Annotated in this window: 35 protein-coding genes and 2 tRNA genes; 24 read left to right on the top strand and 13 right to left on the bottom strand. The window is 43.6% G+C overall.

Features of this window, described 5'->3' with window-relative positions:
- The first annotated feature begins 251 nt into the window (after positions 1–251).
- The 7 genes from tadA to RDK53_RS02235 all read left to right on the top strand — a co-directional run bounded on the left by tadA (position 252) and on the right by RDK53_RS02235 (position 7,962).
- Entirely contained in the window at positions 252–1,082 is an 831-nt protein-coding gene (gene tadA / locus RDK53_RS02265; RefSeq protein ID WP_308513097.1) for a tRNA adenosine(34) deaminase TadA, read from the top strand.
- On the top strand, positions 1,079–1,972 hold the full coding sequence (locus RDK53_RS02260; protein ID WP_308513096.1) for an LD-carboxypeptidase: 894 nt from the start codon (positions 1,079–1,081) through the stop codon (positions 1,970–1,972). Before tadA ends, RDK53_RS02260 begins: the two co-directional genes overlap by 4 nt.
- 2 nt (positions 1,973–1,974) lie before the next feature.
- Entirely contained in the window at positions 1,975–3,873 is a 1,899-nt protein-coding gene (locus tag RDK53_RS02255) for a hybrid sensor histidine kinase/response regulator (RefSeq protein ID WP_308513095.1), read from the top strand.
- Positions 3,874–4,077: 204 nt separating this feature from the next.
- Positions 4,078–5,820 (top strand): biosynthetic-type acetolactate synthase large subunit, encoded by a 1,743-nt coding sequence (ilvB, locus tag RDK53_RS02250; RefSeq protein WP_308513094.1) that lies wholly within the window; start codon positions 4,078–4,080, stop codon positions 5,818–5,820.
- A complete protein-coding gene (gene ilvN / locus RDK53_RS02245; RefSeq protein ID WP_066592903.1) occupies positions 5,821–6,315 on the top strand; it encodes an acetolactate synthase small subunit in 495 nt (164 codons plus the stop codon).
- A gap of 43 nt (positions 6,316–6,358) precedes the next feature.
- Positions 6,359–7,375, top strand: a complete 1,017-nt coding sequence (gene ilvC / locus RDK53_RS02240; protein WP_066592902.1) for a ketol-acid reductoisomerase — start codon at positions 6,359–6,361, stop codon at positions 7,373–7,375.
- A gap of 275 nt (positions 7,376–7,650) precedes the next feature.
- Positions 7,651–7,962 (top strand): type II toxin-antitoxin system RelB/DinJ family antitoxin, encoded by a 312-nt coding sequence (locus tag RDK53_RS02235; RefSeq protein ID WP_308513093.1) that lies wholly within the window; start codon positions 7,651–7,653, stop codon positions 7,960–7,962.
- A gap of 203 nt (positions 7,963–8,165) precedes the next feature.
- On the opposite strand, the gene RDK53_RS02230 is transcribed toward RDK53_RS02235, so the two are convergent.
- Together RDK53_RS02230 and RDK53_RS02225 are read right to left on the bottom strand one after the other, a co-directional pair.
- Positions 8,166–8,486, bottom strand: a complete 321-nt coding sequence (locus RDK53_RS02230; RefSeq protein ID WP_308513092.1) for a type II toxin-antitoxin system RelE/ParE family toxin — start codon at positions 8,484–8,486, stop codon at positions 8,166–8,168.
- Complete coding sequence (locus RDK53_RS02225; RefSeq protein WP_308513091.1) at positions 8,483–8,788, bottom strand: type II toxin-antitoxin system RelB/DinJ family antitoxin; 306 nt, start codon at positions 8,786–8,788, stop codon at positions 8,483–8,485. The genes RDK53_RS02230 and RDK53_RS02225 overlap by 4 nt, the downstream gene beginning before the upstream one ends.
- A gap of 54 nt (positions 8,789–8,842) precedes the next feature.
- Here RDK53_RS02225 and RDK53_RS12240 point away from each other — a divergent pair, with 54 nt between their 5' ends.
- Positions 8,843–8,896, top strand: a complete 54-nt coding sequence (locus RDK53_RS12240; protein WP_374041553.1) for an ESPR-type extended signal peptide-containing protein — start codon at positions 8,843–8,845, stop codon at positions 8,894–8,896.
- A gap of 138 nt (positions 8,897–9,034) precedes the next feature.
- On the opposite strand, the gene RDK53_RS02220 is transcribed toward RDK53_RS12240, so the two are convergent.
- Complete coding sequence (locus RDK53_RS02220; RefSeq protein ID WP_066592900.1) at positions 9,035–9,658, bottom strand: DedA family protein; 624 nt, start codon at positions 9,656–9,658, stop codon at positions 9,035–9,037.
- Between the two features lie 166 nt (positions 9,659–9,824).
- A complete protein-coding gene (locus RDK53_RS02215; RefSeq protein WP_308513090.1) occupies positions 9,825–10,742 on the bottom strand; it encodes a YicC/YloC family endoribonuclease in 918 nt (305 codons plus the stop codon).
- 84 nt (positions 10,743–10,826) lie between these two features.
- Here RDK53_RS02215 and rph point away from each other — a divergent pair, with 84 nt between their 5' ends.
- The 7 genes from rph (at position 10,827) to RDK53_RS02180 (ending at position 18,496) form a co-directional block, all read left to right on the top strand.
- Entirely contained in the window at positions 10,827–11,546 is a 720-nt protein-coding gene (gene rph, locus RDK53_RS02210) for a ribonuclease PH (protein WP_308513089.1), read from the top strand.
- A 2-nt stretch (positions 11,547–11,548) separates the two neighbouring features.
- Positions 11,549–12,145, top strand: a complete 597-nt coding sequence (rdgB, locus tag RDK53_RS02205; protein WP_308513088.1) for an RdgB/HAM1 family non-canonical purine NTP pyrophosphatase — start codon at positions 11,549–11,551, stop codon at positions 12,143–12,145.
- Positions 12,146–12,147: 2 nt separating this feature from the next.
- Complete coding sequence (gene hemW, locus RDK53_RS02200; protein ID WP_308513087.1) at positions 12,148–13,293, top strand: radical SAM family heme chaperone HemW; 1,146 nt, start codon at positions 12,148–12,150, stop codon at positions 13,291–13,293.
- A 179-nt stretch (positions 13,294–13,472) separates the two neighbouring features.
- The gene (gene glnA, locus RDK53_RS02195) at positions 13,473–14,888 is read left to right on the top strand and encodes a type I glutamate--ammonia ligase (protein WP_308513086.1); all 1,416 of its coding nucleotides are present in this window, start codon (positions 13,473–13,475) and stop codon (positions 14,886–14,888) included.
- 68 nt (positions 14,889–14,956) lie between these two features.
- Complete coding sequence (glnL, locus tag RDK53_RS02190; protein WP_308513085.1) at positions 14,957–16,024, top strand: nitrogen regulation protein NR(II); 1,068 nt, start codon at positions 14,957–14,959, stop codon at positions 16,022–16,024.
- Positions 16,021–17,466, top strand: coding sequence for a nitrogen regulation protein NR(I) (gene ntrC / locus RDK53_RS02185; RefSeq protein WP_308513084.1), 1,446 nt, complete (start codon positions 16,021–16,023; stop codon positions 17,464–17,466). The genes glnL and ntrC overlap by 4 nt, the downstream gene beginning before the upstream one ends.
- A gap of 31 nt (positions 17,467–17,497) precedes the next feature.
- Entirely contained in the window at positions 17,498–18,496 is a 999-nt protein-coding gene (locus RDK53_RS02180; protein ID WP_308513083.1) for a radical SAM protein, read from the top strand.
- 28 nt (positions 18,497–18,524) lie between these two features.
- Here RDK53_RS02180 and xth read toward each other — a convergent pair whose 3' ends face one another.
- From xth to RDK53_RS02155, 5 genes are all read right to left on the bottom strand, one after another.
- Entirely contained in the window at positions 18,525–19,322 is a 798-nt protein-coding gene (xth, locus tag RDK53_RS02175) for an exodeoxyribonuclease III (RefSeq protein ID WP_308513082.1), read from the bottom strand.
- A gap of 107 nt (positions 19,323–19,429) precedes the next feature.
- Complete coding sequence (locus RDK53_RS02170) at positions 19,430–21,484, bottom strand: M3 family metallopeptidase (RefSeq protein WP_308513081.1); 2,055 nt, start codon at positions 21,482–21,484, stop codon at positions 19,430–19,432.
- On the bottom strand, positions 21,481–22,347 hold the full coding sequence (gene folD, locus RDK53_RS02165; protein ID WP_308513080.1) for a bifunctional methylenetetrahydrofolate dehydrogenase/methenyltetrahydrofolate cyclohydrolase FolD: 867 nt from the start codon (positions 22,345–22,347) through the stop codon (positions 21,481–21,483). Before folD ends, RDK53_RS02170 begins: the two co-directional genes overlap by 4 nt.
- Before the next feature lie 82 nt (positions 22,348–22,429).
- On the bottom strand, positions 22,430–23,095 hold the full coding sequence (locus RDK53_RS02160) for a response regulator (protein WP_308513131.1): 666 nt from the start codon (positions 23,093–23,095) through the stop codon (positions 22,430–22,432).
- Between the two features lie 223 nt (positions 23,096–23,318).
- Positions 23,319–25,703, bottom strand: a complete 2,385-nt coding sequence (locus RDK53_RS02155; protein WP_308513079.1) for an ATP-binding protein — start codon at positions 25,701–25,703, stop codon at positions 23,319–23,321.
- Positions 25,704–25,852: 149 nt separating this feature from the next.
- On the opposite strand from RDK53_RS02155, the gene rpiA reads away from it, so the two are divergent.
- Together rpiA and RDK53_RS02145 are read left to right on the top strand one after the other, a co-directional pair.
- On the top strand, positions 25,853–26,545 hold the full coding sequence (gene rpiA / locus RDK53_RS02150) for a ribose-5-phosphate isomerase RpiA (RefSeq protein ID WP_374041552.1): 693 nt from the start codon (positions 25,853–25,855) through the stop codon (positions 26,543–26,545).
- Positions 26,546–26,940: 395 nt separating this feature from the next.
- On the top strand, positions 26,941–27,153 hold the full coding sequence (locus RDK53_RS02145; RefSeq protein WP_308513077.1) for a transposase: 213 nt from the start codon (positions 26,941–26,943) through the stop codon (positions 27,151–27,153).
- Positions 27,154–27,365: 212 nt separating this feature from the next.
- Here the strand turns inward: RDK53_RS02145 and RDK53_RS02140 are convergent.
- A tRNA-Ser gene (locus RDK53_RS02140) sits at positions 27,366–27,456 on the bottom strand.
- Positions 27,457–28,191: 735 nt separating this feature from the next.
- The gene (locus RDK53_RS02135; protein WP_308513076.1) at positions 28,192–29,958 is read right to left on the bottom strand and encodes a POTRA domain-containing protein; all 1,767 of its coding nucleotides are present in this window, start codon (positions 29,956–29,958) and stop codon (positions 28,192–28,194) included.
- Between the two features lie 789 nt (positions 29,959–30,747).
- Between RDK53_RS02135 and RDK53_RS02130 the strand changes: the two genes are divergently transcribed.
- The 3 genes from RDK53_RS02130 to RDK53_RS02120 all read left to right on the top strand — a co-directional run bounded on the left by RDK53_RS02130 (position 30,748) and on the right by RDK53_RS02120 (position 51,776).
- Complete coding sequence (locus RDK53_RS02130) at positions 30,748–32,811, top strand: leukotoxin LktA family filamentous adhesin (RefSeq protein ID WP_308513075.1); 2,064 nt, start codon at positions 30,748–30,750, stop codon at positions 32,809–32,811.
- Between the two features lie 146 nt (positions 32,812–32,957).
- Positions 32,958–50,762 (top strand): hypothetical protein, encoded by a 17,805-nt coding sequence (locus tag RDK53_RS02125; RefSeq protein ID WP_308513074.1) that lies wholly within the window; start codon positions 32,958–32,960, stop codon positions 50,760–50,762.
- A 483-nt stretch (positions 50,763–51,245) separates the two neighbouring features.
- Positions 51,246–51,776 (top strand): hypothetical protein, encoded by a 531-nt coding sequence (locus tag RDK53_RS02120; protein ID WP_308513073.1) that lies wholly within the window; start codon positions 51,246–51,248, stop codon positions 51,774–51,776.
- A gap of 118 nt (positions 51,777–51,894) precedes the next feature.
- On the opposite strand, the gene RDK53_RS02115 is transcribed toward RDK53_RS02120, so the two are convergent.
- Both RDK53_RS02115 and RDK53_RS02110 read right to left on the bottom strand, forming a co-directional pair.
- Positions 51,895–51,971, bottom strand: a tRNA-Arg gene (locus RDK53_RS02115).
- Positions 51,972–52,043: 72 nt separating this feature from the next.
- Complete coding sequence (locus RDK53_RS02110; RefSeq protein ID WP_308513072.1) at positions 52,044–52,457, bottom strand: helix-turn-helix domain-containing protein; 414 nt, start codon at positions 52,455–52,457, stop codon at positions 52,044–52,046.
- A gap of 228 nt (positions 52,458–52,685) precedes the next feature.
- Between RDK53_RS02110 and RDK53_RS02105 the strand changes: the two genes are divergently transcribed.
- The 4 genes from RDK53_RS02105 (at position 52,686) to RDK53_RS02090 (ending at position 57,488) form a co-directional block, all read left to right on the top strand.
- Positions 52,686–53,462, top strand: a complete 777-nt coding sequence (locus RDK53_RS02105) for a DUF4422 domain-containing protein (RefSeq protein WP_308513071.1) — start codon at positions 52,686–52,688, stop codon at positions 53,460–53,462.
- A 103-nt stretch (positions 53,463–53,565) separates the two neighbouring features.
- On the top strand, positions 53,566–55,374 hold the full coding sequence (locus RDK53_RS02100; RefSeq protein ID WP_308513070.1) for a PhnD/SsuA/transferrin family substrate-binding protein: 1,809 nt from the start codon (positions 53,566–53,568) through the stop codon (positions 55,372–55,374).
- On the top strand, positions 55,334–55,984 hold the full coding sequence (locus RDK53_RS02095) for a response regulator (protein ID WP_308513069.1): 651 nt from the start codon (positions 55,334–55,336) through the stop codon (positions 55,982–55,984). The genes RDK53_RS02100 and RDK53_RS02095 overlap by 41 nt, the downstream gene beginning before the upstream one ends.
- A 112-nt stretch (positions 55,985–56,096) precedes the next feature.
- Positions 56,097–57,488, top strand: a complete 1,392-nt coding sequence (locus tag RDK53_RS02090) for an FAD-dependent oxidoreductase (protein WP_308513068.1) — start codon at positions 56,097–56,099, stop codon at positions 57,486–57,488.
- The last annotated feature ends 183 nt before the right edge of the window (positions 57,489–57,671 follow it).

Here is a 57,671-nt window from a genome sequence, read left to right as displayed (position 1 = left end):
GTACGCTTGGACAAATTTATATTAAGAATTCCAAAAATGCTATCTCTATCATTTTGTCTTCTTTTGCCTTGATGCTATTTCTCACGAGATCTATAGATAATCCGTCTTGTCGGAAATCGTTAGAAGACTCGGTGGTTAAAGGAGTTGAAGGATGGACTCTTGATTAAGCAACTCATCTGCCGTAAAGTAAGAGGAGAGTAATCACAAATTCAAAAATCAGCATGGTTTCATTTCCATGAGGAGGAGGGTGGATGGATATAGTTGATAAGTTTGTGAATCTTTCGATTCGTGTCGGATCTACAATTGAAGCTCTTAGCAAAGTTCCGGAAAACTTGTCGTGCGTCTTGATGACCTTTCAGGCGACCTCAAAAAATCCTTTAAGTCCTACTGTATCTGAGGCTCAGATCTTTTTGCAGACAGCCGGAAGCTGGTTGAGCCTGACTCCGGATGAGTTGGTGCAGGCCGCTAATTTGGTTCGGCCGCCGCTTTTTGCTCATATCAACTTGAATCATCTTTTCGAAAGAGTTGAGAAACGCAGAAAGGATGAGCGGGAAAAGAGAAGACTTTTTGCTCTTCAAAAAGAAAAAGAAAATGAAGAGAAAAAAATCAACAAAGATGATGATATTAAGTACATGAAGGAAGCCATGGATTGTGCACGGGCCGCAGAAGAGAGCGGTGAAGTCCCTGTAGGCGCAGTTGTGGTTGACGAGAAAGGTGTAATTATCGGCCGAGGATTTAATAAAGTGATCGGAGACGCCGATCCTACCGCCCATGCGGAAATCATGGCCATTAGACAAGCTGCAAAAGTCAAAAAGAATTACCGTCTGGAAAATTGCACGCTATATGTCACGCTTGAACCGTGCCCAATGTGTGCCGGCGCTATTATGAATTCCCGCTTTAGCCGTTTGGTCTACGGAGCCTCCGATGAAAAGGCGGGTGTCGTTGATAATGTATGCAAACTCTTCAGTTACCCTACACTTAACCACCATACAAAGACTACATCTGGGATTTGCAGTCAAGACTGCCTTAAATTGCTGCGCGATTTCTTCGAAAAGAAGAGAAAAAAGGAGAGCAGCAATTGAAGAAGAAAATTGCAGGCATTGCAGCCCCTAGCGGTAATGTATTAAATCTTGAAGACGTAAAGAAAGCGGCTAATCTTTTAGAAGAAGACGGTTGGGAAGTGAAGCTCGGTAAGTCCGTCCTGACTTCCTTTCAACGATTTGGAGGTGTCAGTGACGAGGCGCGTGCCGAAGATTTCAATCGGCTATGCGGGGAGTGTGATTTTGTCCTAGCCGCGCGGGGAGGTTACGGTTTAAACCGCATCCTTTCCACAATTGATTTTGAAGAGATTCATAAGAGAGGAGTGTGGGTTGGAGGCTTCTCGGATATCACATTATTTTCTTTGGCATATCTTGCTAAGTATCAAGGCAAAAGTTTGCATTGTCCGACAGCAAGCGTGTTAGGAAAATCTTCCATTTCTGCCTTTAGTATTGAATCTTTTCGGACGGCTTTATCTTCAAAACGATATGCCATTGAGTTTGAAACAGATGCTGCAGATTTAAAGGTTTCAGGCACTCTTTGGGGAGGAAATTTATCCGTCCTTGTCTCGGCTCTAGGGACACCGTATTTTCCCGATATTGAGGGAGGAGTTTTATTTCTGGAGGATTTGGCTGAACCTGCCTATAAAATCGAAAGAAATTTACTTCAATTAGCTCAAGCAGGAGTTCTACAAAAGCAGCAAGCAATCGTTTTGGGTCACTTCTCTCATATAAGAAATTCCGCTCACGACTTTGGCTACTCCATTGAGGATGCAAAAGAAATCTTGCGAAAGACAATCAATGTTCCTGTAATCGAAGGGCTCCCTTTCGGGCATGTTGATGTTCTTTGCACACTGGTGATTGGGGCTCCGTGCTGTCTTAGCGTAAACTCTAGGCATTGCACATTAACGATTTCGGATGCCCCGAACTTCTAGTCATGAATTTAAAAGATCTCTACAAGAAATTTCGAACTATTTTCGAACCAGGTCCTAGAAGTTATGATCCCCGAGACTTGGGTCTGACTGCGCCCGACCTTAAAAAGAAGCTTCAATTAAGCCAATTAGCGCAAATGAAGCATCATTCCTCCGCTTCAATTCTTACCCGGTTTATTTTTTGTGTGCTCTTCGCATGTCTGACTTGGGATTCGATAGGCGGGGGAGTAATGGCACTATGGGTTGGATTTGTACTGATGCATAGCCTTGCGGGGATTAAATCGACAGATGATTTTTTTGAGTGCCCCGACGTTGAGAAGCAGTTCAAGTTCTGGAAAAACCGTTCTCTTCAAATGGTTTTTGTTTCAGGATTGTCATTCGGTTTTGCCGGTTTCTATTTCATGATTCCGGGCAATACTGAAGTTCAAATGCTTGTTATCGCCTTAATTATTGGTGTTTCTTTCGGAAGCATGTCTCTTTATGCATGTTGGCTTCCTGCATTCTGGGCGTTCCTCCCGACAGTACTGCTGCCGACGATGGTCAAGCTGGCGATGATTTATAACATCTCTTTTGGAGTAGCTGCCTTTTGGGTTGGAATTATCCTTCTTATCCTCTGGTACTTCTCAACGCGCCTCAATGAGATTTACTCTCTGTCTCTATTCAGAAATTTTGAGAAAGAGTATTTGGTAGAAGAGTTAGTCCAGCAGCGCCAGGCCGCTGAACTGGCAAAAGAAGCCGCAGAAATGGCCATTGTGTCTAAAACTAAGTTTTTCGCTGCGGCCAATCATGACTTAAGACAGCCTTTGCAGGCCATGGGCATTTTTATTTCTGTGCTGGAAGCTCAAGTCCCGCCTGACAGTAAGCCCCTGGTCGATAATCTATCCCAAGCATGTAATCAGGTAGCAACTTTGGTGGATCAAATTTTGATCCTCTCAAAATTGGATTCCAGAAGCATCAAAATCAATCCTACAACCTTTTCTTTGGATGAAGTGTTTGAGGAAATGAAGATCGAGTTCGCATCCGTCGCTGAAACCAAGGGAATCCAATTTGTTCTTGATCCTATTTCTGCGACTATCTGTACCGATGCCCAGCTTCTTGAACGAGTTATTCGAAATTTGCTTTCCAACGCTTTCAGATACACCTCATCGGGAAAAGTGGTTTTGAGAGCAAGACGCGGGTTGAAAGATACTTTGGTTATTATCGTCGCTGACACCGGCAACGGCATCGATAAGTCTGAAAAGCAAGATCTCTTCAAAGAATATTATCGAGGAAAATCCGGATACCAGGCAAAAGAGGGTTATGGCTTAGGACTTTCTATTGTCAAAAAGATTTGTGATTTGCTGGACTTCTCCATTTCTTTCCGGTCCAAGAAAGGTTCAGGTACAGTATTCCGTGTCGTTGTGCCTCTTTCGAGAGATTTGCATCAGGTCAAATTACTTAATAAACCGGAGCACTCTAAATCTTTCTTCTCGCTGAAAGGCAAGAGAATACTAATTATCGAAGACGATCCTTTAATCCGCCGCAGTGTTCAGGCTTTATTAGAAGCGTGGGGTGCAAAAGTTAAAGTTGCGGAACACTATGATGCTCAGCTTGCAGCGGAAATCGTGGTTTCTAATCCATTGGATCTGATATTGACTGACTTTAACTTAGGGCCCGGACATTTGACAGGGCTTCAGGCGACACTGCGTATAAGAAGCGCTGTCGGTAAGAGGATTCCTGCCATTGTCATGAGTGCGACTCCGAGAGAGGAGGTCATGAGACATTATGAAGAAGAGACAGAAGGTTTAAATTTCAGCGAATACGGTACTGACCTAACTGATTTGCCGACAATTCTTCAAAAACCTGTTTCACCGAACGAAATTAATAAAGCTATTTCAAGGCTTTTGAATACGAAGCACACTTAGTACAAATACTATTCTGTTTTTTCTGACAAAGGTTAGATTTGAGCTATTCTAAATGCACTCTTTTAACCAAAAAGACCCAATTCGACAGTCTGAATTTTTACCAAAATCAGATGGATCGAAGCACTAATCGAATAGCTCGTCGTCTTTCAAAAAAAGATAGTGAGCCGTCCGATCAATTTCCCAAGGACTTTGAAAGGATTTTTAATGAATCAGAACGGTGCGGAAAAAAACGCAGAAGTATTAAACGGATCAGAAATACTGGTCCGAGCTTTAGCTGAAGAGGGTGTAAAGCACGTCTTCGGCTATCCGGGTGGGAGCGTCTTAAACGTCTTTGACGCTATTTTCAAACAAGATAAATTCAAGCACATCCTTGTCAGGCACGAACAAGGTGCCGTCCACGCAGCAGATGCCTATTCACGTTCCAGCAACAAAGTCGGCGTTGCTCTAGTAACCAGCGGTCCGGGAGCAACGAATGCCGTCACAGGAATTGCCACGGCTTATGCTGACAGCATTCCGCTTGTCGTCTTTACAGGCCAGGTCAACACTGGTGCAATTGGCCAAGACGCTTTCCAAGAAGTGGATACCATCGGCATTACCAGACCTTGTGTTAAGCACAATTTCTTGGTTAAAGATGTTCGAAATCTCGCCGAAACAATTAAAAAGGCTTTCTATATCGCCAAGAGCGGCCGTCCCGGTCCTGTTGTGATTGATCTTCCGAAGGACATTACAGCCGCAAAATGCGAATACTCTTATCCAAAAGACATTGATATTCGTTCTTACAGGCCGATTTCAAAAGGACACTTAGGGCAAATTAAGAAAGCTCTTCAACAATTAATCAATGCAGAAAGACCGCTTATTCTTGTTGGGGGCGGCGTAATCTCTGCAAATGCCAGCGAACTGCTCCAGCGCTTTGCCAGTGAACTTGGTGTTCCGGTCAATTCCACTTTGATGGGCTTAGGCTCTATTAAGTCCGGCGACAAAAAATTCCTCGGCATGGTTGGAATGCACGGAACATATGAAGCCAATATGGCAATGCAGAACTGCGATTGCTTGGTCGCTATCGGCGCACGATTTGACGATAGAGTTGTCGGCTTGCCAAGTAATTTTGCTCAGCCCGGCAGAAAGATTATTCATATCGACGTGGATCCGTCAACAATCTCTAAGCGTGTGAAAGTTGATATTCCAATCGTCGGAGATGTGAAAGTCGTTTTGGCAGACATGCTGAACCTTCTTGATGAAATTCCGGAACGTCCGGATGCTGAAAAGATGGCTGCATGGCAGAACAAGATCGATGAATGGCGCAAAATTGACTGTCTGCACTATGAGAAGAGCGACAAGGTTATTAAGCCCCAAGAAGTGCTGGAGAAATTACAAGAAGTTGCAGGCCCGGATTTAATCGTGGCTAGCGACGTCGGCCAGCATCAGATGTGGTGCGCTCAGTTCCTGAACTTCACTAAACCAAGACATTGGCTGAGTTCCGGTGGTCTTGGCACTATGGGAGTCGGTCTGCCTTATGCTATCGGAGCCTGTGTAGCAAATCCCGACAAGCAAGTTGTCTGCATTACCGGAGACGGCTCTATTCAAATGAATATTCAAGAGCTGGCAACTGCTAAGCAGTTAGGCATCAATCCGAAGATTATTATTCTCAATAATAATTACTTAGGAATGGTTCGTCAGTGGCAGGAACTCGAGTATTCCGGACGCTATTCTCACTCTCATATGACACCGACTCCGGATTTCAAAGTATTGGCCGAGGCTTACGGTCATGTCGGAATCGTTGTTGAGCATCCGAGTGAATTGGAAGGGGCTTTGAAAGATGCCTTCGGAAAATACAAGGATGAATTAGTGCTTCTCGACATTCGTGTCGATCCTACTGAAAATGTTTGGCCGATGGTTAAGGCCGGTAAAGGTCTTACAGAGATGCTTCTTGGCTCGGAGAAAATTTAAATGAATAGACATGTGATTTCCGTTCTTTTAGAGAATGAACCAGGAGCGCTCTCTCGTGTTGTGGGCTTGTTTTCTGCTCGCGGCTATAACATCGAGTCTTTGACGGTTGCTCCTACAGAAGATCCGTCCATTTCAAGAATGACGATTATCAGCCTCGGTAATGATGAACTGATCGAACAGATTACTAAGCATCTGAATCGTCTGATTGAAGTCATTAAGGTGGTAGATCTGACCGAAGGCGAACATTCCGAAAGAGAATTAATGCTCGTCAAGGTTCACGCCGTCGGAAAAGAAAGAGAAGAAATGAAGCGTTTAAGCGATATTTTCCGCGGACGCATCATTGACGTTACAGATAAAACATACACCATTGAGCTAACCGGAGACACAGGCAAGCTTGACGCATTCCTCAAAGCCATTGATCCGGCAAGCGTACTAGAAATGGTGAGAACCGGTGCGTGCGGCATCAGCCGGGGCGACCGCGTGTTAAGAGTTTAATTTTTGTTTCTTATAACTACTTTTATTAAAAAGGAATTATTAAATGCAAGTTTATTACGATAAAGACGCTGACCTCTCTTTGATCAAAGGCAAAAAGGTTGCGATCATCGGTTATGGTTCCCAAGGCCATGCACACGCTTTGAACCTTCATGATTCCGGCGTGGATGTTGTTGTCGGCGTAAGAGAAGGCGGAGCTTCTTGGAAAAAAGCTGAAGCTGCAGGCTTGAAAGTTGCTTCTATCGAAGATGCAACAAAAGGCGCTGACGTTGTCATGATCCTTCTTCCGGACGAACACATTGCTGAAGTTTATAAGAAGCAGATTGAACCGAACCTCAAAGAAGGAGCTGCTTTGGCCTTCGCTCACGGCTTCAACGTTCACTACGGCCAAGTTAAACCGCGTGCTGACTTGGATGTTTGGATGGTAGCTCCAAAGGCTCCGGGCCATACAGTCCGTAGAACTTACACAGAAGGTTCAGGCGTTCCTCAATTGATCGCTGTTTATGCTGACAAGTCCGGCAAAGCACGTGACGTTGCTATGTCTTATGCTGCAGCTAATGGCGCAGGTAAAGCAGGCATTATTCAGACAACTTTCAAAGAAGAAACTGAAACTGACTTGTTCGGTGAACAGTGCGTTCTTTGCGGCGGTTTGGCCGAACTTATCAAGACTGGTTTCGAAACATTGGTTGAAGCCGGTTACGCTCCTGAAATGGCTTACTTTGAATGCTGCCATGAGCTCAAGCTTATCGTTGACTTGATCTACGAAGGCGGCTTGGCTGATATGAACTACTCTATTTCTAACAACGCTGAATTCGGCGGATATGTAACAGGACCTAAGGTCATTACTGACGTTGCCCGCAACGCTATGAGAAAGGCTCTTAAGGAGATCCAAGACGGTACATATGCTAAAGAATTCTTGTTGGAAAACAAGGTTGGTGCTCCGAAGCTTGGTGCTATCCGCAACCAGACAGCTGCTCACCAGCTCGAACAGGTCGGCAGTCGTCTGCGCAAGATGATGCCTTTCATCTCTGCTCACAAGCACATCGACCGCTCTAAGAACTAATCTTTAGTTTTTTCAAGTCAAAGAAAAGCCCGCTGTTATTCCGGGCTTTTCTCTTAATTGCAACTTCGCTATATTCACTGCATGGAGGTGATCGAAGAGCATAGTTTTTCTTTCATAATTTTAAATTTCTGGAGAAATAACAAAAAGTCTTTCACGTCTTAGTCTTTCGGTTTCGATTCCAATTTGAGAAAATCAAAAAGAACCAAATAGGAATAATTTCTCTATACGCAAAAGAATATGGCTATCTACTGTGAGCACAAACAGGAGAACTATAAATGTTGGGTGATAAGTCAAATACTTATCTTAAAGTCCGAGTCTCAGAAGTCCTAAAGCAAAATGCCGCTGCCTTATTCGGAGAATTAGGTTTGAGCCTTTCTGATGCAATCAGACTATTTTTAATCCGATCAATTGCTGAACAAAGATTGCCTTTTGATCTGAAATCGAAAAACGAGCCGTTAATTCCAGCGTTAATGACAAAAGAACAAGTGGTAAGTGAAGTTTGGAAAGGATATGAATCCCTGCAGCTTGGAGAGAGTTTTTCTCTGGAAGAAGTTAAAAAAGATACTGCTACCATCCTTAAAGAATGAGTTGTCAGGTATTTTTTTAAAGACGCGTTTGATGATCTTAGAAAACTTATTGTCTACTTGGCTATAGGCTGTGGAGCTTCTTTTACTGGAGAGAAGTATCGAAACAGAATTCTCGAGAAGATTCAATCGCTGGAGGAGTTCCCGTACGTGTGCAAGCGATTTCTCTCCGCAGATGTTTTTAACGGTATCGAATTCAGATGAATTTAATCAGGTTTAAGCCAGCGAGCAACGTCAACTTTGTTGCTGAGTACATGATGAATTCGCACAATGCAACGACTTTTATCGACCGTGTAATAAATGCCATACGACGAACAATACCGAACTCGGAGTCCCAGAGAAAACCACGGCTCTTGTTCAAAACGACGACAGCGTTCAGGCATATAACTGAGGGAGGCAATGCCTTTGTGAAGTTTTTCAATCAGTCCAGCCGCTGTTTCCGGTAAACATTGTTCGTAGGCAATAAACTCAAATATGTCACAAAGATCTTGCTCAGCGGATGCGGTAATTTCAATGCTGAAAATCATTTGCCGGTTCTTTCTTTGAGTTTCGCAAAAACCTCTTCCATTGGAAGAACACGTCCTTCCTCAATGTCACGAAAACTTCTTTCCATCCTAGAGTCAAACTCTTCTTTACTCATCTGCGAAGCATCTAAATGTCTCGGCATCTCCAGAGTAAACGGCAGGGCCTTTTCATCGACAACTCGTTTTAAAAAAATACGGATGGCATCCGACATGGTTAATCCCATGGATTCAAAGACTGCATTCGCCTCGTGCTTTAACTGTTCATTGATACGAACTCGAATAAATTCATTGGCAAGAGCTTGCATAACGTCACCTTTGACAAATTACGTATTCACGTTGTAGACACAATTATAGGACTAATGATGAACAAGATATTCAAAAAAATCTGGAATAAGGCTAGAGGAATGTCTTAGGGGCATAAACAAATATCTTGAAGTCTTCGAGTTCGGTCCTACTTTCATGCCACCTTCCTCTTGACGAAGTTCCTTGTCTTTCAAGAAAAATGGTATCTCATCCTTGGGATAGTGCTGAAGATAATCAGCAGTATGCCTTCACTTTTCCTTTCTTTTCTTGTAAACGGCAGACCCAAGAATCCCTACAATAACAATCAGAATGCTTCCGACTACCAACCAGGAAAGATTGTCCTTGATAAAAGGAATTGAGCCGAGCCAGTAACCGAGAGCTGTCGAAATACAGGTCCATGCCAAGGCACTCAAAGCGCTGTAAATGTTAAAAAGCATAAAGTTCATCTTTGAGGAACCGGCTACGACAGGGATAAGAGAGCGAATAAGAGGAATAAAGCGGGCAAGGGCTACCGCATTGCCGCCGTGCTTGTCAAAAAAGAGCTTGGCCTTTTGAAGATTTTCTTGATTGAACCATTTGCTGGATTCGTGGGTGAAAAGCCTTTTGCCAATCCAGGCTCCAAAGAGGAATCCAACAATATTGCCGAAGAGCGCTCCGACCGTTGAGCCGAGAATGACAGCCCAGGGATCAAGAACGCCGGCAGCGGCTGTTGCACCAGCGACGAATAGTAGGGAATCTCCGGGAAGGAAAGGTCCGGTAAAAAACACGCCGGATTCTAAGAAGAAGATTAGACCGAGAACCACATACAACCAAAGACCATAGGTCTCGTGCATATGGCTCAAAAACAAATCTACATTGGTGAATAACTCCATGAACACGGCGCCACCTTCCACTTACTCTCACTCTTATTTATCAATTCTTACTCAGATAATAAGGAGAAGTGGAGGATAAAGGGGGAGTTCATTGCCATTGTGGTGACATAGAAGATATTCAAAGAAAAAAGGACCGTTTAGACGGTCCTCTCCATGACAAAAAGTGTTATTGAAGGTTCTGAACTTGTTCGCGCATTTGTTCAATAACAACTTTTAGTTTTACTGCTGTATCAGTCATTTCAATAGCACTGGCTTTGCTGGCTAAAGTATTGGCTTCTCTATTAAGCTCTTGAATAATGAAATCCAACTTGCGGCCCAAGGATCCACCTTCCTTAACAGCGGCACGAATCTTAAAGACATGGGTCAGCAATCGATCCATTTCTTCGGCAACATCAATCTTGGTTGCAAAAAGAGTGACTTCCATTCTGATTCTGTCATTGACTTCTTCGGCAGTCAGAGAGCTCTTATTGCTTAGTTCATCGGTTAATGCCTCAGCAAGTCGTGCTTGAAGTTTAGCCTTTAGTGCATTAATGATTTCAGGGACTTTCGGCTGTAGTTCCTTGACTAGCTTTTCAATCTCATCGCATTGACGAAGCATGATTTCAGCCAATTTGTTTCCTTCTTCATTTCGAGAAGTATTGAAACGGTTAATGCATTCCTGCAAACCGGCTAATACTGCCGTTTCAACTTTTGCGTTGACATCGGTCTGATCGTTGAAAATTCCCGGCACTTTCAAGATTTCCCCGATAGTCATGTCTTTGACTTTGACGACTTTCTTTATTTTTTTTGAAAGATCGTGAAGATTTTTAATAGCTTCCATGTTGACGGAGCTAATGTTCTGCAAAGGACAAGTTCTATTGGAAATGTAGATTTTGCATTCGACTTTTCCTCTTTTGATGTCAGCACTATCGCCAATAAGCTTTCTGACTTTGGGTTCCAGAGAACGCAAGCCGTCTGTCGCGGCGTTGTAGTAGAAATCTAAAAATCTTGAATTGACTGCTCTTAACTCGATTTGAAGAGTTCCTATTTCTGTATCCGCAGAGACCGAGCCGAAGCCTGTCATGCTGTAGATATTGTTGCTCATTTTTATGTCCTTGAATCTTCTAAAATTGCTCTATTCTAAAACTATCACACTATTAGTAAACGTAAATACTTTTCGGAGGCATAGATGGAGACTGTAGTAAGGCCGAGCGGCCGGACTCCTGAACAAATCAGACCTGTTCGAATTACAAAGAATTTCACTTGTTACGCAGAAGGTTCCGTGCTTATTGAAATGGGTAACACCAAAGTCATCTGTACCGCCTCAGTGGAAGAAAAAGTTCCGGGTTGGATGAAAGATGAGAACCGCGGCTGGGTCACGGCAGAGTACGGAATGCTTCCGCGTGCTACCGGAACTAGAACCGATAGAGAAGCAGTAAAAGGTAAGCAAAGCGGAAGAACTCAAGAAATTCAGCGTTTGATTGGACGTTCTCTTCGTGCAGTTGTGGACATGGAGAAGCTGGGGACTAGAACAATTAAGATCGATTGCGACGTCATTCAAGCAGACGGAGGTACACGGTGCGCTTCTATTACCGGGGCTTATGTGGCCTTAAAAGATGCGGTAGAAAAACTTCTGAAAGAAGGGCTTATTCTTGAAAATCCAATCAAAGCTCAAGTTGCAGCTTTGTCTGTCGGAGTCTTTCACGGGCTGCCGGTCTGCGATTTGGATTATGAAGAAGATCATCTCTGCGATACCGACATGAATGTTGTGATGACAAGTGAAAATAAGTTTGTTGAAGTTCAAGGGACAGCAGAGGGAGACCCGTTTGACGAAGAAACGCTCGGCACTTTAATCCAACTGGCTAAGAATGGTATTAAAGAATTGATGAAGGTTCAAAATCAGGAATAACGATGTTTAATAAGATTGTTTTAGCAAGTAATAACAAGAAAAAAATGAAAGAGATGAACGAACTTCTTGCTCCTTTGGGAATAGAAGTCGTCTCTCAGGGCAGCCTTAATATTTCTTCTGCCGAGGAGCCTTTTTTTACTTTCATTGAAAATTCTTTGGCAAAAGCCCGTCATGCCTCCAAAGAGTCTGGGTTGCCTGCAATTGCTGACGATTCCGGTATTTGTGTAGACGCTTTAGGGGGAGCTCCGGGAGTATTTAGCGCTAGATTCGCCGGAGAAAATGCTGATGATGAAAAAAACAATCAGAAGCTTCTAGAGTTGATGAGAACTCAAAACAATAAACGAGCCCATTACGTTTGTGTTTTGACTGCCGTTCGTAGTGCAGATGATCCTGAGCCTCTCATTGCTGTAGGCAGATGGGAAGGTGAAGTTAGCCAAGAAAGAAAAGGCCAAGGCGGCTTTGGCTACGATCCTTATTTCCTTATTCCTGCGCTGGGCAAACATGCAGCTGAACTGTCCGCCGAGGAAAAGAACGCTATCAGTCATCGAGGCAAAGCAATGCAGCAGATGAAAGAACTCATCGTCAATAATTGGAAATAACAATGATTCCATTATCTGTCTACCTTCACTGGCCGTGGTGTATTCATAAGTGTCCCTATTGTGATTTTAATTCTCATGAATTTAAGAGAGAAAAAGATTCCGAAGATCAATATGTGAAAAACCTCCTCTTAAGTGTTGAGAGGCTCTCACACAGGGGAGGGGGTCGGCAGATTTCAACAATCTACCTTGGAGGCGGTACCCCGTCATTGCTGTCTCCATCGTCTATTTCTCAGATTCTTGAGGGACTTCATCGGAACTTTGTTGTTGCGCCGAATGCTGAAATATCGATGGAGGCTAATCCGGGAACCTTTGAATATAAGAACTTTGCAGGATACCGAAAGGCCGGAATTAATCGTCTCTCAATTGGAATACAAAGTTTTGACGATCAAAAACTTAAAGTTCTCGGAAGAATTCACTCAAGTGAAGAAGCCAAACGCGCAGCTGGCGCAGCGGCTGAGATTTTTGAGAATTTTAATCTTGACTTGATGTTTGCTTTGCCGGGACAAACTTTTGAAGAATTAGAAAAAGATATCTCAACAGCATTGAGCTTCGGAAGCACTCATCTTTCTTACTATCAGCTTACTATCGAGCCTAACACCTATTTCGGTAAATACGAACCCGCTAATCTGCCCGATGACGATATGAGAGCAGATATGGGTGACTTGGTTGCTGAATCGCTGGTCCAAAACGGATTCGAGCATTACGAAATTTCCGGCTATGCAATGCCCGGATTCCAATGCCGTCATAATTTGAATTACTGGCAATACGGAGACTATCTTGGAATCGGACCGGGAGCGCACGGCAAACTCACGCAAGACAAAGAAATTTGGAGAACGGTCAGTGCGATGAACCCGGAACTCTGGAGAGAAAAGGTCCAGTCAGGGGGCACGGGACTCGTGATAGATATTAAGACGCCTCAAGAAGACATACCCTTTGAATTTATGCTCAATGCTCTTCGATTAAGAGAAGGAGTTCCGACAGAACTGTGGAAACAAAGAACTTTTCTGTCTTATGAGTTCATTCGGCCCACGGTCGAAAAGCTTCAAAAGGAAGGTATGCTCGTCAGAGATCCAAATCTCGTAAAAACAACGGAAACAGGTTGGAACTTTTTAAATTACGTACAAGAAGAGTTCCTATGCACTAATTAGGCGCAATTGCACTAAAATGGTGCTTTTCGTACGAAGAAGATTGCTCTGTATTTTTGCCGCGGCTTTCATGCACCAACGTGGTCACTGCTGTTTAGAGTTATCACTGAAAATGTTGGCACGGTTTTTGCATATAGTTGATTAACTTCTTAATACACATGCTACTCAGTTAGGAGAAAATGATGGCTAAAACAGCTGACGATGTAATGGACCTGATCAAGGATCAGGATGTTAAATTCGTGGATCTTCGTTTTTGCGACTTTATGGGCAAAGAACAGCATGTCTCCGTTCCTGTTTCTTCATTTGATGAAGACAAATTCGAGGAAGGCCATGCATTCGACGGCTCTTCAATCCGCGGATGGAAAGGCATCGAAGCCAGCGATATGTTGTTGATGCCGGATCCGGACAGCGCAAGAATGGATCCGTTTACTCAAGAACCAACACTTATTCTTACCTGCGACGTCGTTGATCCTGCAAACGGTAAAGGTTATGAACGCGATCCCCGTTCCGTTGCCAAACGTGCAGAAGCTTATCTCAAGAGCACCGGCATCGGCGATACTGCTTTCTTCGGTCCGGAACCGGAATTCTTTATTTTTGACGGTGTTTCTTGGGAAACATCTATGGACAAATCCTTCTTCAAGGTTTCCTCTTACTGCGGACACTGGTCCAACAAGGAAGATATGGAAGGCAGAAACACCGGCTTCCGTCCTGCAGTTAAAGGCGGCTACTTCCCGGTTGCTCCGACAGACAATCTCAACGATGTCCGCGCAGCAATGTGTCTTGCTCTTGAAGAACAAGGCGTTCCTGTTGAAGTACATCATCATGAAGTGGGCGGCGCAGGTCAATGCGAAATCGGAACTAAGTTCAGCACATTGGTAAAACGTGCTGACTGGACACAAATTCTCAAATACACTGTTTGGAATGTCGCTTTGAATTGGGGACATACCGCTACATTCATGCCGAAACCATTGGTTGGCGATAACGGTTCCGGTATGCATGTTCACCAGTCTATTTGGAAAGACGGCAAGAACTTGTTTGCCGGCAATGGTTATGCCGGTTTGTCTGAAATGGCTCTTTATTACATCGGCGGCGTTATCAAACACGCCAGAGCATTAAATGCCATTACCAACCCGACAACAAACAGCTACCGCCGCTTGGTTCCGGGTTTTGAAGCTCCTGTTAAATTGGCTTATTCTGCACGTAACCGCTCAGCTTCTTTGCGTATTCCGTACGTAGCTAGCGACAAAGCACGCCGTGTTGAAGTCCGCTTCCCGGATCCGATGGCCAACCCATATCTCTGCTTTGCTGCCTTGTTAATGGCTGGTCTTGACGGTATCCAGAACAAGATTCATCCGGGTGAAGCTGCTGACAAGAACCTTTATGATCTTCCTCCGGAAGAAAATGCCAAGATTCCGACAGTTTGCTCTTCTTTGGAACAAGCCCTTGATAGTCTGGCTGCTGACCATGACTTCCTGACAGCCGGCGGTGTCTTCACCGAAGATATGATTCAGGCTTACATTGAAGTCAAACGTCATGACGTTGAAAGAGTCATGCTTGCCGTTACACCGGAAGAGTACGACATGTACTACGCCCAATAATTAAAATCTTTTGACTGAAAAAGGGCATCCGGTCTTGTGATGCCCTTTTTTAACTCGGATTGCTACCCATGAGGTTAGACACTGACAAAATCGGCGGATTGAATCTACTCTCCACCAGTGTGTTGATTGTAGATGTGAACGGCATGATTGAGTATGTAAATGCTGCTTGTGAATCTCTGCTCGGACGTTCTAATAAAATTCTTTTCGGTTTTCCGGTGTCTTCCTTTTTACCGAAAGCCAGAGAGTGGATCGGAAGTTATAAGAAGAATACTTCCTCTCTTTTTTCGGTGCGTGCTGAACTCACCGAGCTCATCCTTCGTCCTGGAGCGCTGGTTCAGGTTTATGCCTCCGTTCATCCTTTGCCTGAAGAAGAGCAGCTTTTAATAATCGAGCTGCAGCCTGCGAAGAATTCTTTGCTGCTGAATCATAATAAACACATGAACGACTTGTCAGAAAATACAAGGCGTTTATTGCGGAATTTGGCCCATGAAATTAAAAATCCTCTCGGAGGAATTAGAGGAGCAGCCCAGCTTTTAGAGTTCGATCTCAAGGATGAAGAACAGAAAGAATATACCCGTGTGGTTATCAGCGAAGCCGATAGACTGCAAGGTTTGGTCGATAAACTTCTTGCTCCGTACCGTCAGCCCTATAAACCCTCTAAAACCAATATCCATGAGATATTGGAAAAAGTAAGGCTTCTTATCGAGTCCGAGTTTTCTTCCGGCCTGACCATTGTTAGGGACTACGATATTAGTGTTCCGGACATTGACGGCGACCGAGGTCAGCTAACCCAGATTTTTTTGAATCTATTACGCAATGCAGTAGAAGCACTTGAAGAGCAGATTAGAGAAAATACTGCCCGGCTGACTATTTCAACTCGAGTTGTTCATCATGTCATGATTGGTGCATTGCGCCACAAGACAGCTCTGAATATTCATATCGTAGACAACGGTCCGGGAATTCCTCCGGAACTCCAGGAAAGCATCTTTTTTCCATTGGTGACAGGTAAAGCGGGAGGCACCGGACTTGGTCTGTCATTAGTCCATTCCTTCGTAGAGCAGCACGGGGGTTCAATCGAAGTTTACAGTAGGAAAGGGAAGACAGATTTCAGTCTGCTGTTCCCTCTGGAATTATGAAAAAAGTTTGGATTGTTGATGATGATCGGTCGATTCGTTGGGTTTTAGAAAAAGCGCTTCAAAAAGCTGAAATCCCTGTCCAGACCTTTCAAAGTGCTGATGAAGTTCTAGAAGCACTGAAAACAGAAACTCCTTCGGTTCTGGTTAGCGACATCAGAATGCCGAATCAAAGCGGATTGGAACTCCTTGCCGAGATAAAGAAAAATGCGGACTGGACATTCCCGGTCATTATCATGACTGCTTTCTCTGATCTGGACAGTGCTGTATCGAGTTACCAAGGAGGCGCGTTCGAATATCTTCCAAAGCCTTTTGATATCGGCAAAGCCATTGAGCTGATAGAACGAGCGATAGAGGAGTCTACTGCTGATGAACAAACATCTGAAGTCCTCCCTCTCGATGCGGAAATCATTGGTCAGGCTCCGGCAATGCAGGAAGTGTTCCGTGCGATTGGAAAACTCTCTCAGAGCAATGTCACCGTATTGCTTACCGGAGAGTCTGGCTCCGGTAAAGAAGTGGTGGCCCGTGCTCTGCATCATCATAGTCCTCGTGCAAAATCAGGCTTTATTGCTTTGAATATGGCCGCTATCCCACGCGAATTGATGGAAAGTGAATTGTTCGGCCATGAAAGAGGGGCATTTACCGGTGCCAACAATATTCGGCACGGCAGATTTGAACAGGCAGAGGGTGGAACTCTGTTTTTAGATGAAATCGGAGATATGCCTTTCGAGCTCCAGACTCGTCTTCTGAGAGTTCTATCGGATGGATATTTTTACCGCGTTGGCGGTCATCAGCCTATAAAGGCAAATGTCCGTGTGATCGCTGCAACTCATCAAAATTTAGAAAAGATGGTGAAAGAGGGAAGCTTCCGAGAAGATTTATTCCATCGTCTTAATGTGATTCGTTTGCGTCTTCCGCCGTTACGTGAAAGAAAAGAAGATATCCCTTTATTAGTGCCGTATTTCTTATCCAAGTCCGCAAAACAGCTTAACGTGGAACCAAAAGGCATCAGTAAAGAAGCCATGGATATTCTTGCAAAATTTGATTTTCCCGGCAATGTCCGTCAGCTGGAGAATGTCTGCAATTGGCTGACTGTGATGGCTCCCGCACAAATTATCACGCCTGCGGATTTGCCGGAAGATTTTAATCATGAAAAAGAAGAAGTCCAGTCCCATGACTGTCGGACACAAGAAAATACACCTGTTCCGGATGCACAGGTGCCGATTAACGGCTTTGATTGGACGGAAAGCCTTAAACTAGCAGTCAGCCAGCAATTGGAGGCAGCTACGCCTAACTTAATGAAACAGTTGACGGAAACCTTTGAAAAAATTGTTTTAACAACGGCATTGGCTGAAACAAAAGGGAAGAAAGTTGAAGCCGCTTTGAAGTTAGGAATCGGCCGCAACACCATGACAAGAAAAATTCAAGAGTACAACTTAGAATAAAGCACTAAATAATAAAAGTTGTTATTGATTAATGGAAATAAGAGAAGTTGAAGAAGCGCTCCGCCAAAATGGAGCGCTTCAGGTACATATAGATCATTTTTGGCGCCAGTGGATTCTCAGAAAAGCGCCGACTGCGCGTACTCCTCGTTTGCCGCTTTCAGTCCAAGAGACAGCACACAAATATAAGGATGAACTCAATAAGCTTGCAGAAGTCGTAGAGGAATGCTCTTCATCCTCTGATGGAACGCGTTTGGTTTTGAAACTTCATGACGGACAATTAATCGAGTCGGTAATTCTTCCGCGAGGTGGTGTATGTGTTTCGACTCAGGTCGGCTGCGCTGTGGGATGTGTGTTTTGCATGACCGGGAAGTCAGGTCTAATTCGTCAATTGAGCGACTTAGAAATTTTGGCTCAGGTTGAAATTGCAAGACGATACCAGCAGATTAAGAAAGTGGTATTTATGGGAATGGGAGAGCCGTCCCACAACCTTAAGAGAGTTCTTTCATCCATTAACTTCTTGGCAAAGTATTCTGGTATTTCCTATAAGAACTTAGTTCTTTCTACTGTGGGGGACAGAAGGCTTTTCGATGCCATTATGGCCTCTAAAGTTAAGCCGGCTTTAGCCTTGTCCCTGCATTCAACGTTTGATGAAAAAAGAAAGCAATTAATGCCTAATATTCAACCGATGCCGGTTGCGGATATGATGGCGTTTGCCGCAGAATATGCCAAGGCTGGCGGTTATCCTGTGCAATTTCAATGGACGTTGATTGACGGTGTGAATGACGGAGACGAAGAAGTTGAGAACGTTATCTCTTTGTGGAAGGGACAAAAGGCCATTCTCAATATGATTCCCGTCAATAAAATTGCAGGAAGTCCTTACGAGAGGCCTTCCGAGGAAGCTATGCTTTCCATAGCGGAACGTCTGAAGAAAGGCCACGTCCTATTGAAGTATCGTCATTCTGCCGCGCAAGAGGTGGAGGGCGGCTGCGGTCAGCTTCGAGCCAGAAAAATAGAAGAACTTCCCGAATAATTAAATGCCGGGAGGTCCCGGCATTCGCTTAAAGTTCCAAGGTCAAAGTAACCGGAGCGTGATCACTTGGTCGTTCTAGACCGCGGAAGCTTTTGTTAACGACAACTGAGCGGTTGAATTTAGCTAAAGGTTCAGAGATAAGAATATGGTCAATTCTGAGGCCGAGATTTCTTTGGAAAGCCTTCATACGATAGTCCCACCAAGAATAAATCTTTTCCGGCTGTTCATGCTGACGGAAACTGTCGACCAATCCTAAGTTCAGCAAATTCTTAAATTTCTGACGAACTTCCGGAACACAAAGAACCGTGCCTTTCCATTCTTCGGGGTGCTTGGCATCGATGTCTTCGGGAGCAATATTGAAGTCACCGAGCAGTACTAAGTTCGGATACCGCTTCAGTTCTTCTTCCAACCAAGCTGTTAAATTGTCGAGCCATTTCAGCTTATATGGAAACTTTTCACTTTCGGTTGTTTCTCCGTTGGGAAAGTATCCGTTAACGATGCGCAGCGGCATTCCGTCTAAAGATAAAGTCATTGCCAAGAGACGGCTTTGAGGATCCTCAAAACTGGGAAGGTTTTTGACGATGTCAGTACACTCAGAGAAAACGCTCTTTTTCGTCAGTGTGGCTACACCGTTGTAGGTCTTTTGACCAAAGGCTTCGGTGTGGTAGCCAAGTTCAGCAAAAGCCGGTGCATCTACTTCCTCGGTGGGTTGTTTAAGTTCTTGAAGACAAAGAATGTCGGGTGACTCTTCTTGCAAAAATTGGAGAACGTGAGGCTTTCTTACTTTAAGGGAGTTAACGTTCCAGGTGGTAATTTTGCATTTCATAAAAAATCTCGTAAAAATGCCTTCTTATTTAAGAAAACGGCAGACAAAAGAAAACGCCTGCCGAATTTCCGGAGGCAGCGGCCTCTGCCGGAACAGAGGCCTAAAGACTAACGATCCAGCAGACCATATGAACGCAGCAATGCGTCCGGAGAAGGATCTCTGCCACGGAAGGCTTTGAAGCTTTCTTTAGCAGGGCGTGAACCTCCGACGGCAAGAACTTCCGTCAGCCACTTCTGTCCGACTTCCGAATTGAAGATGCCTTTTTCTTCAAATAAGGAGAACGCGTCTGCAGAAAGTACTTCGGCCCACTTATAGCTGTAATAACCCGCAGCATAGCCGCCGGCGAAGATGTGAGAGAAAGAGTTGGCAAAACGGTTATATTTCGGTGGGAAAACAACCGCTACTTCTTTTCTTACGGCATCCAATAGTTCCTGAACGGTACAAGTCTTCGGATCATAGTCACAGTGAAGGAGCATATCGAAGAGGGCAAATTCAATTTGACGAACATTTGCCATACCCGCTTCGAAGTTCTTAGCTGCGACAATCTTGTCAAACAATTCCTTCGGCATTGGTTTGCCGGTATCCACATGGGATGTTAATGATTGAATGATGTCCCAATTCCAAACGAAGTTTTCCATAAACTGGCTTGGCATTTCCACGGCATCCCATTCAACATCGGCGATACCGGAAACAGACAAGTCCGTTTGCTTAGTGAGCATGTGGTGAAGCCCGTGGCCGAATTCATGGAAAAGTGTTTCAACGTCGTTAAGCGTGAGGAGGGCTGGTTTGTCCCCGACAGGAGCGGAGAAGTTGCATACTAAATAAGCAATCGGTGTTTGAATTTTGCCGTCGACCTCTCTGCGGGATCTCTGGTCGTTCATCCAAGCACCGCCGCGCTTACCTTCTCTTGCGTAGAGATCAGCGTAGAAGGAGGCGATTTCTTTTCCGGCTTTGTCTTTAATGACAAAATACTTGACTTCGGGGGCCCAAACAGGAGCCTTGGTTTCTTCCACTTGAATTCCGAAGAGTTTCTCAACTAGTCCGAACAGACCTTTAAAGACGGTGGGCTCAGTAAAGTATTGTTTTACTTCCTGATCGCTGTAAGAATATTTTTTCTCTCTTAAGCGTTCGCTGGCATAAGTCAGATCCCAAGCCTTAGGATCTTCGAGCTTCAGATCTTCTTTGGCAAATTTCAGAAGCTCTTCCATATCTTTCTTTGCGGCCGGTTTCGCCTTAGAGGCAAGTTCTCTCAAGAATTTGATAACTTCTTCCGGAGAATCTGCCATCTTCATCACTAGAGAGACTTCGGCGAAATTTTTATAACCTAGCAAACCGGCTTCTTGAGATCTCAATTCTAGGAGTCTCTCGATAATGGGGGCATTATCTTTACCCGCAGGGCTGAATTCAGAAGCACGGGTGCTGTAGGCGTGGTAAAGCTGTTCTCTTAGGTCTCTGTCAGCAGCGTACTGCATGATGGGAAGGTAGTTAGGCATATGTAAAGTAATCTTGTAACCTTCCTTACCTTCTTTTTGAGCCTGCTGTTTAAACAACTGCTTCTCAGATTCCGGAACTCCCTCTAATTGTTTGGTTCCTTCGGGGAGATACAAAGAAAAATCGTTGGTGCAGTCAAGAAGATTCTCAGAAAATTCCTGAGAGAGCTGGGAACTTTCTTCATTGATGGCACTGAGTTTTTTCTTATTTTCTTTGGAGAGTTCAGCGCCGGAAAGAACAAACCCTGTAATTTGTCTTTCTAGGATGCGTTGGCGCGTTTTGTTGAGTTGTTTACCTGCTTCAGAGCCTCTGAGCTCTTTGTACTTTGCGTAAAGCTCTTCATTTTGTCCTAACCAGCTGTAAAGCTCGGAAATAGAGGGCAAAAGTTCATTGACGATCTTGCGAAGCTCGGGAGTATCTTTAACGCTGTTTAAGTGGGAAATAATCGTCCAGCCGAAATTTAAATTTTCTTCAGCATCATCAAGTCTGTCGATGATGTTGTTCCAAGAAGGAGCGCTTTTAGATTCAGTAATGCCGTTTGTTGTTTCTTTGACCTTTGCAATTAATTCAAGGATTGCAGGCTTAAATGATTCCTCATCCAAATGATCGAAAGGAATAAGCTTGTCCTTGTTTTTAACGACATCTAAAAGAGCATATTTTTGGTTTGTCATTGGTTTTCCTTTTTCTGGAAACTGTTTTCAGCAGCGATTAGAGTGTTTTCAAGAAGCATCGTAATGGTCATGGGACCAACGCCTCCCGGTACCGGTGTGATAAATCCAGCCGTTTCTTTGACATTTTCAAAGTCAACATCGCCGCACAGTTTTCCTTCTGAATTTCTATTAATACCAACATCAATAACGACGGCACCGGGCTTCACCATTTCAGCTTTCAAGAAAAGAGGACGCCCGACAGCAGCGATAATGACGTCAGCTTGCAGAGTTAGTTCCTGAAGATTACGTGTTTTGCTGTGGGCAAGGATGACTGTCGCGTTCTTTTCGAGCAGAAGCTGAGCCATTGGTTTTCCGACGATATTGCTTCTGCCTAAGACGAGGGCGAGCTTGCCTTCCAAATCGATATTGGCGGATTCAAGCATTTTAATAACCCCGTGAGGCGTGCACGGTTTTAAACACGGAAGGCCGCAAGATAATGCGCCGACGTTATGAAGATGGAAGCCGTCAACGTCTTTCGCAACATCGATTGTTTCGATGATTTTTTGTTCGGAAATATGTTTAGGAAGAGGCAGCTGAACGAGGATTCCATCTACTTCTTTGTCCTGATTTAAGGTATTAATTAAATCTATAACTTCTTTTTCCGTGGAGTCGGCAGGAAGTCTGTGAAGAATGGACTTAATGCCGCAGTCCCCGCATGATTTAACTTTATTTCGTACGTAAACTTGGCTGGCCGGATCTTCACCTACCAAAATGACAGCCAGACAGGGCTGACGGTATTCTTTCGTTAATTTAGAGGCTTTGTCTTTAATACTTTTCCTGATCTGCTGAGATAAATCTTTTCCGTTAATTAGTTGTGCGGTCATCTGTTACTCCATAAGTTGTTCTGGAAGTCTAAACAAAAACGAGAAGGGGAGGCCTTCTCGTTTTGTAATCTGTTTTTAAGTCTTAGCTAATGGAGCTGTCTTTTAAGGGAGCCTTGTTGGCATTAAGAACCACTCTCATCAGATCTGCAACTGTGCCAGAGTTTGTTTTATCCATGATGGATGCTCTGTGAGCTTCTACGGTCTTGATTGAGATGCCTAAATCAGAGGCGATTTGTTTGTTCAAGCGACCGCTGACGATTCTCTCTAAAACATGCTGTTCACGCGGGGTGAGCTTACTTAACAAGGCATCGTTAAGAGAGCGGCGTTCTGCTCTGATACGTCTCTGTCTTGCTTCCTGGAGCATTCTTTCAACCTGTGAGCGCAAAGCGGCCTGATCGAAAGGTTTTTCAATAAAGTCGACGGCACCTTTCTTTAAGGTGGAGACGGCCATTGAGACATCACCGTGTCCGGAAATGAAGATAATTGGAATGTCGCATTTACGGGCAATCAAGTGTTCTTGAACCTCAAGACCGCTCATACCCGGCATTCTTACGTCCAATACGAGAACTGCGATAGCATTGGGATCGAATTTAGCAAGGAACATCTCTCCGCCGTCGAAAAGTTCAACGCGATAGCTAGATGCTTCTAAGAGCCACTTAAGAGAGTCTCTAACAGCTTCGTCATCCTCTACGATATAGACGACACCTAATGTCTCAGGATTGTCTTGAGTGTAGTTTTTCGAGGTCATCTGAATCATCTGTACGCCTTTCAGAAATTATTCTCAATAATGTTTATACGAAGATTTTTAAATTTAAGGTTCGCTGCTCACGCTAGAATGCTAACTAATTTGAGCTACCCTAATTATATACTTTTTATAAATACCCCGCGGGTATTACCCGTGGGATAATGATAAAAAAATTCAAAAAATTTTCACTAAAGTTCAGATCATAAGTAGTTTTCTCTAAGATTTTCTAATTATTTGCAACGATTTTGAGTTCGAAGGAAAATATTGTTCCGCCTCCTGGGTTATCTCTAACTTCAAGCCTTGTATTGTGGGCTTCAGCAATCGTCTGACACGTACTCAAACCAAGTCCGAGTCCGTTCTTTTTAGTTGAGAAGAATGGAGTGAACAAACTTGCCTTCATGGTGTCGTTTATTCCCGGTCCATGATCTTCAACAGCAATCGCTACGTGATCTTCTTCTTTTGTGACTCTGACGGTGATTTCTAAATTCGGACTCTTTGCCTCAGTGCATGCATCTGCTGCATTGCGGATGAGATTAAGAAGAATCTGCACCACCTGCACCGGATCGCACATAACTGTCGGAAGGGTTTTTGGAACTTCGTAATTCAGACGAACACCGTTGTATTTCTTTTCAATAAGTTTTCCCAGTTCCATCGTATCGTTAAGAACATTTCCGAGGAGGATCGGTTCAAGGCTAGTTGAACGTCTCTTAGCAAAGGAGCGGATGTTTTTAATAATTTTGTCGATGCGGGTAGCCTGAGCGGAAACTTTTTGGAAAACTTCAATAACCTGCTTTTTATTTACCTCAGAAGCGTTGTCCATCACTTCGATAGCGGTACTCGTATAAGCGACAATCGCCGTGAGCGGCTGGTTAATTTCATGAGTAATCGTAGAGGCCATTTCACCCAGTGTAATTAAGCGGGATGAAATCTCCATTTTGTTTGTTTGTTCCTCGAGGGTTTTTTCACTGATTTTCTTATCAGTGATGTCTTGCGCCGTTTGGAGCGTAACATGAGAACCTCCGGGAAGCGTGATTCTGCTTTCCGAGACGTTGAACCATTTTTCCATCGAAGAAACCCAAATATCTCCGGTGCGCTTGCCTTCGGCATTAAAAGGTTCATGGAAAGAGCGAGAAATGTCCTGATGCCCTTTTACTGTAGAGCCCATCGTTTCCACATATAAGTCATTGCGCATTCCGAGAATATTTCCCGAAGGCTTGTGAGTGACTACAGAGATACAGGAATTCACGGAATTCAGGAGTTTTTCATAAGACGCAATCGCGTCATTGATCAATGTTTGGGAATTAAAGTCGTTTGTATTATCGCGAATCAAGTAAATCCAGCCCGATTGCTCTCCATCTTGCGAATAGAAAGGCGATGCTAAAAGCATTCCTTTTATCTTCTGAGAGTTCTTTTTCCGAATAGTGATATCGAACCGATACGGAAGCTCAGAAGCATTTAAATCTTTAGCTGAAAGAATAGTAGATGGAAGAGGAGTCGAGTCCCCCCAGAAAGGATAGGGACTTTCTTTTCCGAGAAGTTCGTTTTCTGAGTAACCGCAAAGATTGCACATTGACTGGTTGAGATAGATGATGGTTGAGTTCATATCCGTGATCAGAACTCCCATCAGCATAGACCGCTCGATTGATCTTCGTAATTCAACTTCCTTTGTTGCCGCATCCAAAGCGTTTTGATTCTGCACCATCTTTTTATATAAAAAGAACAGCAACAAGAGGAGGAACAACATCAAGCTGCCAAGCCAAAAGAGTAAAGGGCTGGCAAAAATTAAAGGACTTTCTACAAGATTGCAGCCATAGAGCTGAATAGAAGAGGGAAGAGGGTCGGCGGAGCGAATATAGCTTGGAATCGTGAAGTCGTCAGGCGGATTGTAAAGAGCTTTTCCTGCGATCAATTCTGTTCCGTGCATCAAGCTAAATTCGTAATCTGACCGAAGAATATTGGGAACCGATTCCTCAAGAAGTCGAGAAAGAGAAATACGGGCGAGGAGCGCGTATTCTTTTTCATTCAATGTAAACGGATAGATAATTACCGTATTAGGAGATGTTGAATCATATGGGATCTCCCAATAGCTGCTGTAAACGACTCGTTTAGTGGCAAATGCATCCCGAATACTGTCTCTTACTACTGGCGGATAATCAAGGTAGTTATATTGTCTGAAACTTTCATTTCGAATACGCGGGCCTACGAGAGCAGTGATTCCTTTTCCATTGGGCTCAATGAGTCTTAAGAGAATAACCTCAGGGTTTTGGAGTAAAAATTCTCGGCCGTATTTATCGAAGACTTCTTTGCTGGGGCCTTCTTGCTCTAATTTCTCAATAACCCTGGCCATGGTTGAGCTGGTTGAAGTTAATCTCAGCTCAATGTTGTTTGCCACCTGGGTTGTGCTTTTCATAATGTTCGTTCTTAGGATGGTCTCGTTATTTGTCCGAACATTGATATATAAAGCGGCAAAGATAACAATAAGAAGGACTGCTATCGCCCAAATAAATGGGGTGATACCGGTAGATAACTTAGATTGTTTTTTTAGAGCGGTGACAGATTCACCGAACCGGTCCATTATCTGACTGCTGTAAGTAGAGTGGGCTTCGCTCATGAGAAACTTTTTTTTCGCTAAGGTCTGAAAGTATATAACCAAAATATCTTCTGATTTGAAAGACCAACGGCTAAAACAAATATTTGTTTTAAAGAAAGGTCGTACAAGAGGATAAAATCACATGTAGTTTTTACCTAACTTAAGGACAAATAACAATGGATGAGCAGGCAAGAAAGAAAGAGCTGGCTGCAAAGGCTGCAGTCGACTATGTTATTGAAAATGAATATTTAGGGGTTGGTACCGGCACGACAGTAAGCTTTTTTATTGCCGCTCTTCAGCAATCCGGGAAAAAAGTTAAAGCCTGTGTTTCCAGTTCGGATGCAACTACAAGACAGCTTTTAGCTTTTGGCTTTCCGGTAGTAGAACTCAATGAAATTGAGGGAAGAATCCCTGTTTATGTTGATGGCTGCGACGAAATTGATGCCAATTTCAACATGATTAAAGGGGGCGGAGCTGCTCTTACGGGCGAAAAGATCGTTGCCCAGGCCAGCGATAAATTTGTTTGTATTGCCGACGATACAAAACTCGTCAAACAGCTCGGCGCATTTCCTCTGCCCTTAGAAGTTCTTCCCAAGGCTGTGGAACAAATTAAAAAATCTATGGAAGGTATTCGAGGAGTACCTAAAGTCAGAGAATGCATCACTGATTACGGAAACAACATTATTGATGTGTCCGGTTTACAGATCCAAGATCCTTTAAAGCTTGAAGAAGCCATTAACCAATTACCGGGCCTAGTTACCTGTGGAATTTTTGCCAAGAGAGGAGCCGATGTTTTAATCGTAGGTTCTTCTGACGGCGTAAAAATTACAACAAAGAAGAATAAATTCTCTTTTAAGAAGTAAGAAGCAGAACTATCTCTCTCAACTTTTTTAGTTTGAGAGAAAAACAAAAAGATTTTTTACGAAAGCCCCCAGAATTCCGCAGGCCTTACTCTGCAGATGGACAGGGGCTTAATCGTCTACATGACGTTTCAGTTTCTGAATGTTTTTCTCAAAGACTTGTATCGAGGCATCATCGCCCACAGAAATCACTTTCCCGTGAGTTCTCAGAGAAAAGATAATCAGTTTGACCTGGTCTCAGTAGCTGATAATGAAAACAATTTGACACCTTAACGAGAAACGACACTTACTACTGGACAAATTGCTCGAAGATAATGGCTTCAGGAAGCGCTATATTCTCTCGTAGGCTTACTCATAAAGATATGTAGTGCAAGGATACAAAATCCTATGATGAATGGATGAAGTTTGCTCGCAAGCTTCTGTTTGTATCAACAATAAATATAGCTTGGCTCCGCCAAAAGTTTGCGGCTATGCTTAAAGGAAGAAAGGCAAGCATGATCTGTGCCGGTAAATACGACTACAGCTCGGGCCAGCTAGAAGAGGCGAACAGCAAGATCAAAGTGCTCAAACAGACTGCTTACGGTTACCGGACGTCTAGTACTTCTCGCTGAAGTTAAAAGGCGTTCTATCAGACAAGCTTGACTCGCCTTGGAATACGATGAAACGGGGCTATGCTGTACTCAAGCCAGGCTTACGGAATACCCTACCATTCCCACGAAAGACTTGAAGATCCTAAGTGAGTGAAAGCGTAATGATCTTTAAGGCTTTGTTGCGCTTAATGAGATGTAAAAAGACGATGAAGAAACTTTAAATGACTTGATTGTGGCGGAGAGGGGGGGATTCGAACCCCCGAAACCTTTAAAGGGTTTACACGCTTTCCAGGCGTGCGCCTTAAACCACTCGGCCACCTCTCCGTAAAGAAGTCAGCATTGTATACAAATTTTTTTCGTTTGTCATCTCTGCTGAATAAATTTATTTCGCCTCAATTGTGACAAATTCTCTACATTCAAAAAAAGTTAATAAAAACAAAAGTCTCCAGAATTTATCATTCTAGAGGTTTTAAAAATTGGACATTCCGTAGGCCTGAATCTATTTGAGTTATATACCGACTTTTCCACATCATGACGTGGAATTTAGCCTACGTTTCTACATTTCACTATAGAAAAGTAGGTAATTGAGGTAAATAGATTTCTGAATACGTAAGTCGTTTACCAGTACGGCCTGTAAAGCTCCGTTCTTCAGGCGCGTGATGTAAAGGTTGAATCTAAGTTTTTCAGTCAGGCATATTCTGTTGTCAAATGTACTCTTTGATAATAAATGGGAGCTCCTTCACAACATGCGGCGAAATGGGAAGCACGGAACGGCTCTACATAATTGACAACGGATGGAGGAGCACTTCTTTTTTCGAATATTTACGGAGCCATTTGCAAAACAAAATAAATAGCCTCTGCCTCTCCGTTAATTTCAAGTACGCACAGCCTTTTGATTTTGTTGAGGAAACCAAAGTTTCTCTGAGCTAAGCCAACACAGGCTCCGACATGTTCTTTCTGTGAATATCGAATTGAAGCTTTTCTATCAACCTTGTCTCGACGTTTGGTCCGGACAAGGTGAGCTAATAAAAAGAGATTGGAAAACTTTTGTTTGGCAGGTTAAAAGACATAAGTCAGACTAAAGTCAAGCCTTCCTCTTGAAATATGCTCAACTTCTTTATCACGAAGATGTCTTTTCAGCGGGAAAGAAAGAGTTAAAGAAGAGGACAGGTTGTTTCTCCAATACCAGTCCAAACCTACACCGGTGCCTGCGAGCCAACGCTGCTTATTAATCGAATAGCCGGAAAGGCGTCCAAAATCAAAGAATGCCTTGGCATTAAGATTCCAAGGTTGGAATCGATAATACATTTCTGAGTTGATTGTCCATCCATTCTCTGCGCCAATGATATCGATAGGATAGCCTCGTACTCCCGATGTTTGACCCAGATAGAAGTAGTCGGAGGAGAGAGCATCTCCGCCACCTAAAACGCTCTGAACGGAACCCTTAACAATGCCAAAAATGCGTTTGCCTTCATCCCAGCGCCCGTACCCTGAACTTCTAAATAAAACCGGATTTGTCGTTTGGTTGTACACCTCATTGGTTGAATGGTGTCGGCTCAATTCTGCATGGCCATATAATGTCCAGGGTGTGCCTACCTTTAAGGCATCCGCACCCAGCGTCATAGAGTCGATTTTGGTTTGCGCAACACGCAAAGAACCAAAAACATCCGTGTGCGATTTTTGTTTAGATATTTGAATGTAAGGCGTTATTTTTACCTGAGAAGAAAACACAAAAGCTTTTTCTAACTGCAAGCTGTAGTTTGAAGAGCGTCCTTTCACATTTAAGTCACGAGAAGGGCCTTTCTTTACTTTGACATTGCCGCCGGAGGCAGAAAATATCAGTCTGGTTCCGGTTGCAGATAAAGGCAAACTGTAACTTGTATATCCCAGCAAGCTTCCCTGGCTTTTTATGACCATTGCGGTGAAAGAGTCCTGCATTCCCGTCATGCTCGGAAGCTCCAAAGTTCCGCTTACTCTCAATTTGCCGGTGGAATAAGAACCATAGGTATCGGAAAACAGGGAGGCATACCAATAGGGCTGGTCATCTGCGATGATATTGTACGAAGTTGTTCCGTAACGGCTTCCCGGTTCAATATCAATATGCAGCTGCAGACTGTTTGTCATATTGAACTTGATGAGGTCGTCAACCATTTTTGCGTAATTTGCGACTCGATTTTCCGGTAAGTCAAAAGCCTGCAGGATATAAGAGTCTCTAGTGTACGGAGCACCTTTTACCTTGACTTTATCGGTTTTGCCTTCTATTAGGGTAACTGTTAAAACTCCAGCGGTTAGCTTCTGAGGCTGTAAAGTGGCCTTGCAAACTGCATAACCTTTGCTGTGGTAGAGCGTGTCAATGGCCTTAAGCAAGTCAATAAGATCGGAGGAAGTTACTTTCTTACCAATCCAGGGAGACACAGTTTTTTCAAACTCTTCTTCTGTGAGGACTTCACTTCCTGTGTGTTTTACACCGTTGAGCATAAACACAAAGCTGTCTTTAGCGGGAAGTTTCTTCTGGAGTTTCTTTTCCGATTGTTCTTTGGTAAGTTTCTCGGCTCTTTGGAGAGACTGCATCTGTCTTTCCTGACGGACAGAATCAATTACCTGATCCAGCTCTCTTGCCGGCAGACTTGCGGCGGGGAAGGCTGGAACGTTCTGTGCTGCGCAAGTAAAAGGAACACCGGCCAGAACAGCTAAACCCAATAAGGAAGTATTTAAGGTTTTTCTGAACGAAATATGCACAGCAGTAGCGAGAGAGATTCGGCAGGTGTCTGATTTCCGGGATATCGGTCGAATGAAATCAGACGAGAAACGATTTGTTCTTAACATTTTTATTTTTACTCTTATTTGAGATTGCTTTTTCAGGCAATGGGGCTTTTTTTGTCAGAGGCAACTTAAAATTTAACAGTGTAATTAGTTTTTCTGATTTTCTCTTTTTGAGTTACCAATTTCCTCATCGGCATTTAGTACTAATTATTCAAGCATCCTTTCTGATAAATATTTCTAAAGCTTAACCTTCCCGTTGTCAACTTTGTGACGTATCGGGATAAGGATGATTGTGAAGAGCAGTTCTGGATCTCCTAACCGACTTTTAGTCACCAAAAAAACTTTGAAGCGTTACGTTGTTTTCCTCCAACATTTCACATTCTTGACGGCCAAAAATATGACGAAGAAGTTAACTCATATAGACGTTTTTTTGATTGAAATTTCCGTAAATAGGAACGTTGTTTTTTAATTGTAGTAACGGTATCTACTGAGAAAATGACACTAGTTATGTTAGGCGTTTTCTTTATATTTATTCGAATTGACGATGTAGTCAAAAGCATGTAACAACTCGTAATATTTCATTAAGTATTAATACTTATATTACTTCGATATAAAAATGTTTTATGTAACTATAAAATGAAATAAAGTCATTAAAAATCATAAAGTTGAAAAGATATTCTTCCTGATAAAAGGTTTGAGGCATTAGTTGTTTTATAGGTGGGATATTTTGTAAGAATTAATGAACCGTTTAAAATTAACTAAATATAAATAGACTGCCGGTAGTTCGTTCAAACGAATTTAGAACTAGAAAAAAATGAATAACCGACAAAAGAAATAAAGTCCAGGGGAAATATGAATAAGATCTATAAGGTTCTGTGGAACTCTTCTCGTAACAGCCACGTTGTAGTGGATGAAGCGCATCATGCTCACGAAGGTTGTTTTAGTTCTGCTAGCGGTTGTTCTCCCTCAACACATCATCATTCTTTAAAACTTGTCTTAGAGACGCTATTGGCAGCATCGGCCTTTTCTATAGCCGGAGGTTTGGAAGCAGCGGGTAGTGAAATTACGCCGGTTCAAAACTGGGGTACGACGATTACAACGAACGGAAATGTACACGAGATCACTACCAATAAGATTGTTAATGATGTGGTCGGCGTAAATCGCTTCGAAAAATTTAAAGTTTCGGGCGGAGAGATCGCCAATATGATTTTCCCGAAAGACACTGCTCATCTGGTTAACTTTGTAGATGATAAGACTTTAGGGATCGTAATCGATGGAACCGTTAACGGAGTAAAGGGAGGAAAGATTGATGGTGATCTTTATTTCGTTTCTCCGAAAGGTTTTGTAGTAGGTGCCACGGGCGTGGTTAACGCAAAAGGCTTGACGGCAATCGTTCCGACTGAAACAGAATACAACTTGATGGAAAGCGAGCTAACCGGGAGGCTGAGTACATCGGGCCTTGAACTCCTTAGGAAAGGCCAGAAGGAAAAGGGCACAGACCTTCCTCTTAATCCTCACGGGGTGGTGACAGTTCAGGGCAAAATTAATGCTGGCAATAACCTAACCTTGGCGGCTGCAAATATTACCATCCCAAAAGATGCAGTCGTTCAGGCTGGTGTTACCGACTTCTCTGACTATGTAAATATTAAAGACGGTTCAAATATAAAAGTTAATAGCGGTTTAGATCCGCAAAATCTAAAACTCACTGAAGTGGACGGTGAAGTCGTTCTTCTGGCATCTGCCGAGACGAATTTAAGCGATTGGAACCCAGTGGATATTGGAGCCTCGGAACACAGCAAACGTGAGGCCCATATAACTATAGGCGGTGAAGTATCTTCTAAGGGTAAAACAGGCAACGTCAAAGTAGCGGCTAAGGCTAAAAATAGCGACAATCTTCTTGGAAATATTTCAGCAAAGGTCAAATTGGAGACAGGGGGTAAAATTACAGCTTCGGGAAATGTCTCTGTGACGGCTGAGGCAACAACGAATTTAAAATCCAACGGGCATCTCTCTGGAGTTACGGAATATGTGCTCGATTTTCTTGGGGGCCAGATCAATCTTCCTTTGCCAAAGGTAGCTTATTCGAATTTAAAAACAAGTGCTCTGATTGATATCGATCAAGGCGCTAAAATTTCGGCTAAACAAGATGTGTCCCTGACTTCTAAAGCTACAGTCAAGGATAAGATTGGCATTTCTGCGGCTGACAAAGGAATTTATCAATCTCCGATAAGTGAGGTGGTAGATCAGTTTCCTCAGACGGCATCAGTAATAGGATTTTCGACACAATCAAGTGCTGTTAACGTAAAAGGTTCCATTTCAGCGGAAAAAGACTTATCAATTCTGTCTGAAGGTAAATTCAATTTAGATTTGAGTGCAAAAGGCAATTCAAATAAAAAATCGGTTGCGGCCACCTCTTTTATCTACTCTGACACTTCCGCAAATTCTTCTGTGACAGTTGCGGATACCGCTATTTTGGATCTTGGCTCCTCCGACTCAATACTTGATATACAGTCAAGGCAGACGAATGATGTATCCACAGACTCGACAGTCACTTATAAGTCTGAAAAATCTGCAACATATGGGGGAATAGCATTTAACTATTCTGTGTTTAATTCAGCATCGAATGTAGAACTGAATTCCTCGCCGAGAGTTAAAGGACAGGAAGCACCTCTTAAATATATCAACCTTTCTTCAGATAACACTACTTCTTCCTGGCTTGTTAATTCCGCAGTTGATTCCAAATGGACCTGGGCCTCAACTGCTTTGGTTGGTGCAGCTGATTCTGCCTTTAAACTTGAGGTGATGAACAAGATTTTGGGTTTAACAAACCAAGATCTTGTCAAGGCAACTGCCCAAGAAAACTTCCGTGGGGTTGTAGCAACCACTTTCGCTTTGGGTTCTCAGACTCTAACGTAAAGGTAGGAAACGGCGTAAAACTGTATTCAAGATCCGGAATTGATTTATCGTCAAATGCCGTTGTTTCTGACTATGTATTTTCCGCAACTGGCCAAAGTTGGGCAACTGACGAGGGAACCAAAGGACTTGCGGCAGTTTCCGTTGTAGTGGCAAAACCGTCTTTTACTGACTCTAGTATTTCTACAGTAGATTCTCAAGTGCTTATTGGAGACGGAGCCTCTCTTATTGCAAACGGAGACTCTTATATACCGAAAGAGGAAGTGGACGGAAAAGAGGTTTCAGGTGAGGAAAAGAAGGGGATTAGGATTCAGAGCTCCTCTGCGATGGAATGGGATCGGTTTAATTCTTTAGTCGAGGAGCTCAACGAATCCTGGGATCTCCTTTTGAAGCAATTTACCAAAGAGAATGATATCTATCAAAAACTTCTAGCCTTTAAAACAGATACCGAAACTATTCGACAAAATTTAGCCCAAGTTTCAGGAGATAACACCCTTTCTGCATGGGGGAAAACTAAAAAGGTTGGTGAATCTCTTAAGGGGATGCTTAAATATGTTAAAGATTTAGAGGGTGTCTATAAGGCGATTAAGGACATCCCCAACCTTACTCATTTGACCTCGCTGCTAGAGTCTGCTTTGGCCTTTATTGGAGCAGAAAATTACGCCAATATTAAGTCTTATGCCGCAACGATTGCCCCAAGTACAGATGGCACATCCTCTGCCTTCGATTTGGCGTTATCTGCAGCTTACGCACAACAGCGTACATCTAGCTCGATTATTGTAGGCAATGGGACAGTTATAGAGACTAAGGGAGGTTCTGATCTAGTTTTAGATTCTTCTAGCGATAATGCCCAAGTAGGCATTACAGGCCGATTAACAACTGAGTTCGTTAATTGGATTGATGTCAATACCAAATCAAAGTCTATTGGCGGATCTGTATTTATTCCGGTTCTTGAAACAAAAAATGAAATTCATTTAAACCCGAATGTACAGATTATTTCTGACGGCGACCTTGGAATAAACGCCAAGGATAAAGTTACTGCGGTCTCTATTGCAGTCGGCGGCAGTGATACTGACAATGTTCTTGCCATAAATGGAATGGCTGTTGCCTCTTCTGTGGATGCTTCAAACCGAATTGTTATTGATCCGGGCGCTCTTCTGAAAGCTAAAAATATTCACATTGAAGCTTCCCGTAAGGACTCTATTCAGACCGTTGCCGGAGCCTATAGTGGATCAGGCGGAGCGGCATTCGGCATCGGAGCTGCCATCAATATGGACGGCTTTGTTAATGAAGTTCAGATTGGAAGCAAGGAAGAAGGTAAGGAAAAAGTTAAGTTGGAAGCCGCTAAAGGTGAGGACGGACTAGAGGTGCTTGCCTTTTCAGATACAGCAGTCAACGCGGTAGGCGTTGCAGGCGCTCTGTCAACTACAAATCCCTCTCGGGAAGAGACCAGCGGCCTCCAGTCAATTCTGACGACCGGTGGACGAAGCCTTATTACGGTAGTTAATGAAAAAATCACATCGAGCTTTGCCGGCAAGTTTGCGGAATGGGGAAAAACAGCTGCTCAGAAATTAACACACAGTCAGGATCAGGCCTCTAATGCAGCTAACCAGAATGCTTCAAATAACAATGCAGGGCTTCAGAATAACGGACAAAATCTTGCTCAGAATCAGAATCAGGCGCAAGTAAACAATCAGCCTCAACAACTCAAAATGCAGTTTGATTTGGCAGGAAGCGTTGCTTGGAATGATTTCCGCCTTGCCAATACGGTTGAAATGAGTTCTGTTATTCTTGACTCTCAAAAGGTTTCGATTACTGCGCATGATGACAAATGGATTGGGGCATGGGCAGGAGCTGCGGCCTTAAGTATAGGGAAGTCAGATAAGACTTCTCACAGCGTGGGTATCGGTGGAGCTGTTGGCGTCAACCAGGCCAATATCACCAACTCTGTACTACTGAATAACGTTGAAATCAAAGCCGGAAAAACCTCTGTCTCTGCTCGCTCTAAAGGAACAATTACCGCAGAAGGTTTAGCCCTGGCCGTTTCAACAGGAGGTAAAAGAGGATCAGAGGCCTTTGATGGCTCGGTTTCGGTCAATATGATTGATCAAACCACCCAAGTAGATGCTGACAATATTGTTTTGACATCTGACTCTTCAGATGCTCAGGGGTATGAACAGACTGCTTGGAATGGTGTGACTCAAGTTACCGGCGGTACTTCGGCAGGTTTTTCTTCTTCTAAAGGAACTTCACTTGCCGGTGGCTTCTCTGTAGCTATTTCTGAAATTAACAATAACATTGCCTCTAAACTTAAAAATGCAACCTTCACGTCTGCCGGTGATGTAAGGATAGCAGCTCTTGTTTCCGGGAACCAAATTACTCATGCCTTTACCGGTCAACTTGCAGTTGGAGGGGACTCAACATACGCATTTGCCGGAGCAGCCGGCGTAGGGCAATTGAACAACACCGTCTCCGCCGGATTGGAAAATTCCACAATAAAAGGAAAATCTCTAAAAGTTGAATCTAGGACTGCAACGAATGAGGAGGTAAAAGAGTTATCTCAACAAGGTCCCGAGAGCAGTAATGCATCGAATGCAGCTTCAGACTATCTTGAAGAGCAAGGTATTCAAAAAGAGGATGGAAAGAGCTCAAGCGAGCAGGCTCAGGAGATTCTTTCCGATCTGAAGTCTGTTTCCGGCATGACGGTTAAAGTCGGTCAAGAAGAAGGAAAAACAAACGAAATTGGTTCCGTTGTAACCGGTAAGCCTTTGGTTCAAGTAACCGTAGGAATCGACATTGGTATTGGAGGAAAAAGTGGCGCAGCAGGTGTTGTTGTCAACACGATAGATAATTCTTATTCCTCATTGGTAAGCGGCAATACGCTGACTCTATCCAAAGGTCTTTCTGCCGGAGCTGTAAACAACGTGACCAGCGTCGGCGTAGCCGCGGGAGCTGCGGGCGGTAAAGGCAGCTTTAACGCTGCCGGACAGGTTGTTGTCTCCAATGTAAATCAGAATGCGCTTACGACAATTGACAACAACATCTTGTCTTCAGAAGGAACGGTTTCCTTAGATTCAAGAAATAATGCAACGACGGTAAATGTTGCCGGAAATGCAGGATTGAATTTCGGAGAGGGGGTAGGACTCGGTGCAGCAGTCTTGGTAATGAATACCAACAACACTGCGGACATTCTTTTCAAGAATACTAACAAGTTTGCGGCTTCAGCATTAAACGCAGTAAGCGCTAATAAATCTTCTTCCTGGGCTGCTGCCGTTGACGGATCTTTCACAACAGGTTCGGTCGCAATTGCAGGGGCAGTGGCGGTCAACCGTGTCCGAAATACTGCTAGGGTTACCGGAGAGACTCTCATACTCTCGTCGTTAAATAGCGCGACTTTTGATGCGTCCGACGAATCCGCACTCTGGACTCTTTCCGGCGCAGTTGGAGGTTCAGCCGGTACGGGCGGCATCGGAGGTGCTGTATCTTATGCAGGATTTGGCCAATATGGAGATAACGGAACAATCATTCATCTTAATACGATCGAGCTAGGAGAAAACTCCTCTTCAACAGCCCTGAGTCTTTCTGCTCACGGTAAAGAAAAACTTAACTCTTTGACATTGGGGGTTGGAGTCTCGGCAGGGACCTTTGGTTTACAGGGAGCTGCTTCCGTTCTCGAATCCTCCGGAAAAGTTCAGGCTGTTATTGATAATCTTCGTGGATCAACTCTTGCCTCGCTTGACGTTCAGTCCAAACATGACGCTTCTCTAGGTAATTTGTCAATCTCAGCGAGTGCAGCGGGAACCGGAGCAGGCGGCGCAGGTATCGCTATTAATCGTATTAAAAACTGGCAGACACTCTCTTCAGTTGGCAACGCAGGTAATTTGACTTCACCTTTGACACTCGACGCCTTATCTATCACGGCTAGGGAACATCTAGCGATTACGGCAATCGGAGTCGGTGGCAGCGGTGCCGGAACAGGAGCATTGCAGGCTAGTCTGTCTCTAAACCAGATCAATTCTGACGTTTCAGCAGGTCTTCTCAACAGCAATATCAATAGTTCTTCAGTGGCTCTTATCGAAGCCGTTCGAGATACCGATGTTGAGACCTACAACGTGCAGGGAGCCGGGGCAGGAACGGCCTCAGGAGCTTTAGGCGTTACATACTCGGAAATTAAGGGTAATTCTCACGCAGATGTAAAGAATTCAACCATTAAAGTTGAGAACGGAAGCACAACCAGAAAATCTTATTCGGGCAAGGATGCCATAGAAAACGAAGAAATTGTTCACGGTTTGTTGTCTAAAATCTCAGTGAAAGATTTAGGTGCGCAAAGGAAAGCAAGCGAACTATCTGGTCTTGCGGTGCACGCAGATTCGACACAGACGTTTAAGACAATATTTGCTGCAGGCTCAGGTTCGGGTTCTGCGTCTCTTACGGGGACGGGCAGTGGAATTACGAGCCAATCCAATTCTGCGGTTAATATTGAAGGAAGCACACTTTCTTCTGTAAAGAAGGCTGATGTTTATGCGGGGAATGATTCCAATGTCAATGCGCTGTATCTGACCGGCTCAGGGGCTGCCACTGCTGCCGCAGCAGCAACAGTTAATGTTCTTAGTTTTGAAAACAAGGCTTCCGTCGGTATAAAGAATTCAGCAATGACGGGCGAGAGCATGAACATTGCATCTCGAGTTAGAGAAGGAAACAGTCTTTTCGGAATCCAAGGAGCAGGGGCAACCGCTGCGGCTGGTGCGGTCTCAGTCATGGTGGTAAGAGAGAATTCAACCTCCTCAGTAGCGGTTGAAAATTCCACGCTTACGACAACAAACGGAGATTTGGCTCTTTCTTCTGATCTGTCTTCCTTTAGCGCGATTCTCGGTGTATCAGGTGCAGGAGCACAAGGATTCGGAGCTGCCGGGGATGTTTACTGGGTAAGAGGTCGAAACGTCTCAAACCTTGCAATTTCTAAAGGCTCGGCTTTAAATGCTGCCAAGAATTTAGGGATAAAAGCTTTAGCTGAGGGCAAGGTCAACTCTATAAATGCAGATGCAGCAGGTGCTGAATTTGTAGCTTTGGCTGCAGGAGTAACAGGGACGGATCTTAAGACGGATGCTTCCGTTTCTGTTGAAAACTCGAAGGCTTCATCATCAGAAGACGTCTCTATTACCGCTGAAAACAGCAATACAACTAATTTAACACGTGCAGATGCCGGTGGTGCCCTTGCCGCGATTGGAGCGGCTGTAGTTGTTGAAAATCTAAACGGAAATGCCCGTGTGTTGATCAACAATAGTCAAATTGAAGCCGCTAAGAATTTAACGATAAAGGCTCTGGATGATCGATCTACAAACATCGGGTTAGGTTCCGGTTCAGGTGGTTTAGGCGTTGGCACGGCTGCTGTATTCGTATCCACGCACGGCTCTCAGACTCCGGATTTCCTTACAGATGAAAGTGCTCGCAAACGTTATGAAGAAGCGAAATCTAAATACATTGATGATGCTTCATCAAACGGAACTTTAGACTTTATACAGAAAGCGTTCAATGCAAGTAATTTGGGATCGGCCCATATCTCTGATACGGAAAGCGACACCATCAAAAAGTCTCTAACCTCTGACAACAAAAACATCGGAGCTCAAAGCGGTGCTTCGATTAGTGTCACATCGAGTAATTTGTCAGGTCAAAATATAGATCTCTCGGCACTTCAGGATTCAAAAGAAAAGTCCGGCACGCAAGGTATGGTCGGAGGAATCGCGATAGGCGGAATTACCCTCGGAGCGTCTGTTGGCATTATTCGCGATCATAATTACGCTGGTATTAGCGTCACGAACAGTACTCTGCATGCAACAGATACTTTGAAACTCAAGTCTGAATTAGACACAAAGAATAATCTGAAAGTTTTCCAGGGATCTGGTGGCGTTTTTTCCGCAGCAGCGACAGTCGCTGATGCGGCTTTGGATGGGCAAGCTCTCGTTAACATATCAGGAGGAGCCCTTAAAGCTTCCAACATGGTTGCTTCCACTGTTCTCAATAACTCCCAGACAGAGCTTGAGAGCTGGGGTATACAAGCCGGAGGAATCACCGGAGGAGCTTCTATAGCTTACATAACGGACAGTACGGGTCTGAATTCGAGAATTCAAAACGCTGAGATTGATGCATTAAATGCAAATATTCAGACGGTCGCAGCCAGAAAATTAAGCGCTAAGGCAATTGCTGGATATGGAGGCGGTGTAAGCGGAGTGGGTTCCGATTCAAAAATTACCATTGCTAAGCCAACAGGTTCTGCTTTATCTTCTTTGCTGAATTTAAGTGGTAGCGTAATCAAAGCTCAGAACTTGACGGTTCTCAATGATGAGCATAGCCAATTTGCCGTCAAATCGTCTGGTTATGGTGGAACCGGCATAGCTATCGGCGTCTCATTAGCGAAGATTGAAGACTCTTCTGCCTTATCTACAGTGGTGGAGCGCAACACTATCAATGAAGCCAGCCAAGTAAAGGTTATGACAGCCGCAGGAAAGGATTCAGATGAGGAAGCCGCTGGCGATGACAATATCCTGAAATTCTCAGCAGAAGCTGTTTCTTATGGCGGAGCGGCTGTTCAGTCACTAAATAATTCTGCTTCTGTTGTAAATACAACCTCTGTTAGTACGACTTTCCAAGGGAACAAATTTGTTCCTGCTGAGGATGCAAAAACAAAGATAATACCGACATTGCAAGTCTTGTCACAAGGTGTAGCCAATTACGAGGTGAAGTCTTTAGCTGGAGAGGGCGGAGCCATTGCAATTGGCAGCGGTGTTTCAGAAATCACTCACGGTGTAAACGTTGCTACTACAGTTTCTGAAAGCGTTGGAACGACATTGCAAAATCTAAATATCGGCGCAATTAACGAAGAAAACGTTAAGGGTATTTCGGAAAGTGCCGGAGGAGCTGTTCTTCTTATTGAGGGTACAGGAACGAGTTGGGACGCTGCCCGCGTTGTACACACAGATAACTCTGAGACACAAGTCACTGTGAATGGTAATTGGCAGGTGGCCGACGAAGTTTCTATTTTTGCTGAATCTCATCATAACTTACGTTTCAAAGCGGACAACACTAAGGGAGCTTTGGCTGGAGGATCAGGCGCGGCTGTTGTCAACACCCTTTCAGGCACTTCTTCTGTCACGGTTGGAGACAATGCGATAATAAAGGCGGGCTCGGATATTTGGATTGGAGCAGAGGACTATCTTGATATTGCAGCGACAGACGGTGCTTATATTGTCGACTCCGGCGTTCATGGAGCTTTTGCAGGGTCAGGAATTCACATTGATACGGACTACAACCACTCGAACTCTGTGGTGATCGGTGCGGGCTCTCAAATCAGTGCCGCTGAGGTCATTAGGCTGCAATCGTATACCGATATCAATGCAGACTTGAAGGTTCTGGCAGACTCTTATGGAGCGGTAACCGGCGCAACAGCAGCAGGGAATCACAAGTTTACTTTAAACAACACTGTGGACTTGAAGGAAAAGAGTTCTTTGAAGACTACTGGAACTTCATCAGAAATTGTTGTTTCAGCTTCCTCTACAGAGAACCTTCATCTGGAGTCTATCGGCAAAGTAGCCGGTGCTTTGAGCGGCTCAGGCGCTTCGGTGAATGCAAATGTAGCAAGAACTGAGTTAGTCACGATCGGACAAGGTGCTCTTCTGGACAGTAACGGTTATGTTCGTTTGTACTCGGGTAAAGATGCCTACGGGTCGGAAAACAAACTGGATCTTTTGGCCTATTCTCATGCCTACGCATATTCTGCTCTGCCTGCTGCATCTACTAAAGTAAAAGGTCATTATGCCCTGACAAACAAGATTAATGTTCTAGGTAACGTTTATGCAGCACGAGAAATTGACGCATTTGCATCTGAGGGAATAGTAAACAGCAAAGAATCTGCTCGTGCATGGAGATGGACCGGTACTAACCAGGGAGACATTAAGGTTGCTACAACTGAGGCCGGAGAGGTTCTACCTGATTCTTTCACACTTGATAATCAGATCTCGGTATCAGGTTCTTTGATAGCAGGTAAGAATGTCTCTTCTGATATCGTGATATCAGGAGTTGTGAAAAAAGAGAGTGATGCCTTCCAGTTGCTCTTAGATGGAAGTCCGGTTACTTCTTTAATTAAACCGGAAATTACCATTACAGGCGAAGGGCCTGAGGTGATTGATCTAGGCTTTGAGCAATACTCTAATTTATATTGGAACCGGTATGCTGAGCTGCAAGCTTTGATTGCTGAGTATAAATCTACCGATTCGGCAGCATTAGTTGCTTATACCACGGAGGCTCAAGCACTTTTACAGCAAATGCTTGATAAAGGCTTTGCTAAAAAAGAAGGTGATGGAATTGTTCCGGTGGCCTCTTCTGAAGTGGGAATTCTTACTTTGGCGGGACTTTCTATCTCTGGAGGCAATGTTAACTTGAAGTCTTCTCATGTGGTTGGTAATGGAACGATTGCCGCCCGAGGAGCCAAGCACATTAACATTGAAAACAAATCCAACTTGTTATTGGAACTCCAGGATATTCAGATTCTGGATAAGGGCGGTGTCATTACCTACAACAATAAGACTAATGCAGATGTTTCTCTGCCGGAATTTACAGGGACAAAAGAGTATTCAACGGATTCTCAAGCTCCGGAGTTTAAAGTTACAACTTCGTTTACAGGGAAACTGCAGGCAAGAGGAGAGATCCAGTCAGAAGAAACACAGAGCAAAGAGATTCATATTGTAGATGTTCCGGTCTATTCGGATGTACGTATCTACGGCAAGATTCAAAATCTGTCGGGTAACTTGTCTATTAATTCCGGCGGAGATATCTATGTTGATGCGCAATCAGCAGTCAATGCTGCAGGCCAGGTAAACCTTCAAGCTACAGGAAACGTCACTCAATCATATCACGAGGGTATTTTGTCTGTTGGCGGCAGTGTTGAGGAGTTTTGGAAGGATGAATGGGAGACAACTAAGAAGACCGGAATAGGACAATCGAGTGCCGAAGACAAGACTCATAGTGCTTCTGTAGGTATTCACGCTGGCGGTGATATATTTATCGCAGCCGATATGATTAACGTCAACGGTACTATTCAAAGTGGGTATGCTTCTTATGATTTGACACTGGACGCAACGTCCGAGAAAAGAATTTCCGCAATTAGAGATTCCTGGATTGCCCAAGGTTCTCCGGATTCAATCAATGTATATTCAGACCAATATTTGTTGACAGACGGCCTCGATTTTGTCGGAGGCGACGGAAACTGGCATAAAAACTGTAAAGCCTGGTATAACCCGGTAACCGATCAGATTGTGCTCGATGATATTTCGCCTAAAGGCGGTCGTATCTATTTGACGGGCAAAATTGCCAGTACCGGAGGCGGAAAGCTGAGTGCGGTCGATGGCAGTATAGATATAGATATAAATTCTGGAACCCACTCTATACTTACTGGTGATATTAATACCGGAAACCTTCATGGAAGTATTCGTATAACAGATACCGCTTGGGCTGGTGAAACCAAAAATGGAGAGGCGGTAGCTGCTAAAGTAACCGAATACAGCAACTCCCAGGGTAATAAGGAGTACTGGTTATATAAATCTGGAAAGACGTCTGAGGCAACGACAATTGCGGAGAGGACTTACAACCCTCGTAAAGGTTTAACCTATCTGTGGAGTGACGGAGCCCAGGTCACAAATGTTAAGGTTGAATCAACTAGTAAACGTTTCCATATTTGGGGAGCTTGGAAGAAATCTCCTTTGACCTGGACGATGGAAAAAGAGACGAGTGAGGAAAAATCTGACCTGAAGAAAGGAGGGACCATAGGGATTTTGGCTTCTCGTCCTTCGGGAACCAATGTTTTCGAAAGTTGGGTTACACCAGAAAAGCAATACTCGTATGTCGACAGTATTGAGGATTGGGTTGAGTATGATAACTGGACTCACTTTAATGGTTATTACAAGGCTAGAAAAACGACAAAATCAGGTGCTCTTGTAGTTCGTCAATACGCTGTTAAAGCTGATCAGCCTATCGATGTAGGTTTTATTACAACTGGCCAAAATTCTATTAAGCTCTCGAGCAGCAAGAATATTTCTATAGGGGGTATTCTAAGTGCGGATGGCGGCACAATAACAATCAATGCCGGAAACGATATTCTTTCCGACAACGCACGGGCTCAACTTTCAGGTGCCAAAGAGATTAATTTGACGGCAGCCGGGAGTATTGGTTCAGAACAAAACGCAATAAAACTGACTTCCAAGAATAATATGTTAGTCGGAGCTGTCGGGGACGATATCTTCTTGAACGCTGGTCAAGTTCTAGGAACGGTGTCAGGGTCAGTTGTCGGCCAAGGCGATGTACAACTTCTAGCACAGAATAATGTTGACTTGCAGAGATTCGAGTCGCAGGACGGCAACCTAACATCCGAGGCAGGAAGTGTGAAAATCCATGAACTTACACAGATTTCAAAAGTTGATGGAACATCCCGCTTGGACGTAAATGCTAACAACGGACAGGTGTCCATTACAGCTAAGGGCGATCTTGGTCTTGGAATTCTTAAAGCAAACAAAGTTGAAATCGCAACTGATGGTGCTTTGTTGGATGCGCTTCCCAGAGAAACAGCCGACCAGGTTTCTCTAGAAGAAAAACTTCAAAGTTGGAAAGAAGCCGGAATTCTTGGTTCTGCAAACTCAGCTAGCGATGAAGCACTTAGGAAAGGTATCGTCGAACGAATCACCCAACAAATGAAGGGTGAATTTGAGCGGTATGCTGAACTCGTAGAAGCAGAAGAATCAACTTTAAGCGCTGCGCAGAAAGAATATCGAGATTCTTTAGGGAAGAAACTAGGCGGGTACTATACTCGAAGCGGTGAGAAGGGAGAAGATCTCAAGGCCAATATTAAAGATAGGTTTAACAAATATCTTGCAGCAACCGAAAAGATTTCTGATTCCGAATTGGCAAAGGCCAAGGCGTCTAGCTATAAAGTTTGGACTGAATCAGAACTGATTTATGCGGTTTCTGACGTGATTTCCAATCCGAAAGCTTCTGACACTCGAATCTTGGACGGAGTGGCAAACATCGTTGCAGACACCGTAGTCCTGAAGGCAAAATCGATAGGGCAAGAAGTCGATCCCGTGACTTACCAGTTCTCAGATTTAAGCGGAGATCAAGCACTAAATGTTTATAAGACACTTGCCTCAGCCGATGCTCATGATGTTAAATGGGATGCAGACCAAGGACAAATAACACTCGGTCTAAAACGTTCAATTTCTGTTGAAGCGTCTAACTTAACGGAGTCTTTAGGCAAAGTTCATCTTGATGCGAATACTACGGAAGGAAATGTCTTTGTAGAAGCGGAAGACAATTCTGCCTTATATGTAGGAAAGGTGATCAGCGATAAGGCAAATTACGAAGTCAGACTTTCCGCAAAACAAGGAATTTATAACGGTGAAAGTCTTTTGAGAAGTGCTGATTCTTCACTGATTAAGTCTTCAAGAGTGACATTGCGCGGCGGTATTGGTTCATTAGGAACGTCGGTGTCTAGGTTGAACATTGAGCTTATTAATCCTGATGACCTTAATGCCTATGGTTCATTTAGCGCATCTTCAGGCGTGTATCTGAACGCAGCTGACGGTGTTTCTACTGATCCTTTCCGAGTTGATGCAGTTGCTTCAGATAAGATTGTTGACATTAGTTTGAACGGTAAAGCTTTGCTGATGACAGAACCTTCTGGTTCAGAGTCGATAGCTTCAAGCTATATCAAGGCGCAGGAAATCATTCTTCGTGATGCATCCCAAGTAGGAAGTGATAAGAATTCAATTCGTCTGCATTCGGAAAAAGACGGGGAGGCTCTGCTTACTTTTGTTACCGGCGAAACTTCGCAAGATAAGCCGAAACTGTTAAATATTCACGATACTGGTTCCGGGACATTAGACGTTGCTTCCGCAGAAAAGGGATATGTTGATGCCGAAGAGTCGAAGCATAAAGAGCCGAAGCGTAACGCTAATTTATCCCTGAGCGGAGACATTAAACTCTCCGGACAGGGAAGCGTTGTTAGCGGTAATTTGGAAAGCGAGTCTGGAAATGTCCAAGTAAAGGCTGCAAACGCAGCGGCCGTTGGCAATGTGTCGGCCAAAGCTATTCAATTGACAAGTACAGACGGTGCTGTTACTGCTGGTGCACTGACGTCTAAAGAAGGCTCAATAACCGCTGAAGCGGGAACGACTTTGACCACAACGGGGAAGGTACATTCAGCTGATCTTGCTGAATTAACAGCGAAGGATGCAGTGAAAGTATCCGACGTTGAGGCCAAAGAAGTTCAATTGACAAGTTCAGAGGCAGATATAACGGCGACCGACTTGAAGTCTACAGAACGTTCAATAACTGCTAAGGCACGCACTACTCTGACAACCGGAACTGTAGATTCAGCTGCCGTTGCCACTTTAACGGCTCAGGAGGCCTTAAGCGTCGGAAAGGTAACGGCGAAAGAAATTCAATTGACAAGTTCTGAGGCCAATGTCATGGCAGGAGATCTCACTTCAACAGGAGGCGCAATAACTGTTAAATCCGGAACAGAGCTGAAGACAGGGGCCTTAACATCACAAGGTGGTTCAATAATTGCCAACGCTGGTACATCCCTGACAACAACAGGAAAGGTTAATTCTGCAGAAGCGGTCACATTAACTGCTCAGAATGATGTGGTTATGGACGCAGCAGAGGCTGAAGGCGTTATATCAGTTTCCAGTACAAGTGGCAATGTATCGATATCGGGAAACTTAGTTAGCAACAAGGGTTCAATAGGAATTTCTGGGGCTCAAAAAGTTCAGGCTGCTGACCTCCATGCATCTAAGGATATCGAAGTAACAAGCGACACTAATGGAATTGAACTTGGAACCTTGATTTCGGATACGGCTGGAGTAACTTTGAATGCTCCGTTGTTTGTAAAATCTAAGTCAATTTCAGCAGCCAAGGGTAAGCTGGGTATTGATACCGGAGGAGAACTGACACTTCCTGCCGTTACGGCAGATAGCGTCGATTTGAAAGCAAAGAAGGTTATCAGCAACGATAATTCTCCTATTAGTATCGAGACTCGAGGGGATATTAGCGTTAAAGCCGAGACAATCGAGGCTGAGTCAGTCATTCTTAAATCTCGCGAAGAGAATGTAACTACGACAGGGTTTACTGAGAATTCCTCGGCAAAAATTACTGCTCAAAAAACAGTTGATATTCAGGCCCAAAAAAACGCTAAAGTCGATCTGGACGGAGAGATTGACCTTGATGGAGACTTCAAGATTTCTGCAAACAGGATTGAGGGAATCCAAGAAAACTCTACTATCTCAGCAGGATCGGTTTCTATCGCTGCAGGTTCAGGAGAGCTTGCTTTGGGGACGTTAAAGGCTAAAGAATCTAATGTAGATGTATCTCTTGGCAGTGGCAATCTAAGCCATGCTGGGACTATTTCAGCTGAAAAAGGAGATGTCACTTTAACCGCTTCACTCAACACTTTCAAAGATTCGAATGTGTCAGGCAATGCTGTGACAATTTCGGGAGAAGTGAAGGGTGATTCTTTGAATGTCAAGTCAACTGGGCAGACTAAATTTGACACGACAGTGTTGGATGTGGACTCGGCATTAGTCGTAGATGCAGAATCTATTTCTGGGCTTGAGAAAGTTGAAGTAACTGCCGGAACAATTGCTTTAACGTCTGAGAAAGACCTTGAACTGAATAAGCTCACTGCCGAAAAATCAAGCGTATTAGTCAATGCTAAAGCAGCTAACGTTGTATTTAACTCTGATTTATCTGCCAAACACGGGATCACTGTTAATGCAGGTGCTGTAACAATGAAAGATGCCGAAGCTGAAATAAATGCTGGCTCTAACATTGATATCAAAGCACAGACGCTTACAGCTGAGGGTTCTTTATCACTCTCATCGACAGCGGGCTCTGCAGATATGAATGTAGAACAAAAGGTTGAAGTAGAGAAAGAGCTCACAGTCAAGGGACACTCGGGAGCTACAGTCTCTGCAACTGCACTGGAGGCACAAAGTACGTTCATTGGTTCCGATTCAGGAACAGCGCTTCTCAAGACAAATACTCTGACCTCTGATTCGTTGAACATGACGAGTACAGAGGGAGACGTGGCTTTCAAAGTACTATCCGAAGAGGCAAAGCCCAATATAACCATCGAAGACTCAATTGATTTGAAATCTGGTAAGAATCTGGATGTAAGTGCGTTGAATCATTACGACAACCTTGAATTGAAAAAAGATCTTCGTCTTAGCGCTGAAAAGGGAGAACTCACAGGACTTAACTCTTCTTCAAAATTGAGTATAGTCGCTGGAAACGTTGAGATTCTTGCCAAGACAGGAGCTCAAACGATTGCCAAGGTCCAGGCAGCTGGTACGGTTAATGTCGCTGTTGAAGACCTCTCAATAGGAGAAGTGGAGGCCAAGGAAAAGATTACACTGGCCGGCACTAAGAAAGTTTCTGTTGGACAAGTTACCTCGACTGGAGATGCTAATGGAGATATTCTTGTTAAAAGCTCTGAGGGAGAGGTCTTAGCTACAGGGACTATTCAAAGTAAGTCCGGAGGTGTCTCTATCGTTGGAAAAGAGAAGGTGGAAGCCACAACCATTGAAGCTTCTACAGATGTTTCAGTAACCAGCGACAATAATGGCATTATTGTTCAAAAGATAACTTCTGCTAATGGAGCAGTAAGTTTGGATTCTCTTTCATTTATTAATGCGGATAGTATCTCTGCCGCTCAAAAGGCATCAATCACCACAGAGGGCAGTTTAAAGCTTCCTTCTTTGGTTGCCGACTCTGCTTATGTTAAGGCAAAGGATATTTCGGCAGATCATTCCGTTGATATCAAAACAAAAGGGGATATCGATGTTGATGCAACTTCCATTCATAGCAAATCGATCAAGCTTTCCTCCTCGGGTGGAAATATTTCGATTGAAGCTGCAAATGATTGGACTGTCGTTGGGGATGTAAATATTTCCGCATCGGGCGAAAATGCCAAAGTAGAAGTCGGTTCTCAAAAAGAATTTTCAGTGACTGGCGGTGCATTTAACATTAACACTCCAAATGGCGCAGCAAAGGTATACGGCAATAAGGGCTTGACGATTGATCACGATTTGGCGATAACCGCCGGTAAAGATACAACGTTGTTTACAGAATCAGGAGATCTGGATATTGGGTCCAAAGCTCAAATTCACGCAATTAACACTTCTGGGATAAGTAAGCTTAATGTGCAGTCCGGAGGAAATCTTTCAATCGGAGAGGATGCAGACTTGTATGCCAACGTGATAAGTGTCTCTGCTCAGAAGGACGTCTCCCTCGGGTCTGACGCATTTATTCACTCAATAGTGGATTCAAATTCTCCCAAGGAATCGGGAACTGTTGACATTAAGAGTTATACAGGGAACGTCACTATTGCAGATCGTTTTGAAATTGGGGCGGATAACCTAACGACTATTACAGCAGAACAAGGAAGTGTCGGGATTGGCAATGATGCCGATGTGTATGTCAGCGGAGATCTTTCGATCAAGTCAGGAAAAGACTTTGTCATTGGAGACGACGCATTTATCGCTACTGAAAAGAGCAGCAGTAAGGTTGCTGATGAGAAAGGGCGGGCAAAAGGCCGATCTGATGTTTCGATTGTCTCCGGAGGAAATGCTGTTTTTGGTGAGGGAGCTTGGATAATTTCAGAGGCCGATATTTCCGTAGTTGGAGGGAAGGATGTGAAATTTGGTGATGAGGCTCTTCTTGTGGCCTTAACACCCTCCGCCGAGCCTACCGAAGGAAATCTGACTGTGAGAAGTACAGGCGGTTCCGTCCTATTGGAAGGGACAGCCATTATTTACGGAGAAGAATCCGTTGATTTGGATGCAGCAGATAAGCTTACCATTGGTGGAGATGCTTACCTTGCTTCCGAAAAGAATGTTGACGTTTATGCCGGTGAAATTCGCTTGGACGGAACGTCTGAAGTTTTGACGACGGACGGCAGCGTTAACCTAGTATCCACGGGAGGTATAACCCTTGCGTCGGATGCTAGCGTCAAAGGACCCGCCGGTGTTTCCATATCTGCTGCCGGACGTTTGGTTGCCCAGGGTACAACCGAGATCTCTTCGGATAAGAACGTCAAGATTCAAGGCGGAGAAATACGTCTTGACGGTACTTCTGAAGTTCTCTCGGACAATGGCGGCGTTGAAATTCTTTCCAAGGGAGATTTGACTCTTGCCTCTGATGCAAGCGTGAAAGGAGAGACAGGCGTTTCCATATCCGCTGAGGGACGCTTTGCTGCCCAAGGTACTACCGAGATATCTTCAAAGAACAAAGTTTATATTCAAGGCGGTGAAATACGTGTTGACGGCGCTTCCGAGGTTCTATCGGAGAATGGAGAAGTCCAGCTCAAGTCGTTGGGCGATATGACCCTTGCTGCCGATGCTTCTGTTAAAGCACCGCAAGAAGTTGTTTTAGTCGCCGATGGAAACCTTGTTGCTCAAGGGAGTACCAAGATTTCTTCTGATAATTATGTAAACATCGCGGGAGGAAACCTCCGCTTTGACTCTGCTGCTGAAGTGTCTTCTGAGAATGGAGGAGTTGTTCTTGATTCCTTAGGGGATCTGACTCTTGTCTCCGATGCCTCTATTACAGCACAAGAAAATGTAGTTCTGGCAGCTAAGGGCCTTCTCACTGTACAAGGACGTGCAGATATATCTTCTGATTCCGACATTGACCTCTTGGGATCAAATGTCACACTCGCAGGCGGAAGTGAAATCAAAGGCTCTAATGTCGAGGTTACTGCATTTGCAGGTGACGTGAGGATGCAGGGCGATTCTTGGGTGTATACGACAGATGACTCCGGAGACGTTCGAATTCAGGCCTCAAGAGATATTCGTTTGTTGGATCAAACTAGGATCGGAGCTTGGGATGAGGAAACTGATCTAAGTACTCATCTAGTAGTCCTGAAGGCAGGTAACGATGTCTATCAGAGACAGAATAAAGGAGATACCGGTGTTACGGCTGAAAGATTGGAAGCAACGGCCAATGGCAGTATTGTCTTAGGCTCTGTGACCAAGATGGGAGAAGCCGGTGAGTTTGGTGGAAACTACATTACAGAAGCTGTTCTTGAAGCAGGTAAAGACGTCAATTTAGCTTTGACTGGCTTTGCGACAACGGTGTATGTAAATGCCTCTCAAGGCGGAGTTGTTAACGGCCATGTGTCAATTCATGGCGAAGAAAATGTGCTGAATATTGGCAACTCGATATCGGCGAAGAATGAGGTAATGCTACATTCAGCTTCCGTTAGCGGGTCGTCAATTGTGTCTAAGGCGGGGATTGAAATTTCATCTTCTCTTTATGACAAAGAAGGTTCAGCAATTGATTTCGATACCGTTCATGGTAAATCTGTAGGCATTCTTTCCGGAAACGCTGAAATTAATATTGGTTCGGTTTTCGGTCAGGACTATGTAGATATTTATCGAAGAGCCAACGGCGTCACTGGAAACATTCAGGTAGGAAACGTTGAAAGCAATCGCTCGGTTATGTTGTATAACGGTAACGGGAACATCGTGGCTGAAACGTTCCAAACTCCCGGCATGATTGCTGTCACTAGACAGGGAAGTATTTTTGGCCCCGTCTTAGGTAAAGGTGTTTACGTGCTTGAAAACGGCCCTGATCTATACGGATTCCTGAATATTAAGGGAGTAACGGGAACTTATGCGGAGGATGTCCCCTTCGGTGTTGTTCCGCATTTCTCCTCTCTGGTAACAGAAGTATTCGGACTAGATAGAACTCATCGTGGCTTGGTGATCCGAATGAAAGACGTGATTAACCGCAATGGTGAATTCTCCTTCCTTAAATGGCGTCAAGAGGATTCTGATGAAGAAACTTATTTGCCAAGAGAGTTAGCGGAGGATAACTTAGTAACCATAAATATTCCGGAAGCAAATTAGAGAACTGTAAGACTCCCGAAGATCTTCAAAAATCCTCGGGAGTTTTATTCGTTAGCGACGTCCTACTATAGTCCCGGTTGACCGACTCTTATTTTCCTATTGAGTCTCAAACAACATATTGGGACTTTTCAAAAAGGTTTTCTCTCGAAAGTTCAAACTTGTGCCATAAGAGGAAGTTTTTCTTCCTTCATCAAGCTTTTCCCAAGGAAGCAATTTTTCTCAATGTGGCGAACAGTCCGACTTGATGTAGGACCTGTAAGACATTTTTAATTTTACGACAAAATAGTGTACAATAAAGTGTCAAATATTTAATTTCTGAGACCAATGGGTTAATTTTTAATCGTTCCAAAGAATCTAAAGAACACTGATTTTGGTCAGGATTAGGCTATTTTTGTGCCGATTTTCTGTCCGGTGTTCCGAAGGACGAGCCGAAAATTTATTGCATACGGCTTTGTTTTCTAATGAATTTTGTTGGAACGAGCAATGAGAACATTGAAACAATTCAGAAAATCTTCCAAGAACCCTGCATTTGTTGCTAGAGGTCGCTTGCCATTCATCGAATTTTTTGAACCTATTATTTTCGGGTATGAGCCTGAGAAGCTTTGCAGCGGTGAAGTAAGATTACCGGTCGCCGCTGAGAGAAAGCTGATTGGATACGTTAGATTTGTACCTAACCGTCCGGACCAATCAGAATTTGTGACCGTCTCATCGGTCTGCACTTTGTCTAAAGGTGCCGACATCGCAAGAGGAGGAAATAATAAGGATTACATTTTCTGGTTATGGCTAAGCTCCCGCCAAATCTGCTCAGACTACGTGACAAAGGCACGGTCAGAGGAAATGAAGGACGTCATAGAAGCCGTCAGAGCGACCTATAAAAACAAAGCGGTACCTATGTATTTTATTGAACACGTCTGTGAGGCGGTCCTGACCGCTGAAAAGACCGTAAGAGTACTTCGGAATAAATGGCAGGTACAGAGAGCCTCGCTAGAGAGGAGAAAAAACGCAGTAGTTTAGAGGAGAGCTTTCAGGAGGGGGATTCTCTATAGGAGCATCCGATTAAGGCTTAAAAACCTAGCAGAGGAGAACAAAAAACAGGAGGTCCGAGAAGCTGTTAAGCGTCTCGGACCATCATTGGCGCGCCAGGCAGGATTCGAACCCACGACCCCTTGGTTCGTAGCCAAGTACTCTATCCAACTGAGCTACTGGCGCAACATTTTTTTATTCTAACACTGGAAAAGTGAAATAACTAAAAAATTATTAAAGCTGCAAAGAAAAAAACGATTAGGCGCCTGTATCGGGCGTTTGCTCAGCTTTACTCGGAATCTTTTTGCTTCTCATTATTTCTTGCTTTGTTTTCGCGGCAAGTAAAAGCGCTTTAGCAATATGGATGAGAATCTGTCTGTCTTTGACCGAGAGTTCTTTTAAGACAGAATCTTCCGGCATGAAACTTGCGCTGCCGGTTCTCTCATTTGTACGGCCCAGAAGATAATCAGTCGAAACACGAAGAACATTTGCCAGTTTCACAAGTCCATACAGAGTGGGCATTCTGTTACTGTCAGCCTTTTCGTACAAAGACAACACAGGCTGAGGAATATCGCAAAGACGAGCAAGTTCTGCTTGCGTCATTTGGTTCTCCAATCTTAGCTCTTGTAATCTTTGTGATAACCCAGCTCTGACTTGCGGGTCGTTCTCCATAAATTGACCTCCTAATCGCCATCCCATATTTTTAGGATGTGCAGGGATTTTAATCTAAATTTATTGGTTAATTCAAGATGGGCTGTAATTCCTAGGACATCGGAGGAAAAATACTCTTTCTAACTCTAGAAAAAATAAACGTTTTTTCTACTTTGTAAATAATAGAACGATTTGCAAAAAGAAGAAATCGATTAAACTTTTCAAGTTGAAATATTTAGGTCTGAGGATATGTCGATTAAGATTTTTATAGCGGCTCACAAAAATTATGAGATGCCTGAGGACGACATATATATTCCTTTAGAAGTCGGGGCTTCATTACGGAAAGATCTAGGACTAAAAGGAGTTCGAGATAATACCGGACTGAATATTTCAGAAAAGAATCCGAATTATTGCGAGCTGACCGGTTACTTTTGGATCTGGAAAAATATCAAGGATGCTGATGTTGTTGGCCTTGTTCACTATCGAAGATATTTCAAGGGAAACTCTAAAGTTCAAGGAAAGTTTGCAAATATCTTGGACGCTCAAGAGATTGAGAAATACTTACGAGAAAATCAAGTTATCTTGCCTGTGAAGCGAAATTACTTTGTCGAAACTGTCCGAAGTCAATATGTTCATGCACATCATGAAGAAGATCTCCTTGCATTAGAAAAGGCTATCAGGAAGATTTGCCCGTCTTATCTTCCGGCCTTTGAGCAAGTGATGAATTCTAAGAAGCTTCATTTGCTCAATATGTTTGTGATGAAAAAGGAACTCTTCGATGAGTATTGCACGTGGCTTTTTTCAGTTTTAGAAGAGGTAGAGAAGACTCTAAATATTTCAGACTATTCAAAAAATGATGCTCGTGTCTTTGGCTTCCTCTCCGAGAGACTTCTGGATGTTTGGTTGACAAAGAACAAGATTAGATATTGCGAGTTACCTGTCTTGAATCTTGAGCCTGTGAATTGGCCTCAAAAGATTGCGAAGTTTTTACTTAGAAAAGCAGGTTTAAAAAAGTTAATAGAATAGAAAAAATTTTTTCAAGCCGAAAAGCATAAGAAATATACCTATTGTTATATTGAAACGAGTTTATTAAATTCTTACCATAAGAAAAAATAAAACGAGAATAGGTGTGAAGCAATCCCAAATCAGATTTGCCCTTCTGGCATTGCCTTTTGTCTTTTCCAGCCAGGGCTTACCATCAGAAAATAAACCGACTGTCACCATCGGACTGGTGGATACTTTTTCGCCTACTTTTTTCATAGAGTCTTACTCTCCGACCGTCGATCATTTGATGGAGAGCCTTACACAATATCAATTCAATTTAGTAGATATAAACCCCGGCAACATACTGGAAGATATAGAGAGGTATAAGCCGGATTTTTTAATTTCAAATGCCTTTACTTATGTCAGCTTGATGCAGACCCACGGAGCTCTTCAAGTCGCCACTAAAGAGAATAAAGAGACTTCGAATTTCACGGATTCAGTAGCTTCAACCATTATCGTAAGATCGGACAGCTCGATAAAAACTCTAGCGGATGCTAGAGGGAAAAAAGCAGCAGTTTCAGATTTGGAAAGTTTTGGAGGTTGGCTTATTGCCAAAGGAGAGCTGCTTTCCGCAGGTTACAACCCAGACAAGTTTTTTTCAGAAATCATCGAGACGAAATATGGTGTGCCGGATGTATTCCTTCTTTTAAAACACGGTTTCGTGACTGTCGGAGTGGTTGAAAGCTGTGAGCTGGAGAAAGCAATCCAGTCCGGACAGATAAAAGAAGGAGATTTTAGGGTTCTTAATCAACGCCTCAACCCACAAAAATGTTTAGTTAGTACTCCGGGATATCCGGACGTTGTCTTTTTTTCCTTAGCCGGCGTTGCGCCTAGTATTACTAAGGACGTTACCGTTGAGCTGCTGACTATGCCTTCGGTAGGCTTGGATTTCAACTGGACGATCACAAATAACTTCTTGCCTACATACAACTTGATGCAGTCTCTAAGACTTGGACCTTTTAACCATGACTCGGCTTGGTCTGTAAAGTTTTTACTGGAGAAATATAAAAACGGGATTTATTTTGCAGTCTTGTTGCTGTTTTTCCTTTTATTGCATGTATTTCAAATTAATTACTTGGTTCGAAAACGCACGGGGCAGCTAAGCAAAGCACTAAAAGAGACTAAGAAGTTTTATTTGGAATCCCAGAAAAGTAAACAAAAACTCCATGCTCTGGAAAGAATGAGCATCGTTTCTCAAATATCCAGTATGTTTGCGCATGAAATTAAACAGCCGATTACAAACATTGGTTACTACGCCGGAGCGTTGAGCATGCTTCTGGAACAAAAGCCAACTAAAGATAGTAGAGCACAAGAAATTATCACTCTCCTACAAAATGAACTGCAAAAATCGACTCAGATCGTTGAACATGTCAGAAGTTTAGTTAAGAAAAGACCCAAAGAAAAAAAGATTTGCGATCTGGGAGGTGTTGTGAGTAATGCTTTAGGCCAAGGCTTATACGCACAAGCAGTTGAAAATAATGTTCCTAAGGGAGAATTCTTTACTCTTGGAGATGCTTTTGAACTGGAATTTATCGTTCTTAATTTCGTAAGAAATGCCAAAAGCGCTGTTAAGGGAGTCGTTACTCCTCATATCTCGGTTTCTGTATCGGAGGCTGGGGCTTTTTGGAAATTAAGCGTAAGGGACAACGGGCCAAAACTTGATCAGCTAGCTTTCGAAAATTTGGGAAAAGCCATTCAAAGCAGCAAGCCTGATGGACTGGGATTCGGTTTATCAATATGCAATGCGATTGCAGAATCATCCGGCGGACATTTAGAGTTTGAAAGAGGAGAATCGTCGGGAGTGATCGCTAGTTTATTTGTAGAAAAATTTATAACAAAAGAAGGAGGCGGAGATGACGAAGATAACGCAATCATTAATACGGTTGGTGGATGATGACGAAAGTGTTCTGAAAGCTCAGTCTCTTTTTTTAGAAATGGCAGGCTTCAAGGTCAAGTCATACAATTCGGCGTTATCTTTTTTGGAAAAAGATGATTTTTCTGTGACCGGCTGCATTGTCCTGGACGTCCGTATGCCGCATATGTCTGGAATTGAATTGCAAAATGAGTTAATTAGAAGAAGGTGCGATCTTCCTATTATTTTTCTGTCTGCTCATGGAGACATAGAAATGGCTGTCGAAGCCGTTCATAAGGGAGCCAAAACGTTTCTAGTAAAGCCTCCTCGCCTTGATAAACTCCTGGATTACATAAAAGAGGCAGTGGAAGAACATAGGGAGAGACAGAAGGGAAGGAAATTTGCAGAATTTTTGATGAATCAATGGAATTCATTAACTGAGGCGGAGCGTCAAGTAGCTGATATGGTAGCAAAAGGGCTTACCAACAATATGATAAGTCTTGTGTTGGAAATTACGGAGCGAACTGTCCGGTCCCATCGGTCGAGCATTTATGAAAAGCTGGAAGTCGAGAATGCTGCAGAACTTTCTGGATTTTTAAACGATTTGAATCGATATCGCAAAGCATATTTGCTGAACAATCCTAATCAATAACTCGAGATAGATTTCAGTATGGATTTTCAGGATAGAACGGATTGTTTTCCTGCGACCTCTTGCAAATTGTGGCGTTAATAAATTAACAACGATAATTCACTGTGAGGAGTATATGAAGCGAAGGGATTTCCTCTTTACTACTTTAATAGCAGGTTTTCCTGTGGTCGCTTTATCGTCTGAAGATGAATATTCCCCGCGATATGTAGATGTCATTGTTGTCGGTGCAGGAGCAGGAGGTCTCACGGCTGCATATAGTGCGGCGTTGAAAGGGGCTTCGGTTCTGCTTTTAGAGAAGATGCCGAAGCTGGGAGGAGATACTTTCTTATCGGGCGGTTATTTCAACGCTGTTCTTACTCCGGAAGAATCTTCTTGGTTCCCAGACTATCCTCCGGATAGCATTGATCTTTACACGTCTCAAATAAACCAGCTGGCCGAAGGCCTAAATTCTCCCAAATTAGCCCGAACTTTGGCAGAAAACAGCCGTGATTCTCTTGAGTGGCTTAAGAAATTGGGAATACGATTTTTGCCGACGCCTTATCATGTCTACGGAGGGAAATATCCTCGTTCTTTTCTGACAGAAACTGGGAACGGCAGGATCTATATTCAGGTCTTAGCAGAAGCATGTTTATCGAAGAAAGTACAGATATCTACAAATTCTCGGGTCATCACCTTAATCAAAGGAAACGAGGAAAACAGAATTGTCGGTGTGATAGCACAGGGGCCAGAAGGTCCAAGCACGGTTTTTGCCCGTAAAGGAGTTGTTCTAGCTTCCGGCGGATTTGGCGCAAACAGTTCTAAATTAAGGGAGATGGTTCCGTGGGCCGCTGATTTAGGAACAGATTCCAACCCCGGAGCGACGGGAGATCTTCACGATGCAGTTTATGCAATAGGCGGAAAATTAACAAATATGCATTTTGTGGAGTGCGTACCGGGTTCGTCAGCGCACGAAAATAATCCTGTTCGTCTGGATTACAACCCGAGAAAGTTCATCTTTGTTAATGAAAACGGCAAAAGATTCGTAAATGAAGAGCTTCCGAGGGGAAAAATTTCGGAAGCGTACTTTAACGGCGGCTTCAAACGATGTTATTCCATTGTCGATAATCAAACGGTTCAAGAAATTCAGCTCAACAGAAAAAAGAATGTTTATAAAGGCCTCTACAAGAATATGGTTTGGAGAGGAAATACCGTTGAAGAACTTGCGAGAAAGTTAAACATTCCAGAGAAAAACCTGTTTCAAACAATTCAAGAATGCCAATTTGATAAACAAATTCTGACTCCTCCTTTCTGGGCGGCAAATGTCGTTTTTAAAATACATTTGACTTTAGGAGGCGTAGAAATCAATGAAACGGCCCAAGTGTTGGACGAGCACGGCAAACCCATTACCGGGCTATGGGCCTGTGGTCAGATAATCGGCAATCTACACGGCAAATACCGACTCGGAGGCAATGGTATTAATTGTGCTGTAGTGTTCGGACGCTTGGCTGCTAAAAACCTGACCCAATAAAAATTACAATTCTTTACATCAGTTTTGGTTGTGACAGTTGACGAGTGAAAAAATTGTCTGTAATATTCGAATTCTGCGCTGACGAAAACAAGTTAATTCGGAAGCGACTTAAGAGTGAATCTTAGGTAAAGTTCTTTAAAAATTTATCGACGAACCGATAAGAGCGGGCACTTAAGTTTAAGA

The organism is uncultured Turicimonas sp. (assembly GCF_902477955.1).
Lineage (GTDB): Bacteria > Pseudomonadota > Gammaproteobacteria > Burkholderiales > Burkholderiaceae_F > Turicimonas.
Note: the sequence above shows the minus strand (reverse complement) of the source record. Positions and strands in the feature narration are given on the sequence as shown.

Coding starts and splice junctions, on each gene's coding strand:
- tadA (WP_308513097.1), top strand. CDS start 252: ATGGATATAGTTGATAAGTTTGTGAATCTTTCGATTCGTGTCGGATCT.
- RDK53_RS02255 (WP_308513095.1), top strand. CDS start 1,975: ATGAATTTAAAAGATCTCTACAAGAAATTTCGAACTATTTTCGAACCA.
- ilvB (WP_308513094.1), top strand. CDS start 4,078: ATGAATCAGAACGGTGCGGAAAAAAACGCAGAAGTATTAAACGGATCA.
- ilvN (WP_066592903.1), top strand. CDS start 5,821: ATGAATAGACATGTGATTTCCGTTCTTTTAGAGAATGAACCAGGAGCG.
- ilvC (WP_066592902.1), top strand. CDS start 6,359: ATGCAAGTTTATTACGATAAAGACGCTGACCTCTCTTTGATCAAAGGC.
- RDK53_RS02235 (WP_308513093.1), top strand. CDS start 7,651: ATGTTGGGTGATAAGTCAAATACTTATCTTAAAGTCCGAGTCTCAGAA.
- RDK53_RS02230 (WP_308513092.1), bottom strand. CDS start 8,486: ATGATTTTCAGCATTGAAATTACCGCATCCGCTGAGCAAGATCTTTGT.
- RDK53_RS02225 (WP_308513091.1), bottom strand. CDS start 8,788: ATGCAAGCTCTTGCCAATGAATTTATTCGAGTTCGTATCAATGAACAG.
- RDK53_RS02220 (WP_066592900.1), bottom strand. CDS start 9,658: ATGGAGTTATTCACCAATGTAGATTTGTTTTTGAGCCATATGCACGAG.
- RDK53_RS02215 (WP_308513090.1), bottom strand. CDS start 10,742: ATGAGCAACAATATCTACAGCATGACAGGCTTCGGCTCGGTCTCTGCG.
- rph (WP_308513089.1), top strand. CDS start 10,827: ATGGAGACTGTAGTAAGGCCGAGCGGCCGGACTCCTGAACAAATCAGA.
- rdgB (WP_308513088.1), top strand. CDS start 11,549: ATGTTTAATAAGATTGTTTTAGCAAGTAATAACAAGAAAAAAATGAAA.
- hemW (WP_308513087.1), top strand. CDS start 12,148: ATGATTCCATTATCTGTCTACCTTCACTGGCCGTGGTGTATTCATAAG.
- glnA (WP_308513086.1), top strand. CDS start 13,473: ATGGCTAAAACAGCTGACGATGTAATGGACCTGATCAAGGATCAGGAT.
- glnL (WP_308513085.1), top strand. CDS start 14,957: ATGAGGTTAGACACTGACAAAATCGGCGGATTGAATCTACTCTCCACC.
- ntrC (WP_308513084.1), top strand. CDS start 16,021: ATGAAAAAAGTTTGGATTGTTGATGATGATCGGTCGATTCGTTGGGTT.
- RDK53_RS02180 (WP_308513083.1), top strand. CDS start 17,498: ATGGAAATAAGAGAAGTTGAAGAAGCGCTCCGCCAAAATGGAGCGCTT.
- xth (WP_308513082.1), bottom strand. CDS start 19,322: ATGAAATGCAAAATTACCACCTGGAACGTTAACTCCCTTAAAGTAAGA.
- RDK53_RS02170 (WP_308513081.1), bottom strand. CDS start 21,484: ATGACAAACCAAAAATATGCTCTTTTAGATGTCGTTAAAAACAAGGAC.
- folD (WP_308513080.1), bottom strand. CDS start 22,347: ATGACCGCACAACTAATTAACGGAAAAGATTTATCTCAGCAGATCAGG.
- RDK53_RS02160 (WP_308513131.1), bottom strand. CDS start 23,095: ATGACCTCGAAAAACTACACTCAAGACAATCCTGAGACATTAGGTGTC.
- RDK53_RS02155 (WP_308513079.1), bottom strand. CDS start 25,703: ATGAGCGAAGCCCACTCTACTTACAGCAGTCAGATAATGGACCGGTTC.
- RDK53_RS02145 (WP_308513077.1), top strand. CDS start 26,941: ATGAAGTTTGCTCGCAAGCTTCTGTTTGTATCAACAATAAATATAGCT.
- RDK53_RS02135 (WP_308513076.1), bottom strand. CDS start 29,958: ATGTTAAGAACAAATCGTTTCTCGTCTGATTTCATTCGACCGATATCC.
- RDK53_RS02130 (WP_308513075.1), top strand. CDS start 30,748: ATGAATAAGATCTATAAGGTTCTGTGGAACTCTTCTCGTAACAGCCAC.
- RDK53_RS02120 (WP_308513073.1), top strand. CDS start 51,246: ATGAGAACATTGAAACAATTCAGAAAATCTTCCAAGAACCCTGCATTT.
- RDK53_RS02110 (WP_308513072.1), bottom strand. CDS start 52,457: ATGGAGAACGACCCGCAAGTCAGAGCTGGGTTATCACAAAGATTACAA.
- RDK53_RS02105 (WP_308513071.1), top strand. CDS start 52,686: ATGTCGATTAAGATTTTTATAGCGGCTCACAAAAATTATGAGATGCCT.
- RDK53_RS02095 (WP_308513069.1), top strand. CDS start 55,334: ATGACGAAGATAACGCAATCATTAATACGGTTGGTGGATGATGACGAA.
- RDK53_RS02090 (WP_308513068.1), top strand. CDS start 56,097: ATGAAGCGAAGGGATTTCCTCTTTACTACTTTAATAGCAGGTTTTCCT.